Raw genomic sequence first — 56,672 nt, 5'->3', positions numbered from 1 at the left:
CCAAATACCCTCCCCAATAATTTCTAGGATGGTCTCGAGAACCGCTCCACCTTCCACAGGATTCAATACCTTTACTGCTACTACTGTGATAAGGGAAAGAATAATGGAAATAGGCAATATCAGCTTTAGAAAGCTAGTATACACATCAAAATATTTTGGCCCAATTAAATGCATCGGCTTTTCACTATATTTACTTGCTAAAATAGCGGGATTCCCTAGTGATTGAAGGGCTTCTTTCACATCTTCCTCGTCATAATCCTCTGGTAACATATCATAGATCGTGGATTCAAGCTCTAAACCAATATCCTCTCGACTTTTCTCTGGCAAACGTCTTGTCACTTCTTGAATGTACAGGTTAATCATCTTCATTATTCCTCTTCCCCTTCATTTAAGACATCATAAAGCTTCTTCGTACTAGTTATCCATTCGGCCTTTAATTGATGGAAAACTTCTACCCCATATTCGCTTAATTCATAATACTTCCGCGGTCTTGTATCTGTGGTATCCCAGCTACTGGTAACGAGCTTTTGCTTTTCTAGTCTTCTGAGCAAAGGGTACAAGGTATTTTGCTCGATCGTTACACCAAGCTCTTCTAGCAATTGCACGAGTGAATAGCCATATTGGGGCGTTCTGAGCTGACTTAAAACCGCGAGTGTTAGGTTTCCTCTTCTCAATTCTGTCAATAAGGAACGAATTAATGGATCCATGTTTTTGCCTCTTTTCCATACTGTATGACACACATTATTTTTTATACTGTTTATCATACACTATTGTGTGATGACAAGTCAATAAGAAAAGTCACTAATTTTTAAGCAAAAAAAATAGACAAATAGAAGAAATCTCGCTAATCTTAAATTATTTAATATATAAGATGGAAAGGAAGATGGTTATGATTTATGTCGCACTTCTTCGCGGAATTAATGTCGGTGGGAAAAACAAAATCGACATGAAGCTATTGAAACAAACATTTGAACGGGTTGGAATGAACGATGTGGTGACATATATTAATACAGGCAATATTATTTTTTCGTACAAGGAAATAGCAAAAGCCGATCTATCACAGATCTTAGAAGAAGCTATTCAGCAGGATTTCGGGCTGGAGATTAAAGTAGTCATTCAAAGTTTTAATGAAGTCAAAAAAATCGTCGATGCGATTCCTAGCACATGGAAAAATGACAAAGAAATGAAAAGTGATGTCTTATTTTTATGGGAGGAAGTCGATGATGAAGCAGTGCTGGAGAAATTAATCATGAAGCCAGATGTAGACACCGTGAAATATGTCCCTGGTGCGATTCTATGGTCGGTTGCTAAGAAAAATGTTACCAGAAGTGGTATGGGAAGAATGATTGGAACCAAGTTATACAAACAAGTTACAGTAAGAAATGTCAACACTACTCGTAAGATATATGAAATCATGCAAGCCCAGATACAAGCCTCCTAATTGAATTACCTTCCTTTATCCTTTAGAATTTTACCTAAGGAAACTTTTTGGGAAGAATAAAAACACCTTACATGTCAGAAGGAGATAGAACATGCTTGATTTTTTCCTGGATCTTCACCCGGTTGTACAAGCGTTAATCGCCACATCATTTACATGGGGAATGACAGCACTTGGAGCTGCCCTCGTCTTTGCTACGAAAACATTAAATCAAAAGCTGTTGGATAGCATGTTAGGCTTCGCTGGTGGTGTGATGATCGCTGCGAGCTTTTGGTCTTTACTCTCTCCAGCGTTAGATATGGCTGAAGGGGATGGATTGCCTGCTTGGATACCGGCAGCAGTAGGTTTTTTACTTGGAGGATTATTTCTATGGGGAGTCGATAAGATTCTCCCACACCTTCATCCTAATTCCTCGATTGAAGAAGCAGAGGGGATCCAACCAAGTAAAAAAAGACGAAGCACGCTATTAGTCCTTGCTATTACGCTACACAACATACCTGAAGGGCTTGCTGTTGGTGTCGCGTTTGGAGCCGTTGCTGCAGAGTTCCCCTCATCTTCGTTGGCAGGAGCGATCGCTTTAGGAATTGGTATAGGTATTCAAAATTTCCCAGAAGGAGTCGCAGTCTCCATGCCACTTCGACGAGATGGAATGTCGCGAATGAAAAGCTTTATGTACGGACAGTTCTCAGGGATGGTGGAGCCTATTTCTGCTGTTATAGGGGTATTAGCTGTTACCTTAATCGAACCACTTTTACCATATGCCCTAAGCTTTGCTGCAGGGGCGATGATTTTTGTTGTAGCAGAAGAAGTTATTCCAGGCTCACAGGAGGAAGGCAATAAGGATTTAGCATCGATGACCTTAATGATAGGTTTTACTGTCATGATGATATTAGATGTCGCGCTTGGGTGAGGTTAAATAAAAAAGTTCAATGATGGTCCGACCATCATTGAACTTTTTTCTACTGGTTTTCTAGTGGCTTCGCACGGTAAACAAAGAGCGCCAAAATGAATGAGACTAGTGCAATCCCGAAAGCGATAAAATAGACAAGCTCGACACCACTAACCAATGCTTGATTGATTGTCGTAGGATCATTTGGTGTAGTCGCATTATCTAAGATGGCATTTTGACGAGCACTCATTATGCTGACAAATACCGATACACCAATCGCTCCCGCAACAGGCTGTAAGGTTGTCATGATCGCTGTTCCGTGAGGATATAGCTTTTTAGGCAATTGATTTAATCCATTTGTTTCTGCAGGCATCATAATCGCAGATACCGATAGCATTAATAATAGATAACTGACAACGACTAGCCAAACTGGTGTCTCCATATCTAATCTGCTCATGATAAACATGGTGCTACTTAACACGATGGTCGCAGGAATCATCATCACCTTAGGACCAAACTTATCAAACAAGGAGCCCATCACGGGTGACATAAGACCACTTAATATACTCCCAGGTAATAAAACTAACCCAGCCGTAGATGGGGATAATGCCAAAGGTCCTTGCATAAATAGTGGTAAAATAATTTCCGAAGCAAACATTGCCATGATAATAATTAAGAACATAATGACAGCATGTGTATACATCGGATATTTAAAGACCTTTAAGTCCATGATTGGTTCATCTAGCTTGAACTGTCTTATCGCAAAGATGATTATTGCGACAATTCCCACAATTATAGGAATATAGGCATTCGGTGTAAGAAATCCTAATTCCCCGTGACCTGCTGAACTAAACCCATACACAATCCCACCAAAACCAATGGTAGAGAAAATTAAGGATACCATATCTACCTTAGGCTTCGTCACTTCTGACACATTGACTAAATATCTGTAGGCAAAGAAAAAGGAAAACACAGCAAAAGGAATCACTGTAATGAATAAATACCGCCATCCTAAATGCTCCACGATAACACCTGAAAGGGTTGGCCCGATAGCTGGTGCAAACATAAAGACAAGTCCAACAAGCCCCATCACCTTTCCTCGACGTTCAGGTGGAAATACTAATAAAAACACATTAAAGATGATCGGAATTAATAGTCCTGTTCCAATCGCTTGAATTAATCGTCCAACAAGTAAAATCGAGAAGCTAGGTGCAATCGCACAAATACTCGTACCGATTGTAAAGATTGTCATCGTTCCTAAAAACAATTGCCTCGTAGAGAACCATTGTAATAGGACAGCAGAGACTGGTGTAACAATCCCCATCACGAGCATAAACCCTGTAGCCATCCATTGTACGGTTGTATACGTAATACTAAACTGATCCATTAATGTCGTCAGGGCAATATTTAACAATGTTTCATTTAATATCGCAAAGAATGCTCCAATAATGAGAGAAATCATGATCGGCATCACTTTCACATTTGGATCATCTGCTAAAAACTCATATTTTTTAGATTGATTTTCTGTCATAACTAAACTCCTTTTTAAAGAAAATAAAAAACAAGCTATGGCTCATAGCTTGCGTCCGTAACGAATCTGCGCCATATCTGTAACGAATATGATGCATTATCCCCAATTGTTCGTAAAAAAACAAAAAGAGGAAGATCTAGCTCCCCCTCTTCTATGTGGTATATAGTTTTTATGAAAACAGGCAGACCGATCCCGAATACCCCGCAAGCTAGCGGAGCCTTTACATTATTCAGTTAATAATGCAACATAAATTTCGGAATCTAATAAGATCATTTTCATAAAAACCTCCGTTCCCTAATATAAGGAATATAATAACATAATTTAGCTTTTATAGTAAAGAAAAATTTTTATTATATTTTCAAAGTGATGAATGTAGGACGAGGTTAGAATTTTATTAAATGACAAAGTAGAACAATGCTGCTAGCTTGTCATTCGGTAAAGATAGCAAGATTCTCCAGTGTGGATCTTAAACCTATGTCGTGATCCTCCTTTCTTATCCCTTCCGGTACGTTCTCACAAATGATAGTAACCTTTGTGCCTTCAGAAATATCTTCAAAAAGCCATTTCTGAATCATTTCACCAGAGAATGCAGGGTCATCAGAATTAAATTCTACGGATTGCACAATTCGCTTATTTGGAACCAGTTCCAGAAACTTCCCTTGGGCTACATCTGTGTTTTCCGTAGTCTTACCAGGTGCCGATGGATCCATTTCATATGTAAGGGTCAATTGATAGGTTCCACCTTCGCGTGGGTTAAACGTATCAATATGCCCTGACATTCCTTTTGGTGGAAGCCATGAAATTAATGCTTCTGGATTCACGAATGCCTGAAAGATCGTTTGCGGTGATGCTTTAATCACTTTTGAGGCAGAATCTGTTCTCCTAATACTTGAATCATTTGCCATGATAATATCCTCCCTGTTGACGTTCTTTTCATTTAAAGCTTATCATATAGGATTGCTAGAAATTTCTTTTCGATTGCTTTCATAAGCACTAATATTTAGACTAACAGTTATAAAGATTCAAAGTATAATATTTCTAACAAATATACTCTCCAAATTTCAAACCTGTTATACTTATGATCATCAACAAGAATAATAGAAAAAGAAGGTGTCCAGATGAATCGAATCATGGTTATTGGAATTTCCCCAGGTGTAGGGAAGTCAACCTTTGCACGAAGGTTAGGAAATATACTGAATCTAAAAGTCTATCATCTAGACGCTTACTATTGGAAACCAAATTGGATCGAAGCCCCATATGAAGAATTTGCTAATGCCCAAAAGGAAATAGTGAAGAAAAGCCAATGGATTATCGAAGGAAATTATAATAAGACCTTTGATATACGCGCCGAGCATGCTGACACGATTATCTATTTAGAACTTCCTCTACGCGTTTGCCTGTATCGAGTCGTCAAGCGATGGCTAACGAACATCGGAAAAAACCGACCAGATATGGGAGATGGTTGTACAGAGAAATTGGATTGGCCATTCATCAAGTATATCTGCACCACGTACTATCCTCGTAAGAAAAAAATGCATCAACGATTTCAAGATTTCCAAAGAATTGCTCCTGAAAAAGAAATAATTATCCTGAATACGAAAAAAGACATGAAACAATATTTGGAAGAAATAAACTAACAAATAAATGATGAAATTCACAAACATAGGAGGTTCTCATGAATAGTGAAGAATGGAAAAACGATAGAATAGCAGCAGCACATAAAGGAGAAAACCCAATGGTTATCGCCAAAATGAGAAGTGGTTTTGCAGTGATGGGTGACACACAATTTCTGCCTGGCTATTGTCTGCTTCTACCTTGGAAAGCCTACGGTTCCTTAGAGGAGCTAGATTTTCAAAAAAGAAGTGAATATTTGCTAGATATGAGTTTAATTGGAGAGGCTATTACTGTGGTATGTAATCCGAGAAGAATCAATTATTCGATCTATGGTAATACAGATGCTTATTTACACTCCCATATCTTTCCACGCTATAATTGGGAGCCTAAAGAAAGGATTCCTTATCCCGTATGGCAATACCCCAGCAATAAATGGTTTGATGCCGAATATCAATACAAAGAAGAAAAGCATGGAGGACTTAAACAGAAGCTAAGTCATAAAATTAATGAATTAATGGAAAAAGCATATTAGTCACGGCAATTTGTTAGAGATGAAACCTTCCCCCTTCCAAAACGTAAACCATATAAAGAAAAAGAAGGGAGCATTCTCATGAAACGTTTAGGAAAAATATCTCTAGCATTATTAGCAGTTATAGTTATCGTTGCCTGCTCCAATAAGAAAGGCTCTAATGGAGAAAACGATAGACCTTCCCAATTTTTTCCACCGGAAGACCTACCCGAAAAGTTTCTAGCAGGTGAATTTGAAGCGATTTACCATCAAACGAGTAAGGCCTTTCAAGAATCGGTGTCATTGAAAGAGTTCAAAAAGCTCGGTAAAGATTTTACTAAAGGAGTCAATAACTTTGAGTCTGTTTCTACCATGCCCGTTCAAGCCTTTACAGAATATCAATGGATAAGTGATGCAGGAGACAAGGGGATTCGCAGTTATTTTGCCGAGGATTACACGATCGAAGGCTTGCAGGTATTACCGATTCATTCCTATGAGAGTGATGAGGTGTATACGAAAAATACGTATCAGATGCCAATGGCCGGTGAGTGGGTTACCTTCTGGGGTGGTACGAATGAGCTTGTCAACTATCATTATGCAGTGGAAAGCGAAAGATATGCCTATGATTTAGTGATAGTGGAGAATGATTCTACTTTTGAAGGGGATCCAACAAAAAATGAAAGCTACTATGCTTTTGGCGAAGACGTCCTTGCCCCTTATGATGGAATAGTAGTATCTGCAGAAAATGAGATAGAGGACAACACCCCAACCGTTGATACCAATGAAAAAGAACCACTTGGGAATCATGTCATCTTGAAGCATGAGCATCAGGAATATAGTGTAATCGCCCATATTCAGAAAGGATCCTTAAAGGTAAAAGAAGGGGATCAGGTTAAAGCAGGTGACTTGTTAGGTTCTGTTGGCAATTCAGGTAATTCTAGTGAGCCACATATTCATTTTCATGTAGCGGACGGAGAAAATTGGCTTGAAGCAACTTCTATCCGAATCAAGTTAAAGGATGGGATAGAGCCTGTTCGTGGAGAAAAAGTGACAGGGTTTTGATGGCATGTTATACGAGAAGACGATCCATCGGTAACAATGGGTCGTTTTTTCCTTTCTTCAAAAGGGCTCAAAATCTGGGATATTATGTTATTATAGATGAAATAAAATGAAGAGCATCTAGTATTCTTTCGTTCTAGCAGGAGGAATGGAAATGTTGTACACAATAGGCAGATTTATCATGAAATTATTTATTAATATATTGGGGGGAGGGATACGGGTTATTAATAGAGATAGAATACCTGAGGATCTCGATAGTTATGTAGTGGTTTGTACACATCGAACGTGGATGGATGTGATTGCATTAGGGGTCGCAATGAAGCCCACTCCTCTACACTATATGGCGAAAAAGGAGCTTTTCGGTACGAAGCTTACTCATTGGCTTTTCCAATCACTACATGCTTTTCCAGTAGATCGAGCAAGCCCTGGACCGAGCTCACTAAAAATTCCCCAAAGGTTATTAAAGGAAGGAAAAGTTGTGGGGATTTTTCCAGGTGGCACTAGGTCTAGTGAAAACAGTGGGTTGAAACGAGGGGCGTATGTGATTGCAAAACGAGCAGGAGTCCCCATTGTTCCAGCCGTTTATCAAGGGCCGATCACATTAAAAAACCTATTCAAAAGGCAAAAAATTTATGTCAATTTTGGAGAACCAATTGATTTAGGTGAATATAGCTCAAAAGACAGTGAAAGAGTTTTGCAGAATATTCAGGAAGCGTTTTTTGCATTAGATAAAGAATTAGATTAGTAAGGTATAAGAAAGGAGAGGAAGATTTGAATCAATTACTGCTAATTATCGACGCACAGCAGGAATTAATGGATGGGAATGAGACAGAAAGTGGGGTATTTCATAAAAGTCAACTAATTAAAGCAATCAACCTAGTTATCGAAAAAGCGAGGAAAGCTGATGTTCCAATTGTTTTTGTAAGGGATTTAGACGTGGCGGAAGGAAAAGGAGATGGCTTCGAGATTCATAAAGAAATAAAGGTACCAGATCATGCGGAATTATTTGATAAAGAAGCTACTAATTCCTTTCACGGAACAGGATTGTTGGAGCATTTAAGATCCCAAGAAACCAAACACATTGTCATCATGGGCTGTGAAACACAACATTGTATCGATAGCGCAGTTCGGACGGCAACGATTAGTGGCTTAGATGTCACCTTAGTCGCGGATGGCCATTCGACAAGAGATACGGAAACCTTAACTGCCGAACAAATTATTCGTCACCATAATGAAACATTGCATGGTCATTATAATGTCGAACACTTTTCCGTTGTCCGCAATTCAAGGGAAGATCTATTTCAGCCGACACATGACAACTATAGATAATCCAAGGAGATAAAAATGAAAACAGCAATAAAAGTAGTGATCGGTCTCAGTTTTTTACTATATGCATTTGTAATGATCATGCTATTATTTTTTGACTATAGGGGGACGATGGGAAATGGTCTTTCCTTTTTCGAATATGTAAAGAGTTCCTCTAATTTTGTCCCATTTGACACTATTAGGACCTATTTGCAGGTAATGCTGAATGGAAGTATGAATCGAGATATCCCGATAAAAAATCTTGCTGGGAATATTATTCTTTTTATTCCAATTGGTATTTATCTACCATTTTTTATGGGGAGGGCGAGAAAATTAGGTGCAGCATTACTTTTTATGATGTTGATCTTGCTCCTGATTGAATCTATCCAACTAGTTACAAGAAGAGGCGTCTTTGATATAGATGATTTTTTTTTAAATATGTCTGGTGCTCTCATTGGATTCGCTATTTGGAGAATTAAGATTGTGCAAAAGTGGCTTACATAATGAAAGGAGTAGTGTAAGATGTCTTACCATGCAAGCAACGCAAATATTGGATGGGAAGCAGAGGTTAACCGATTAAAAGCACAAGCCTTGATGGGATGGGAAAAGGAGTATAAACATTTAATATGGCATGGTTTAACTGATGGAATGAATGTGTTAGAAGTGGGTAGTGGGCCAGGCTTCGTAACGGAAAAGCTTCTGGAAAACCTCCCCAATAGCAGCATTACGGCATTAGATATCGATGAAAAATTAATCACCAAAGCCAAGCAAGCTCTTCATCCCAACCCTAGACTTACTTTTATGAAGGCATCTGTGTATGATACAGGTCTTCCTAATGATTCGTATGACTTTGTGATCGCACGTCTTTTATTCCTTCATTTATCTGAACCGAAGAGAGCGGCAAGAGAGATTTATCGCGTATTGAAACCGGGTGGAAAGCTAGTAATCTTGGATGTAGATGATGGTGTATTTGGCGTTGTGGAACCAAATATAGAGAACCTATCTACGATTGTTCAGAAGCTGATTGATGTGCAAGCTCAAGCCGGAGGTAATCGTGAAATCGGTCGTAGTTTGCCAAGATTACTAGCAAAGGCTGGCTTTTCTGATATTGATATGGATGCTGTCACAGTTCATAGTGATCTAGTTGGCTTAGAAGGCTTTAAGGAACAATTTAACCCGAAAAGATTTGAGAGACTTTATAAAAATGGTATTCTTTCTGAAGCTGAGTTTCGGAGTATAGAAGAAGCGCATAAAAATTTAGTCCGTGATCCAGAAGCCTATGCGATGATGATTTTTCAATTGGCATCTGGCAGGAAACCTTATTAGGAAATGAGGAAACAAAAATGAGTTTAAAACAACATTTACTAAATCAATTTAGAGCTTGCCATAATCAAGATAGTTGGTTTGTATCGTTAAAAACTGCCATAACTGGTTTAAGTTCAGAGCAAGCTGCCTATAAAACTAATTTTACCAACTCTATTAGTGAGATTGTTCACCATCTGTATTTCTATAATAAGTTAGAATTAAATCGAATGAGGAAAGTGAAGGACAATACTAGGGTTTCGGATAATAAAGAAACATTTAGTGAGGAATCAGATTGGGATGAGCTTGTAAAAAAGATATTTCGGATTATGACAGAATGGGAAGAAGAGATCGAGAATAGTGAGGAGGAGAGGTTAAAACGATCCTGCGAAAGTCTTACCTATATCAACTTACACAATGCATATCATATTGGACAAATCGTACATATTCGTAAGGATCGGCAGTTTTGGGATAAGGGGCAAGGCGTAGATTATACTATATGATTTTAGCGTTGGACAAAAATTGAAAAACTTGACAATCGAATAAGAAACATTGAATAATGAGTACGGTTACATCAACAAGAAAAAGGAGGTGGCAACGTGCGTGTAACAGCAAAAATGATTGCTGAAGAGCTAGGTTTATCGATTGCTACGGTAGACCGTGTGCTCAATAATCGAAAAGGGGTAAGTATTAAAACAGTAGAAAAAGTAAAATCGAAAGCACAGGAATTGGGCTATAAGCCGAATAGAGCAGCGAAGTTTTTAGCTACACAAAAAGTAACGAATATTGCCTTTATTTTACCTGTATTTCCGAATTATTTCTGGGATCTTCTAGATCATGAAATTAAAGAAGGGGCAGCCCTTTATTCAGAGTTTGGCTTAAGGGTAGAAGTGCTCCGCGTACATACTGTCCCAGAGAATCAACAAGTAGAATATGTCCAAAAGATTGTTAATATAGGAGAGTATGACGCTATAGTCATCGCTGCTCATGACTCGAAACCTTTAGAAACTATTATTGAACAAGCGATGAAGAAGAATATCGCTGTTTTCACTATTAACACAGACGTTCCAAATAGCAAAAGAATTGCCTATGTAGGTAGTGATTATTATGATGCCGGTTTTTTGGCAGGGGAATTAATTCACCTGTTTGAAAAACAATCACAAGAAATTATTATCATAAGGGAACAAGAAGACACCTTCCAGATGGTGAATAAGGAAAAAGGCTTTAAGGATTATTTCTGCAAAACAAATAAGGATGTCCAAATAAGGGAGATCAAATACGATACCATTGCCTATATAAAAGAAGGGATGGTCGAGCAGCTCATAAAAGACCATAGTGAACTCCTACAAAAGGCAGATGCCGTCTATATTGCTGGAGGTCTATTGGATAAAGTCACCCATTATATTGAAAAATGGGATAACCGACCGATTTTAATTGGTCATGATATGAACGAATCGATTTATCATGCATTCGAGCAAGATTTGATCACGGCTTCTATTTGTCAGGATCCAGTAGCACAATCTGCTTTTACGTTAAAAAAATTGACGCAATATTTTCTAGATGAAGACAATAACTCGATTGAATCCTATATTGTCAAGCCTGAAATCGTCACAAAAGCGAATGCGAAGTATTATATGAATAGAGCAAAATAAATACTTCTTACAAAAAAATGAGGTACGTATCTCAAAAAATGATTGACGTACCTCAAAAAATGGTTTATGATACAAAATAGTTAGAGAATAAAGTCTTTATATTTTTTTCAAGTAAAATGAGGTACGCACCTCAGGTTGTTATTTGAAAATGGGCATGTCATTCAAAAGTTAAACGAGGAGGATAAGGAATGAAAATTAAATTAAGCTTGCTCTCAATTATTTTATTAGGATTACTTGTTGCTTGTGGTTTAAATGAAAGCGGTGACAAATCCGGGTCAGGAGATAAAACAGTCATAGATGTGTTTAATATCAAGGTAGAAACGACAGACCAATTAAACAACTTAGTGGAATTATATGAAGAGGAAAATGAAAACGTAGACATTAATGTGACAACAGTAGGTGGTGGACAAGATGCCGCTTCCGCACTCCAGGCAAAATTCTCATCAGGCGAAGAACCGGCCATCTTTTTACTAGGTGGGTTATCTGATGTCGAAAAATATCAAGATTATCTATTAGATGTATCAGACATGGAAAGTGCAAAAACAGCCATTGAAGGGACATTAGACGGTGGGTCTATGGATGGGACACCTTATGGTATTCCTTTAAATATTGAAGGATATGGCTGGATGTACAATAAAGACATTTTTGAACGAGCTGGGGTAGATCCTGCTTCGATTGATAGCTATGAAGCGTTTAAAGAAGCGGTAGAAAAAATAAATGAACAAAAAGAGGATCTAGGTATAGAAGCTGTGTTTGGATTTAGTGCAAAAGAAGACTGGGTAGTAAGTCAATATTCTAGTCATTTTACCGCACCAGAATTTAATAATAACGTCAAAGAGGCATTTGAGGCAGATCAGCTAAACTTTGAGTATGGTGACCGAATGAAGGAGTACACCGATTTATTTAACAAATACAATTATCAACCAATCTTATCACTAGATTACAGTACTTCTGTAGAAGAATTATTTGCGAATGATCAGGTAGCAATTATTCACCAAGGTAACTGGATTGTTCCTTCATTAAACAGTTTAGATGAAAGCTTTGTCCAAGAGAAATTAGGTATTCTTCCTCTATTTGTTGGACCAGAAAACGAAGGAAAAATCGTTGCAGGCCCTTCCTGGTATTGGGGGATTAATAAAAAGAAAGACGATGCTGTTGTAGAAGAATCGAAGAAATTTTTAGATTGGATGTATACCTCTGAAAAAGGTAAAGAGCTAATTGTAGAAGATTTTAAATATATTCCTTCCCACGAAGGATATGATCCTGAATCGATATCTGATCCTGTGTCAAAGGAAGTATATGAGTACTTGTTAAATGATAAGTCAAGAATCTGGACAAATAATCAGTACCCAGATGGCTTCTTCTCAGAGGCTTTATTCCCAGAATTCCAGAAATATTTAGACGGTCAAAACAGCTGGGAAGAGTTTGAAGAGAAAGTCGGAGAATCTTTTACGAAGATGCGATAACATTCCCAAGGTTGGTGGAGCAATGACATTCTTTGCTCCACCATACATCTAGAATAAAGGAGTGGGAAAATGAATTTTAAAAGCCGCACATATTGGCTGTTTTTGCTACCGACATTACTAGCTCTATTAATCGTTTTAATCATTCCTTTCTTTCAAGGCGTCTACTACTCATTTACCGAATATAATGGGTTCCAGGTATCTGCTTTTGTTGGATTGGACAATTATATTAAATTATTCACAGACGATCAATTTCTCTATAGCTTAAAATTTACTGCAGGCTTTTCGATTGCCTCTGTTATTGGGATCAATGTGATTGGCTTAGCCTTTGCTTTGTTAGTGACACAAAAATTAGGGAAGGTCAGCACATTGTTCCGTACCGTTTTCTTTATGCCAAACCTCATTGGCGGCATTATTCTCGGTTTTATTTGGCAGTTTGTCTTTTTAAAAGCCTTTTCAGGAATTGCAGACGTAACAGGTATTGAGTTTTTTAAAGGCTGGCTATCTAATACAGAAACGGGTTTTTGGGGATTAGTCATCCTGTTTGTATGGCAGATGAGTGGTTATATTATGGTCATTTATATTTCCTTTTTGAACAATGTACCAAAGGAACTGTTAGAAGCGGCTACCATTGATGGCGCGAACAAATGGCAAAGCTTCTGGAAGGTTAAATTTCCACTTATTATACCAGCGTTTACCGTCAGTTTATTTCTAACATTATCCAATGCCTTTAAAGTGTATGATCAGAATATGGCATTAACAGGTGGAGGGCCATTCGGATCAACGGAAATGGCGACAATGAATATTTACGACACTGCCTTTAAAGTGCAAGATATGGGATATGCGCAATCAAAGGCGATTATTTTTCTCATTATTATTACATTGATTTCTGTTATTCAACTCTATTTAACTCGTAAAAAGGAGACAGAGCTATGAGAACTAAAGAACGCACACATAAGTATACGATGATGTTTATCGGTGCCATTGTCTCTTTGTTGTGGATCTATCCCTTTTATTTAGTATTTGTCAATTCAATTAAAACAAAGTCGGGTATTTTTAAAGGAACATTAGGTCTTCCAACCGAACCAACATTAGAAAATTATCCCGTCGCATTGGGTGAGTTAGATTTTCTATTAACGTTTTTCAATTCAGTGGTAGTGACAGGTGTTAGTATTCTGATTATTGTGCTTTTTACTTCTATGGCTGCATATGCCTTATCTCGTAAGCCTGGTAAATCTAGTACAGCTATCTACTTTTTGTTTGCTATCTGTATGCTTATCCCATTCCAGTCGATTATGATTCCATTAGTTTCCTTATTCGGGGCTGTGGAGATGTTGAATCGAACGGGTCTAGCGATTATGTATTTAGGGTTAGGCTCAAGCATGGCGGTATTTCTTTATGTAGGTGCAATGAAAAGTATCCCGAAAGCTTTAGATGAAGCGGCAATAATCGACGGATGTAATAGATTTCAAGTGTACTGGCATATCATCTTCCCTATGCTGAAATCAACAACCGTTACGGTTATCGTGCTGAATGCGATCTGGTTTTGGAATGACTACCTCCTTCCTTCCCTTGTGATCAATAAGGAAGGAATGTACACGATTCCATTGAAGACCTTTTACTTCTTTGGAGAGTACTCTACACAATGGCACTTAGCCTTAGCGGCATTAGTTATTGCCATGATTCCAATCATTATTTTATATATGTTCCTACAACGCTATATCATCGATGGTATTTCAGATGGGGCAGTTAAATAAGAAATATAGGAGGCAATCAGATGAAATTTACAAATGGAAATTGGTTAGTTAGAGAAGGATATCAAATACATTTTCCTCGAATCGTGCATGAAGTAGAGGAGCGCGATGGGGCCGTCACCTTATATGCACCGTGTAAATATTTAAATCACCGTGGGGATACACTAGATGGTCCATTACTGACGATTAAAATCTCTGCCCCAGTAGATGACGTGATTCGCGTGCAGACATGGCATTTTAAAGGAGGAAAAGCAAGATATCCTCAATTCGAAGTGTTAGACCAAACGAAGGAGATTGAACTAGAGGAAAAAGAGGATGCCGTTCATTTTATGAGTGGAGGCTTACAGCTTTCTATTACGAAAAAGGACTTTTCCTTGTCATTTAAAAATGCAGCAGGTAATCTAACAGATGCCGATGGAAAAGGACTTGCATGGATCGAAGGACCGGAGGATAAGACTTATATGAGAGGACAGCTTCGCTTAGGAGTTGGTGAGCATCTTTATGGTTTAGGCGAACGCTTTACTCCGTTTGTGAAAAATGGGCAAAGTGTCGATATTTGGAACAAAGACGGTGGTACTAGCTCGGAGCAATCCTATAAAAATATTCCGTTTTACTTAAGTAGCAAGGGATATGGGATTTTTGTCAATCACCCGGAGGAGGTTAATTTTGAATTAGGGTCAGAAACTGTTTCTCGCTCTCAGTTTAGTGTGGAGGGAGAATACTTAGACTATTATTTTATTAATGGGCCAACACCAAAGGAAGTAGTTAGTCGCTACACAGAGCTCACTGGTAAGCCAGCATTACCTCCAGCATGGAGCTTTGGTTTATGGTTGTCGACTTCTTTCACAACAGACTATAATGAAGAAACGGTGAATCACTTTGTTGATGGGATGGCAGAGCGAGGTATTCCGCTAAGTGTGTTCCATTTTGACTGCTTCTGGATGAAGGAATTTGAATGGAGTAACTTTATTTGGGATCGTCGTAATTTCCCAGATCCAGAAGGGATGCTGAAGCGTTTAAAAGACAAAGGGTTAAAAATTTGTGTATGGATTAACCCATATATTGCGCAAAAATCACCACTGTTTGATGAAGGTGCAGAGAAAGGCTATTTATTGAAAAAACCGAATGGAGATGTATGGCAATGGGATCTATGGCAGGCTGGAATGGGGATTGTCGATTTTACCAACCCTGACGCGTGTGCCTGGTTCCAAGAAAAACTAAAAGCATTGCTGGATATGGGAGTGGACTCCTTCAAGACGGACTTTGGCGAGCGTATTCCAACGGATGTTGTCTATTATGATGGTTCCGATCCACAAAAAATGCATAACTATTATGCGTATCAATACAATGATGTCGTCTTTGATTTATTAAAACGAGAAAAAGGGGAAGAAGAGGCGATTGTTTTCGCACGTTCGGCGACAACAGGTGGTCAAAAATTCCCTGTTCACTGGGGTGGAGACTGTGATTCCACGTATGACGCAATGGCTGAAAGCTTACGTGGTGGCCTATCGTTAACCACTTCCGGCTTTGGTTATTGGAGTCACGATATTGGTGGCTTTGAAAATACGGCAACACCAGATGTATTTAAACGTTGGACTGCCTTTGGATTGCTATCCAGCCATAGCCGTTTCCATGGAAGCTCCTCCTATCGTGTGCCATGGAATTTTGATGAAGAGGCAGTTGACGTAGCGCGTCATTTTACTAAGCTAAAGAACAGCTTAATGCCATACTTATATGAACAAGCCGTACAAAACAGCAAGACAGGAATACCTGTGATGCGTTCGATGGTGCTGGAATTCCCAGATGATCCGCTTTGTGAAACATTAGATCGACAATATATGCTTGGTGACTCTGTTTTAGTAGCACCGATTTTTAATGAAGAAGGCATAGGTTCCTTCTACTTACCAAAAGGAAAATGGACACACCTATTAACAGGGGAAGTAGTGGAAGGTGGCACATGGATTAAAGAAAAATATGATTACTTCAGCCTACCATTATTCGTAAGGCCAAATACGATTTTACCAGTTGGTAATAGTGAGGAAAAACCTGTTTACGATTATATAGATGGGGTGACCTTTAAGATTTATAGGTTAGATAATGATAAGAAGGTGACACAAAACTTAGTAAATGCACAAGGGGAATATATCGGTACTGTTTCGGCTATTCGTCAAGGGCAAAGGATTACTGTCACAACTTCGGGATTCAATCAGTCATATCATGTAGAAGTGCCTGGGTATGAGAAAGTGTCTGCAAATGCAGGGGAAGAGACGATAGAAATAGATTTGTAAAAGGAAACGGTGATCGGGCGTCTGCTTGGTCACCGTTTTGGCATATGGAAGGAATCTAATTTTTGGAAACTCGTTCCCATTAAAGCCTCTGTATATGTGTTTTGTTAAAAGACTCTTGATATTTTAAGCCAAAACCTAATAATCTATCCATAAATATATGAGCCATCCAGATGATACTAATTAGAAGTAAATATTCATTGAAAAAGAGGAAGTAACAGATTACTAAAAGTAGAGGCAACACAAAACTATGTCCCAAATTATAAACATTTGCACCTATTTTTTTATTCATTGCATAACCAATCATTGTAATATCGGGGATAAATAAAAGTACAAAAAACAACCAGATTGGAAAGTCCAACTGTGTATAAATATAGAAAGAAATTGCAAAGGCCACTCCGTTTTCAGTGCGAACCACTTGATTGATAGTCATTACATTCCCCTTTCGTGTACACTTTTAAAAAATAGTAATATCAATTCTTCAATAACCTCTTTATTTTCTAAGTATTTCTCCTCTTTTACTAGTTCTTTAAGTGTTTGCACTACATTTAATGCTTGCTGATAAAACTGGATTTTTTCCTCAAGATTTATTATCTTTTCATCTAATAACGAAACTGTGGAATTGTTACAACTGGTTGATATTGCTTCGTTTCTAAGTATAAGTAATCGTTGTATTTCTTTTAATGTAAACCCTAACTCCTTTAACACGATGATAAGCTGTATCTGTTTTTCGCATTCTTCATCATATTCTCGATAACCATTTTCTCGTCTTTTTGGCTTCAATATGTTCTCTTTCTCATAAAAACGAATTGTATCAGCTTGCATTCGATATTTCTGAGCAAACTCCTTAATTTTCATATAACCAGCCTCCCATACAACCATAACATTGGAGTAAGCTCCAAGGTCAAGAGTAAAATAAAGCACCCTAAAAACCAAAAGCGCCCAGTAAGAACGCCGGTTCAGTTACATATTGGAGATATAATGAGATTAGTATTTATCTGTTCAAATGCACGAGTAAATGTTTTATCCACATTTTGGTCTGTAACGATGTGATCGATTTCAGAGAGTGGAGCAATTCCAACTGTTACATCTTTCCCGAATTTCGTGCTATCAGCTGCTACATAGATTTCTGATGATAACTCGATCATTTTTTTCCGGGTTATTGCCTCTTCAACATTATAGTCAGAAATACCCTTCTCTAGCGTTATCCCACTTGCGCAAATAAATGCCTTCTGTATATTCAGTTGGCTAAAATTAAATAAATACTCATAAGAAACTATCGATCTCTCTTCCTTTCTAACCTTTCCACCAATGATGATAAGCTCAATGTCACTATTTAATAGCTCAAGTGCAACAGGAAAAGAGTTAGTAATCACAGTTAGTTTTTTCTTGTTTTGAAGGAATTTTGCTATTTGATAGGTGGTGGAGCCACTATCAAGAAACACACAGTCACCATCTTGGATGAACTTGCTACAGGTGTAGGCAATACTCTGTTTTTCTTGCAGGTTACTAACCATTCGCTCTTCCATCGACGATTCCCCAAAATGAGATTCTTTTAATTTGATACCCCCATATATTTTTTCTACTTTTTCTTGTTTTACAAGTGATTGAATATCTCTTCGAAGTGTATCCATTGAGATGTTTAGCTCTTCTTTTAATTCTGTCATTTTTAATACTTTTTTTAGCTTTAATAATTCCAGCATTTTGTTTTGTCTTTCTAAAGGAAACATGTATTCACCTCACCTAAAATTATGCATCATTTAATATTAATTAAATCATAAACTATGCACAATTTGGTATAGATTTATTCATAATTTACGCAAAATTTACGAGAACCGGGATTTAAATTTACAAACAACCCTTATACTAAGTGGTAACCAGAGAAGTGGTAAAGCAAGTGTTATCAAATTGCAGGAGGTGAGCAATTTGCTTAAATTGCACAATATTAGTAAACAATTCGACGATAAAGTGGTGTTATCAGATATTAGTGTAGAAATTCAAACTGGTGAAATTGTTTCCCTACTAGGACAAAGTGGTAGTGGGAAAACTACTTTATTAAATATTATATTAGGATTAACCCACATGAATAGTGGAAAAATCACTTTTAACGAGGACGATATCAGTCATGTTTCGATGAAGGAGCGAGGATTTAATATTGTTTTTCAAGACTATGCTCTATTTCCTCACTTAAATGCTTATCAGAATATTACCTATGGGTGGAAGCGCAAAAAAGGGTTAGTTACAGAGAGGGAGATCCAAGAATATATTGAATTCCTTGAATTAGAGCCACACTTAAACAAGAAAATAGACAAATTGTCGGGTGGTCAAAAGCAAAGAGTGGCCCTTGCTCGAACATTAGTGACAAAGCCTAAAGTCTTATTGCTAGATGAGCCAATGAGTGCATTAGATGGTGTCATAAAAGAATCGATCAAGGAAAGAATTAGATCGATAGCAAAACAGTTTAAGCTGACAACGATTATTGTCACACATGACCCTGAAGAGGCTCTAACCTTGTCCGACAAAATTCTGATTATTGATAATGGGAGCATCTCACAGTATGGGACACCACAAGAAATCATCCATCAGCCAAGCAATCCTTTTGTGGAGGAATTTATTCTAAAGCAGCTTCAGATTAAAAGGCAAAATATATTCGAGCTATTTGGTGAACAAAATGTCTAATACCAAAAAAGAAATGAAAATTATCTTTGTAGTGCTTAGCGTCTTATTTGCGGTTTTCTTAATCGTCCCACTTCTTATTTTATTTATTCGCTCCTTTGAAACAGGCAATGGGTTAGGAATAGCTAATTATCTTGCAGTCCTATCCAATTCGGAATTAGTAGGGTCCGTTTGGAATAGTATGAAAATTGCAGCTTTAACAGCAGTCATTACAACGATTCTTGCTTTTATTCTAGCATACACGGTTAACTGTACAAGAATTTATCGTCCGTTAAAGCTTGCCATTAAAATTGGTGTGCTTCTTCCGATGTTACTTCCGACCATTACATACGGATTTGCGATTATTTATACGTTTGGCAATCAAGGCTTGATCACGAAATTAGGAGGAGAAGATTTATTTGAAATCTATGGCTTTAATGGTCTCTTAATCGGCTATGTTATTTATACTATTCCTGCCGCATTTATACTGATTAACAATTCGTTTCAGTATATCGACAAAAAGTATATGATTGTTTCCAAGCTCATGGGAGATGGGTTTCTAAGGAGCTTTATCCATACCATTTTCCGACCATTATTAGGGACCTTAGGAGGCGCCTTTGTACTCTCGTTTATTCTGAGCTTTACTGATTTTGGAATTCCAGCTTCTATTGGTGGCACCTATAACGTTGTGGCAACCCAATTGTATCAAGTGATGCTTGGATCCTTTCCTAATTTTAACCATGGAGCAGTTATTGCCATTCTCATGCTAATGCCAGCAGTGTTTGGGGTTTGGCTCTTAAACTATCTAGAGAGATTTAACTACCATTATGATCAATTCACGGATAATGAATCTATCAGAAATAGAGGAAGAGATTTGTTTAGCGGATTTCTCTCAGCTATTGTTATTCTGGGAATGATTTCTGTGTTTATGGTGATGTTTATCGTCCCATTTATGAACGGCTATCCGTATGACTTAACGTTCACTTGGAAGCATTTTATCAATATATTCGAATCAAGCAACCTAATTAGTGTTTACAAAAATTCGATTATTGTCGCAATCCTTACAGCTGTTTTAGGTGCTTGTATCGCCTACAGTTCGGCGATTTTAAATGCCCGAACCTCATTAAAATGGAGGTCTTCGATGGATGTTTTGTCCATGATTACCAATACAGTACCTGGTATGGTGTTAGGTTTATCGTATCTATTGTTTTTTAATAATAGTAGTTTAAAAGGAACCTTGATCATTCTTATATTATGTAATATTGTTCACTATTTTACGACACCTTATTTGATGGCGAAAAATGCTTTATTGAAGATGAATCCCTCTTGGGAAACAACAGCAGAATTGTTGGGAGATAGCTGGCTAAAGACACTTTATCGAGTTATTTTACCTAATTCATTATCCACGTTTATCGAGATGATGAGCTATTACTTTATCAATGCAATGGTCACGATTAGTGGCATTATCTTTTTAGTTTCTGCTCAAACAACCGTTGTGGCAAGCAAAATTAAAGACCTTCAGCATTTTGCTAAATTTAATGAAATATTTGTTTTATCTATACTCATCTTTATTACCAATCTATTGGTAAAGCTAATCTGTGACTTTTTACAGAAAAGGCGAGCCATTCATTCTTAAAAAGAAAGGGAGATTTACAATGAAGAAAAGGTTTATATTGCTTATCCTAAGCATAGTTTTTGTCTTATCAGCGTGTAGTAATAGTGCGAATGGGAAGGAGCAAGTAGTTATTTATACGAATGGAGATGAAGAAGCTGTTACGGCAGTAGGTAATGCCTTAGATAGCGCTGGATATGAGGGACAATATGTGCTCCAAACCTTAGGAACCTCTGAATTGGGAGGAAAACTATTAGCAGAAGGGGATCAAATCGAAGCAGATTTAGTGACGATGAGCTCCTATTTTATTGAAAGTGCTCAACATCAGCATGATATGTTTAAGGATTTATCATTTGAAACGACCGCATTAGAAGAATATCCATCCTACTATACACCGATTCTATCGATTACAGGATCTATCTTTGTTAATACCGAAATGCTCAAGGAAAAAGGGCTAGAGATGCCAAAATCTATAAAGGATCTAGTAAAACCGGAATACAGCGGTCTAGTTTCTATTCCGAATATTTTTGATTCCTCAACAGGCTGGTTACTTATTCAAGCTATTATCAGTGAATATGGAGAAGAGGAAGGGGAAGGGACTCTTCAGGATTTACTCCAAAATGTTGGTCCACATTTGGAAAGCTCAGGATCTGGCCCTATTAAAAAAGTAAAGGCAGGGGAAGTTGTCGCAGGATTTGGACTAAGACATCAAGCTGTACAGGCCAAGGAAGCAGGGGCACCGATTGATTATGTCGATCCAATCGAAGGGAACTTTTCCTTAACAGAATCCATTGCGGTTGTGGATAAGGATACCACTACAACAGAGCTCGCGATGGAAATGGCAGAAGTGATTATTCAGGATGCAAGAGAAGAGCTATTAACCTATTATCCCGTTGCCCTTTACGAGGGAGAAGTAGTAACAGCTGAAAACAAACCAGCACATCCAAAGAAATTTAATCAATCCTTAACGGTAGAGCTACTAGAAGAGCATCAGAAATTCTTTAATGCAGCAAAATAAGAAAGTAGGAGTGTCATGGATATGTATGAATACAAGCTTTTAACCCCAGGTCCATTAACCACAACCAATACGATAAAAGAGGAAATGCTATTTGACCGTTGCACCTGGGATGATGATTATAAAAAGATTACGCAAAAAATTAGAGCTCAACTGTTAGATTTAGCGGTGGGAAAGAAAGATGATTATACTGTTGTGTTGATGCAGGGGAGCGGTACCTTTACAGTCGAATCTGTGATGATCTCAACGATCAAGCGGAATGAGAAGGCATTGATCATCACAAATGGTGCTTATGGAGAGCGGATTGTCCAAATAGCGGAATGCGGTGGAATAAACTACCGGCAATATCGCGTTAATTATGATCAATATCCAAACGAAAAAGACATAAGAAGAATATTAGAGGAAGACCAAAAAATTACACACCTCGTGATGGTACATTGTGAAACAACAACAGGAATATTAAATCCACTTGAAATGGTGGCCAAACTTTCCAAGGAGTACGATAAAACTTTAATTATTGATGCCATGAGTAGCTTTGGTGGGATGGAAATCGATGTGTCTTCACTGGAGATTGATTACCTAGTGAGTAGTGCCAATAAATGTATTCAAGGAGTTCCTGGCTTTGGCTTTGTAATTGCGAAGCTTGATAAATTGTTGACCTGTGAAGGGAACGCTCGAAGCCTTTCTCTTGATTTATATGATCAATGGAAGGTAATGGATAAGGATGGTAAATGGCGTTATACCTCACCAACCCATGTTGTAGCAGCCTTTTCCAAAGCGCTTGATGAATTAGTAGAAGAAGGTGGTATCCCAGCAAGATTCCAGCGTTATCAGAGAAATAATCAATTGTTACGAGAGAAACTAACTGCTTTAGGGTTTCAGCCTTATATTTCAGAAGAGAAACAATCCCCGATTATTACAACCTTTTTGTTTCCAGATGAAGCCTTTGATTTTCAAGACTTTTATTACTATGTAAAGGAAAAAGGCTTTGTTCTCTATCCAGGAAAGCTAACCAATGCCAAAACCTTTCGCATCGGAAACATCGGAGAGATTTATGAAGAGGATATAAAACAATTAACGGAAATAATCGAACATTATAAGGGAGTTGGAGTGAAATGAAAGCAAATCAGATAGAAGGAGTTATCCTTGATTGGGCAGGAACGGCTGTTGATTTTGGTTGTTTTGCACCTGTCCATGTCTTCATCGATATTTTTCAAAAGGTAGGCATTGACGTAACAATGGAAGAAGCAAGAGCACCAATGGGCATGCTAAAAATCGATCATATCCGTGCAATGCTGTCAATGCCAAGAATCTCGACATTATGGGAAGAAAGAATTGGGCGTGCCTTTAACGAACAAGATGTAGAAAATCTGTACGGGGAATTTGAACCTGCACTTTTGTCCTCTTTAAAGGAGTATACAGATCCATTACCAGGGGTGGTAGAAACAGTAGAAGCTTTACGGAAACAAGGATTAAAAATTGGTTCGACAACGGGATATACGCAATCAATGATGGACATTGTTGTACCATATGCACGTAATAAAGGCTATCAACCGGATTACTATATCACTCCTGATGGGACAAGCTCCTTTGGTCGTCCTTATCCTTATATGATATACCGTAACATGGAAGAATTAAAACTAACCGCTCCATGGAAGGTAGTCAAAGTAGGAGATACAACCTCTGATATAAAAGAGGGTGTGAATGCAGGAGCTTGGTCTGTTGGGGTTATCATTGGTAGCTCTGAAATGGGGTTAAGCTATGACGAATTTCACGGCCTTTCTGATGAGGAAAAAGCAACTATTATCTCTAAAACGGAAAAACGCTTTATCGATAATGGAGCGAATTATACCATTTACTCGATAGAGGAGTTGCCACAATTAATAGAGAAGATTAATAGAGTGTTAGAAGAGGGGAAAAGACCCGGGTCATAAAAAATAAAGAGGCTAACTATTGACTTTATATAGTTAGCCTCTTTTAATTATCATCAGTAGCAAATTCCTTTTCAGGTAGCCCCAATATGTCTGTATTATTAGGAATATAACCAAGTAGCCGTAGCATCGCTACAATTTGTCCTTTATGATGGTATTCATGCGTAATGGAATGCATTAGTAATTGGTGTGGCGTTTTTCTTACAGCTCCACTGTCTACTTTCCAAGCGAGCTCTCTTTCAATAATAACACCAAAATTATTGCGAAATTTTTCAATGACAGTATCTACATATTTATCCGCTTGTTGAAAATAGCCTTGAATATCTCCTATCTGCATCTCGCTAATTACTTCCTTTGTTAATAGCGGTGATGTCGTTTCTAAAAGCACAAAAGAACCTAGCCAAGCATGATAACAACCTGCCACATGAACTAAAGAATCTTTTATACTTTGAAAACCAAATCCAAATTCTTTTGTAAAATCATTTTCATTCAATTCTTTACACTGGTCTAATAAAACTTGTCTTGTTTGTTTTACCCATTCATATTCGTCTTTTAACATAAACTATCTCCACCTTATCAGAAATAATAACTGTCCGAATCTTCTTATTATACATGATTGGGTACATTAATGAACGCAGACTTAATTATAATGAATAAAATTGGAGAAAAAAATGAAGTCCAGACCTATTCCCATATTTCAAGGCTTTGATCGTTATAGTATGAATTAAAGCACGTTTGCCCAACCTGGGCTCTCGAGTGAACAAAGAATCTCAAGCTCTTTCTCTCTTTCCTTCGTATAGGAGCTTACACTTACTAAATCTTCATCCATTATACCAGGATGTGTCATGATCTCTATCGACTTTCCTTCTGTTTTTTCTAATTCTCCAAATAGCTCGTGATAGATACCATCCCCGTAAAAATCTAACCATAAGGAATCGGTAAGCAAAATTTCCGGATGATCCTGTAAAGAATCAACATATCGAACGGGAACCTTGTATTCATTAGCGATCTCTAAAATTACTTGCTTTAAAGGCTCCCAGCCATGAACATGATGGTGGCTGTCGATATGATGTAAGGGAAGCCCTGTCGCTAAAAAGGCATCAAGCTGAGCGCGCCATTCCTTTTTTACTTCCTCCGGATTTGGAGGTTCTTCTGTTTGATAACGATTTGTAAACTTGAAAGAACCATCTTTGTCCACTAGGCCCGGTACATCAGGATGAACAGGCTTTCCCCATGTTAGGACTAAATGAATCCCAACATCTAGAGATGGAACCTTCTTTGCTAATTGAACTGCATAATCGGTTGCCATGCCATTCATCATTAAGGTAGTAGAAGATATGCACCCATTTAGATGGGCTTGGACGATCCCATCTGTTACCCCTTTCGTTAATCCAAAGTCATCGGCATTAAATAAAATATTAATAGTCATCACCTTCTTCTTCAGGATAAAATCGCTCAATAACGAAATTGGTTTTATCCCCTCGAAAATACGACTGGGAATATTCTATTTTGTTGCCTTCCCTGTCCTCTGCCACTGTTTCGATATAGAAGCAAGGAAGCCCCATTTCCGAGTCTAAATAATAGGAGATACTTTCATCAGATAAAGCCATTTCCATATGTTCTGTTGTTTTAGCAATCGAAACTTGAAAATCGTATTTTAGTGCACGATATAAAGAGGTTTCTGCTTGCTTTTTCGTAACCCCTGGCGCGACCTTCCATGGGATATAGGAGATTTCGTATTGAGTTGGTATCCCATTAGCTTTTCGAATACGTTCGATTTTCTGAACAGGATCATTTAGCGGAATACCTAAGGTTTCTTGAATCGAGGAAGTTGCTGGTACAACCGATAAATCGATTAGAATAATTTCAGCGGTTTTTCCTTGGACCTCCATTTGATCAATATACCGTTTTACCGTTTGGGAGAGTGTTTGATGTATTTTTTTATCTGCTACAAAGGTACCCTTTCCCTGCACTCTTTCTAAATAACCCTCCAATGTTAGTTGGTTTAAAGCCGCTCTTACCGTTGTTCTACTCACATCAAAATCCTTACACAATTCCAATTCTGTTGGTATCTTTTCCCCTTTTTGATATTGGCCTCTTTTAATGCGGGTGAGTAATTCATTTTTAATATGGGAATGTAATGATTGTTTTTTATCCATAGCCGTTCCTTCCATCCTTTAAATTGGTTATAACAATTCTACTAAATATTCATTATTAATACAACTAATAACAAATGTAGTAACAAATTTAAGAAAAATTGTTTACTTTGTATTAATTGTATGATACATTTTAGTCAATATCATCATAGTGTACACATTTTGAAACGTAAGGAGAATGAATATGTCTTTAAAAGTTGTCGTTATAGGTGGTGGTTCTAGCTATACACCTGAAATCATGGAGGGAATTATTCGACGTCATCATCAATTACCAGTGACGGAAATTGTTTTGGTGGACGTAGAGGACGGTCAAGAAAAATTAGAAATTATCGGCCGTTTAGCGGAAAGAATGATCGAAAAAGCGCAAAAACCAATCAAATTGTCTTGGACACTCGATCGAAAAAAAGCACTAGAAAATGCAGACTTTGTTTCTACCCAAATTCGTGTTGGTGGATTAGAGGCTAGGGAGAAGGATGAACGCATTCCATTAAGCCATGGCTTTATTGGTCAAGAAACAAATGGTGCTGGAGGTATTCTCAAAGCATTTCGTACGATTCCTGTGCTATTAGAAATAGCACAGGATGTTCACCGAATTTGTCCAAATGCTTGGATGATTAATTTTACGAATCCAGCTGGAATGGTAACCGAAGCATTATTAAAACATTCCCCACACAAAAAAGTAATTGGTGTTTGTAACATTCCTTATAATATGCGCCATTCCACTGCAGAGATCTTAGATGCAGATCCCGATCAGGTCAGAATCGATTTTGTCGGTCTAAACCATTTTGTTTTCGGTCAAAAGGTATATGTGAATGGGCATGATCGGACAAATGAGGTGTTAACAAGCCTAGCGAGTGAGGATCTAAACTATTCCCCCGCAAACATTGTGAGCTTAGGCTGGACGAAGGAATTTGTGAATAGTTTGAAATTATTACCGAATCCATATCACCAGTATTACTATCAAACAAAAGAGGTGCTTGCGAAGGATGTGAAGGCTTTTCAAGAGAATGGAACAAGGGCACAAGTCGTGCAGGAGCTAGAAAAGGCGTTGTTTGCTATTTACGATAATCCAGATTTGCAGGTGAAGCCAAAGGAATTAGAGGAAAGGGGCGGAGCTTTTTATAGTGATGTAGCCTGTAGCTTAATGGACTCGATTTATAACAATAAAGAGGATATACAAACCGTCAATACGTTTAATAATGGGGCGATAGAGGATTTGCCAAATGATGCGGTTGTCGAAGCGAACTGTGTGATAACGAATAATGGTCCTAAACCTGTTACGATTGGTTCCTTGCCAGCAGCCGTGAAAGGCGACATTTTACAAATGAAGGCATTTGAGGAGCTTGTCATTACTGCAAGTATTACTGGTGACTATCATCAGGCCTATCAAGCTTTTCTAGCCAACCCGTTAATAAAAGATGAGAAGCGAATACAGCCATTGTTAGACGAGTTGTTAGAGGCACATAAAGAATATTTACCACAATTTGCGAAGAAAAGGGGTTCGTAAATATGAATAATAAGTTTATGCAAAAGTTTATTGAAATTGCAGGGAGAATTGGTTCACAACGACATTTGGTAGCAATCCGTGATGGGTTTGTTGCCATAATGCCTCTCGTTATTATTGGTTCGTTGGCTATTCTTGTGAACAATTTCCCTCCATTTGGGAATTTTGAATTTGTCACATGGATGAATTCGATCTTTGGGGATGGAAATTGGCAGCAGGTAGGAGGGAGTATTTGGAATGGTACTTTTGCTGTATTAGGTCTTTTGGTATCGTTCACAATCGCTTATAATTTAGCAAAAAGCTATCAAGTTGATCGTCTATCTGCTGCGCTCATTTCCTCAGCATCCTATATCATGCTCGTTCCGGTCACAGCGGATTTTGGTTTGAACATGAACTGGCTCGGAACCCAGGGTCTTTTTGTTGGAATTATTGTCGCATTATTAACAACTGAATTATTCCGATTACTTGTAACCAATGAAAAATTGACTATCAAAATGCCTGAAGGTGTACCATCTGGTGTAACCAAATCATTTAGAGCCTTGGTTCCAACCATGATTATTCTAATACTCGTCGGCTTATGTCAAGCATTGTTGATGGTGTTAGCAGAAACAAGTATTTTTGAAGTTATTTTTACAGCGATACAGAAGCCAATCCAAGGGTTAAGTGATTCCTTGCCAGCAGCACTTATTGTCGCATTATTGAATCATATTTTATGGTTCTTTGGATTGCATGGTACGAATATTATTGGTTCGATCATCGAGCCTATCTATATTCCGTTAGTAGAGGAAAACTTGAGCTTATTCCAAACAGGGGTTTCTGCCTACGATGTTCCGAATATCGTTACCAAACCATTCCTTGATGCATTTGTCTTTATGGGAGGATCAGGTACGACAATTGCGTTATTGATTGCCATTTTCATGGTTGTGCGGAATCAACAGAAGCATCCATATCGAGAGGTAGCAAAGGTTTCCGCACCAGCAAGTTTATTTAATATAAATGAACCAGTTATCTTTGGTCTACCCATTGTATTAAATCCGATTATGCTTATTCCATTTGTGCTAGTCCCTGTTATTTTAACAATCATCACCTATTTCGCCATGTACACAGGAATGGTGCCAAAAACAGTAGCTTTATTGCCATGGACGACACCACCTATTTTAAGTGGTTATCTCGTAACAGGAGGAAGCTGGCGAGGAGTAGTGCTACAGCTATTTAATATAGCGATAGGGATTATCATCTATATTCCATTTATACTAGCAGGAGTGAAAACATTAAAGAAAAGAATGGAGGATTAATATGACAGTAGCAAACGAAGAATTACAAACCCTTTCCTTTACCATCATACTTTATGCAGGAAATGCTCGTTCCTTAGCGATGGAAGCTATTAAATTAGCGAAGGAAAATAAAATCTATGAAGCCAAAGAAAAAATAGAAGAATCAAATAGTGAATTCGTGAAAGCGCATCATGAACAAACCCAGCTATTGCAGGATGAAGCAAGTGGTAAGCATAGCGATGTTCCTATCATTCTCGTACATGCACAGGATCACTTGATGACCGCAATGACGGTGAAGGACTTAGCCATTGAAATGATCGATATGTACGAAAAAATGTATCAATTGGAGGCGAAATAAATGAAAATCTTATTAATTTGTTCAGCAGGTATGTCCACCTCAATTTTAGTCGACAAGATGAAAAAAGCAGCAGAAGACAAAGGGATCTCAGCAGAAATAAATGCCGTAGCCGAATCCGAATTGCAAAATCATTTAGATGGCCTAGATGTGGTATTGATCGGGCCACAGGTTCGCTATCTAGAAAAATCTATTAAAGAAAAGGTAGAACCACTTGGTATCCAATGTGAAGTAATCGATCAGATCGCCTATGGAATGATGAAAGGTGATCAAGTATTAGAGCAGGCAATAAAACTAGCAGATAAAAAGTAGTGGTAGCAACCCGGGCTTTAAAGAGTTCGGGTTGTTCTATGGGGGAAAGTAGCCATACCGAATGAAGAAATCCGTTTTAAATGCCATTTCCATCAAGACTTCGGGTTGAAATGGCACTTATAATCGATGTAAGAGCCATTTTCGATGAGGTACCTGATCAAAACGGAACTTAAAATTGGTGTAAGAGCCATTTACACCAAATACCTAGCTCAAAATGGCATTTATAATCAGTGCAACTAGAGCTTGCTCGGAAGGTGATGCCTCCCTCTATCTTAGTTCAAACCACCCAAACTCCACACAACGCCGTGAAACTCGTTAATCCTAACATGGAGAGCTCTTATCTAGTGCCTAAGTAATAGAATCCCCACAAAACAATGATTACAAGTAGGATTCTCATAGATTTTTAGTAGGACTTTTCTTTATTAAAGCTTTACTAGAATTTAATAGTTTATCAACATTCATCTAGTATTTTGTAACTGTAAGCAAAATAAAATATTTAGGGAGTTGGTAAAGAATGTTCAAGAAGATTGGTGCGATTGCACTTAGTACAGGCCTTGTTTTATCTGCAGTAAGCATTCCTGTTTTAGCGGACAAGCCCGATTCACCAGGTAAAGGAAATGGATGGGGAAAAGGTGGAAAGAAGATAGAGAACGTCATCTACATGATTCCAGATGGGTTCAGTCCAGACTATGCATCCAATTACCGTGCTTACAAGGGAGAGGAAGCAGTTTGGGATGACCATTTAAAAGGGTTATATACCACCAATTCTGCAAACTCTGATATTACAGATTCAGCAGCTGCTGGTACCGCCATGGCTACTGGAGAAAAAACGAATAATGGTGTTATTGGTCTCGACGCAGAAGGTAATGAACTAACATCGATTTTAGATGCAATGGAGAAAAAAGGGAAATCTTCAGGGTTAGTAGCTACTTCTACGATAACTCATGCGACTCCAGCTTCTTTTGTTGCCAATGTAGATGATCGTAATAACCAAACAGAAATTGCTAGACAATATATTGCCAGTGAAGTAGACGTACTTCTTGGTGGAGGAAAAAATATGTTCCTACCAGAATCAGAAGGTGGTAATCAAGAAGAGGCAAATCTATTAGAAGAAGCGAAGGAAGCTAATTTTACATATGTGGAGACACGTGATCAATTAGAGGATGGAACAGATATTGATGTAGAGGATGGCGAAAAATTACTCGGTCTCTTTGCCGATGATGCCCTTGCTCCTGAGCTACATCGCGGGGAAACAGAGGAGCCTAGCATTGCAGAAATGACTGAAGCATCTATTGATGTATTAAACGAAGATAAGGATGGTTTTTTCCTTATGGTAGAAGGTAGCCAGATTGACTGGGCAGGTCATGATAATGATGCTGCATGGGCTATGTCTGATGTCGAAGCATTTGAAGAAGCGGTAAAAGTAGCGCTAGACTTTGCGAAAAAGGATGGCAAGACACTAGTCGTAATCGGTGGTGACCATGACACTGGTGGGATGACAACAGGCTCTAATGGTTCAATGGAAGTAAATGCCGATATTTTGCAAGAGGTAACGGCAACTGGGGACCATATGGCTGCCCAATTAAATGAAGATCGTTCCAATGTAAAGGAAGTCGTTGAGGAATATACAAATCTATCCCTTACAGAAGAGGAAGTACAAACGATTAAAGATGCTAGTGAGCCATCTATTGCTATTAATCAAGTAGTAAGTGATTATGCGAATGTTGGTTGGACTAGCTTAAACCATACTGGTGCGGATATCCAGCTATATGCATATGGCCCGCAATCCGATGAGTTTAGCGGATTCTATGACAATACTGACATTCCGAAGAAAATCGCAGACATTCTAAAATTGAAGCTAGATAAATAAACTTAAAATTCTCCCCCCCAATAAAGATAGAAGAGCTTACCATCATGGTAAGCTCTTCATTTTGACTCCAATCGTGGAACAAGCCTTCGATGAGATATTAAAATGCGCTAACATTGACAAATCATCAAATGATTACCGTCTAAATCTTTAAAATTAAACCAATGATTATTTTCAATTTCTGTCGTAATCTCTACATTTTTACTTTTCATGTATTGAAAAGCTTCTTCTATATTATTTGTGTTTAAATGAAAAGGTGGCGTTTTATAAATATTCTCCTCTGAAAATATTTTGCTGTCTAATACAATACCTGTTCCGTTCATCGGTAATATGTACAGATGACCAAATAAAATCTCACCATCTGTTGGTAATGCTAATATGTCACAATACCAGTCGCGTGCTTTTTCAATGTCACTAACAGGAATAAATGTAGTTCCAATTTGATTTAATATTGGTTTTGACTTCATAATTTCCCCCTTGATTGTTTATTTTTTCCGTTGCTGAAAGTGTGCTCATAGCTACACTCATCAAGACATTAAAATTTAGTAGCTATCGACTTGCAAATTTTATCTTTAAAACCACTCAATGAACAAAATAAATAGGGCAGCGATCGCTACCCTTTTATTTGATTATTCTTCCTCACTATAATTAACGTCAATAATAATTTCAGTATTTTCTACTGAAAAATTTACATTCCATCTAGGATGTATTTTAATTTTATTTCTTTCATCAAGTTCTAACATTCCATGTATCTCATCATTATTTTTAGAAATAAAGATAACTTGTTTCATTTCATCATTAACATAAACATTAATTGACTTATGATATTTAAGTGTAAAACCATTAAAGTTCATTTTTTTCATAGAATAAATTCACTCCTATTTATCATTTAGATAGAACTTTCCCATTTTTATCTAAGGATGCTTTTCTTTTTCCGCTTTTCTTTAGTTTCCATGCACGTCCGCCATGTCCGGCTGTATCCTTTTCTACTGACCATTTTCCATTTTTAAAAGTACCAGATTTTTTATTAAGGGGAGTCTTACCATGCTTATCCTTAAAAGAACCTAATTTTACTTTTCCCTTTGAATCTAATAAAGATTTCGGTATACCATAATTAGAGGAAATCACCCTTTTTGGGTCGTTAAAAAAATTAGAAATGGTTTTATGTAACCAACTTCCAGCTTTAATGGTAACACCACCAACCACTATTGCACCAGTTGCAACTAATGCAACTTGTCCTATACCAGGAACAAAATAAATGGCAGGAGCCAATGCAAAGAAAGGTTGAACAGATGAACCATTGCTATTATAATCATCATCTAATAAAACAATTTCAGCTGACTTCAAATAATCTTCAAAGTCTTCTGGACTATAAAACTTACCATCTATTAAAATACCATCTACTAAAATCACAAAATTAGAATCATCACCTTGATTAGCACTTTCTTTATCACTTTTCAACTGAGAAGCTTTTACATTAGATAAATCAGATGTCCCCAATGTTGAAAAAACTAAAATAAAAGCTAGAGAAAACATAAATATCTTTTTTATCCATTTCATGTTAAACCCCTTTTTAAATTTTGGTAAATATCTTTTATATCTTACCACGCTAATTACAAATAAACAATATTTTCCAACGGGGTTATTTTATAAAATAATGATAATGCTAATATGTCACAATACCAGTCGCGTGCCTTTTCAATGTCACTAACAGGAATAAATGTAGTTCCAATTTGATTTAATATTGGTTTTGACTTCATAAATTCCCCCTATTTATAGTGTTTTAACTAATTTGATTTTATCATAACCGCTACTTTTGTTGATTTAATTTCCCAACAATGGATAAAGGACCGTCAATTATTGACGATCCTTTTAGTGAAAGAGGTGAAATAATATTTATATCTTTTAACTTTTATACTCATCAATGATTATTTTTATGATTCTACATGACTCTTCTGCTATCGTTTGGTTAGAATCCTTCTTATCATCATAAGTAATTAAAGCCTTCCATAAAGCCCAACCTCTTGCTCTATTCCAAGTTTCTTCATCCATTTTCAATGCCCTCTTGAATATCTCTCTACTACTGTCATCAAAAAATGTCCATGCCATTGCAGCATCACATGAAGGATCTCCAACACCTAACACGCCAAAATCAATAATGGCACATAACTTTCCATCTTTGACTAGGATATTTCCTGGTGCTACATCACCATGAAGCCATACTGGTTCTTTAGTCCATTTAGAATCTAAGGACAACTGCCATATTTCGTTCAGTAAATGTTCATTAAAAATCTCTTTGTTATTTTCTATTGCCTTTCTTGACTCTTCATCATATACTGCTAAATCTCCACCCCTATAAAAATTATGACCACCTGCAATAGGACCCTCTTTTGCATCAATAGATTGTAATTCTACCAAAAATCTCCCTAAATCTTTGGCAAATTGCTTCAGATCAACGATATTTTCGCGGGTCACTGTCTCGCCTTCTAGCCATTTGTAAATAGACCAAGCGTAAGGATAGTCTTTATTAGGTTTTCCTTTAGCAAGTGGTATAGAAATTGGTAGGGATAGATGCTTAGATAAAAACGGTAGCCATCTATGTTCTTTCTCAACTTGAGGAGCATACCCTTCAGCACTCGGCATTCTTACACTCATATTTTCACCTAAATGAAAAGTTCTGTTGTCGTGTCCGCTCTTTTTAACTGGTTTTATTTTTAAATGGGACCATTCTGGAAATTGCTCTTTTATTAAATGTTGGACCAATTCTACGTTAATATTCATTTTATAAATACCCCTAATTTTTAAATTTTAGGGGAAATACGTTGTCGTCTGGGCTAATTACGCGTTATCCCCTTATATCGATGCCCAAAAAAATTTATTTTCCTTTTCATAAATACCGCCTCCTCTTATTATTTAATATTCTATGTTCATCCTATGTATTCCTCTTGAAAGTAGCTAAAAATGTTATATTGTCTTAAAATAAAAGAAAAAGATAATCGGAGGTGCTTTGATGACAGTCGAAGATCAACAGGATATCGAGGGACTTAAAAAAATCGGTAAAATCGTGGCAACGACAATAAGAGAGATGAAGCGTCAGGTCAGGGCTGGCATGACAACCAAAGAGCTAGATGAAATAGGTGGAGAGATTTTAATGAGCTATGGAGCCGTATCAGCACCTAAAATTACCTATAACTTCCCTGGTTACACTTGTATCAGTATCAATCGTGAAATGGCTCATGGGATCCCAGGGAATCGAAGAATCAAGGAAGGAGATCTTATAAATATTGATGTCTCTGCAGAATTAGGAGGGTATTTTGCTGATGCAGGACAATCTTTTGTGTTTGCCCCCAACAACTCTTCTTTAACGAAACTTTGCGACTATACCCACCATACAATGATGAAGGTGATCCAATCGCTTAAACATAATGTTAAGCTGAATGAAATAGGGCGAATGATTCAACAAGAGGCTAAAAAAGGTGGCTATCATGTTATTATGAACCTGTGCAGTCATGGTATCGGAAAATCACTACATGAAGCACCAACGGAAATTTTACCTTATTATGACAAGCATGATCAACGTTTATTAAAAGAGGGTATGGTTATTACCATCGAGCCTTTTTTAACAACGGGAGCAAATTATGTCGACCAAGGAACAGATGGATGGACATTATATATACCTGACGATAGCTATGGTGCACAGCATGAGCACACCATTATTATTACGAAGGATCAGCCGATTATTACAACGGTAGCATAGGTGTAAACATGATTAAAGAAATAGAAATAGACAAAAAAAGAGAAGCAGAGACTGTGCTGAACCTTCAAATACCAGCCTACAAGGTAGAAGCAGATATAATTGGTTCAGATGAGATCCCCCCATTAAAGGATACGGTAGAAACCATCCAGAGCTGTGAAGAAACTTTTTATGGATATTATTTGCACGAAGAGCTATGTGGGGCGATATCTGTGAAAGTTACCGATGAGGAAGTGGATATCCACCGGCTAATCGTCCACCCTGATCATTTTAGAAAAGGAATTGCACAGAAATTATTAGACTTTGTGGAGAATCAGTTCCAAAATCGCGTCCTAAAAGTAGCAACAGGCGCTAAAAATACACCAGCTGTCCAATTTTACGAAAAGAATGGATTTGAAAAAAGGAAGGAAGTGGCCGTAAGCAAGGAGATCACTTTAACTTTTTTTGAGCGAAGGAATGAATAAAGATATATACGAAAAAATAGCCACTTCTGTGCAGGAAGGAGGCTTTTTTTATGTCAGAGGGAGATTACTAAGTAAATCAGCGGGAGAAAGTTCCAAACGATATATAGGACAGTTCGTCGCAGGAAAGCCCTCAAAATGATTGTTATGGCTGATATATTGGACAACTCTCCGAGAGAATCTCCTCAAACTGTCTGATATCCAGAATTTTTTGCTTGTTAGCCTAATTTATCACGGTACTGCGCTACAAACAGCAACCCCTGATGAAAAATCTCCATAAATTTTCAAAAATTACTTTGACAGATAGAGCAATTTGCAGTATGATTACTCTATCACGTAGAATAGTGAAGGGAGCAGGAAACAGACCTTATGATAAGAAGTGATATTATTCGCGGCCACTTAGATTCGATCATTTTGCGATTGATTTCAGAAAAAGATCGCTATGGTTATGAAATATCAAAGGAAATTAGTACACGCACCAATAATCGATTTCATATTAAAGAGGCTACCCTATATGCCGTTTTTCAACGATTAGAGAAGAAGGAACTAATTGAGTCCTATTATGGAGATATTTCCAAAGGGGGAAAAAGAAAATATTATCAAATCACGACATTAGGTAAGGCGTATTTAAAGGAAATTGCTGAGGAATGGAAGGAAACAAAGGAAATCATCGATTTATTTATGGAGGGTATTTAAATTGAAGAAAATAAAAGTATATGTCAATGAGTTATTTAAGGATATTCCAGAAAGTGAACAAAAGAATGCAGTCATGCAGGAAGTTACACAAAACCTAGAGGAAAAAGTGCTGGATTTAATGGAACAAGGAAAGGAAGAAGAGGATGCGATCAATAAGGCGATCGTAGATTTTGGTGATATTGACGATTTAAAAAAAGAACTAGGAGTCAAATCAGCCTTACCAAAACCAAAAAAGAACATGACCAAATTAAATCTTGGCTATTCGATCTGGGGCAGTGCGTTAATCATCGGATTATTCGTCTTTATTAATTTCTATTATTCCCCTGATATTATCTGGTTTGTTTACCCAACATTTGCCGTATTATGGTGGCCATTAACGATGTACTTTAGATGGCTACGTACAAAGGAGAATGCGAAATGAGTCGTTATGCAACAGGCTTTTCTATTGCAGGAAGTGTCCTAACTATTGCCTTTTTAATTGTCGTTAATCTAATAACTAATGGCTCTCATCCATGGTTTATTTATCCTTCTTTTGTGTTATTGCTTTGGCCAATTAGCCATTATTTTATGGTAAAAGGAGAACAGAAAAAATTTTCAATGGTATGCAGCCTACTGATTATTGGCTTCCTTTTCGTGGTCAATTATATCCAAACACCAGAATACCCATGGTTTCTTTACCCGATACTACCGATCTTGTGGTGGCCGATTCTTATCTATTTAGGAAAACGTGCGAAATCATTGGCAGTTGCTATGGTAGGGAGCACAAGTATTATGCTTTATTACATTATTCTCAATATCTTTCTTGCACCAGGTCATCCTTGGGCGATTTATCCGATATTTGCGGTGCTGTGGTGGCCACTTGCAATCTATCATGCACAGAAGAGGAGCTATGTTGCCTTCTCTGTTCATGCAAGCCTACTAATTGGCATCTTTTTCATTACGGTTAATATGATTACCTCACCAGACACGATCTGGGCAGTATACCCAATATTCGCTGTAATTTGGTGGCCACTTAGTATGTATTACTTTGTGCATAAAAGAAAATCGGAAGTGTAACAGGGAGGAAGTAAAGGCGTGGAAGATAGAAAAATTTATATTTTATTTACGGATACTGGGACGCTTTTTACAAGGTTAATTAAAATTTATACGAGAGAATCCTACAACCATGTTTCAATTGCCTTTGATGATCAATTAGAGGAAATCTATAGCTTTGGCCGCAAAAAGCCAGCTAACCCTTTTATTGGGGGATTTATTCGAGAAAAGTTGAGGGAGGGGCTATTTAAACGAGCGAAATGTGTAATCTATAGCTGTCGTGTTTCTGAGCAGGAATATAAGCAGATGCGCGCCAAAGTGAAAAAGATCGAACGTGAGAAAGAAAAGTATCGATACAATTTGATCGGTCTACTTGCGATCATTCTCCACTTTGATCTAAATCGAAAAAATGCTTTCTTTTGCTCCCAATTTGTCGCAACGATTTTGAATGAGAAGAAAGGGCTACTAATGAAACCACCAAGCTTAACAACACCGAGGGATTTAATGAACATAGACGAATTCAATTTTGTTTATCAAGGGATGCTTCACACATATCCAGTCCCGGAGGAATTAGTGACCACGCATTTAGAGAGAATTTCGGAGAGATTGGTGGGATAGCGATCAAAATGCTTGGATCATCCAAGCATTTTGATTATGAATCCTTATTTAGCATTTGGAATGATATGTTTATTAAAAAATATAGCTAATCCCAGCATGAAGCTAATAAGTCCAAAACCAAAAGTGAAATTTGTGATACTCCAAATATACGGTGGTGTTAAATCTTTAACCGCTTGTATTTGGTGTACATTACCATCAATTGATAAAAAAATAAGAACCTTTTCAAGTCCACTTAACCCCATAAGTAAAATCCCTGAAAAAATAAAAACTATTCCAAGGTTCTTCATTGTTTCCCCCCTATTTAATTTGTAATAACCCCATCCTAACAATAGGACAGGGTATACTTAAAGCGCTTATCTTAAGTTACTTCTGTATTAGTTGAATAAGATTGCCACAGGTATCATCCAATACAGCTATGATCATCTCACCCATTTTGGTTGGTTCCATAGTAAACTTAACGTCTATTTCCTTTAAACGCTCATACTCTTTGTAAATATCTGCAACACCAAACATGGTTGCAGGGATGCCGTCCTCAAATATCCTCTTTTGATACTCTTTTGCTGCAGGGTGATCATTAGGCTCGAGTAAAACCTCTGGACCGTTTTGATCATCTGGAGACACTACCGTCATCCACCTATATTCTCCGGCAGGCTCGTCTTCTTTTTTTACAAATCCTAATTTTTCCGTATAAAACGCCAATGCCTTGTACTGATCATTTACGAATAAACTTGTTACAATGATTTTCATCCTATTGTTACCTCCTATAAAATTAGATCGTTGGGATTAATCTATCCATCCTTTAAGCAAATATTTAAGTGGTTCGTTGTTGAATAGAAGTACTCGATATTTCCCCTTTCTTTTTGATTTTATGAGTCCAGCACCTTCCAATACAGATAGGTGTTTAGCTATCGCCTGTCGTGAAATGGAAAGGTCGTGCTTCATAATGAGACGTGCGGTAAGTTCATACAACGTAAGTTCGTTTCGTTCAGATAGTTCGTCTAATATAAGACGTCGGGTCGAATCACCAAGTGCTTTGAATATAGCGTCCTTATTCCCTTTCATAAAACGATTATATGCAACCATGTAGTTGTTTGTAAAGTAACAAAACTGAAAAGTTGCCTATAATTCGAATCTAAAGACGAAGAGTAAGCAATGATGATATTAAGCGTGAAACGCAAGGTCAAGAGGAATTGTCAGGTGTTTACAAGAGGTTTCGGAAAGGTTGGTGGGATAACGAATAACGTAACAAAATAACCCTTCTTATGCGTAACAGCAATGAAGGGTTATTTCGTTTATATAGCCTTAACATCTTACAGTTATATTTTCATTTTTCTCTTAATGAAGCCAAGCCTCTAGTAGCTCCTGCTCCTTTTCTAGAGATATTCCCCCTTTCTGTACAGTATACTTACTTTCCTTTATCCATTGATACACATCATGAATGGTTTCTTCAAGAGGTCGGAAGGAAAGACCTGCATTAACCGCTTTTTCTATATTGATCAGAAAAGTACCTTTCCACGGTTCTTTCTCGCCCTCTAACGGAAAGTGTTCAGGAGCCCATAAAGGCATTTCCGTCCATGGTTGAACTTGACGGTCTAATAAAAACGATTCATCTGCCCAGATAAATTCGGTCTCGTTGTTTGTAACCATTTTACAGCTATTCAATAGCTCTTTTATAGTCAACTCATTCCTCGGGCCAGTGACATTAAACGTACCTGCTTTTCTGTTTTCCGCCATATCGAACACCCATGTGGCTAAATCTTTTACGTCTATCAATTGCACCGGTCGATCTGAACGCCCTGGCACTAATACTCGACCCCCACGCGCTACACGCTGAATCCAGTAGGGAAGACGATCCGTATAGTCATACGGCCCAACTAGTAAGCCTGCTCTTATTTGCAAAACACGTCCTGGCCATTGCTTCTCTGCTTCTTTTTCACAAAGTACCTTCAGCGCACCGTAGTACTCGTAAGGAGAGATTTTGCCATTCTCAATTTCTTTCATTTTATCAGTGGTCGGCATTTTGGATGTTAAAGGGTACGCTTCTGTAATATGGGGTGGGATCCAGTCTTTATAAGCTGAGATGCTCGAAATATAGGTATAGTGCTTGATGGAATCTCCAAGTACAGAAGCGATGTTTTTAATTTGATGAGGGGCAAATCCGCATGTGTCCATGACAATATCCCATTTCCGCTTCTTAAGAACGGATACATCACTGTCTCTATTACCGATTAACTGCTCGACCTCAGGAAACGCTTCTTTATGGTTTCCACGATTAAATAAGGTAATTTCATGCCCTCTTTTTAATGCTTCCTCGACTAATGCTTTACCTAAAAAACGAGTACCCCCTAATATAAGAATCTTCATAGCTCTCCTCCATTCCTGTTAAACTACTATTCATCTTATAAAACGTTTTTTCTTCGTGAATAGTTACGGGGAGTAGGGAAAAATTTTTAAGAGAGATTGCTTTTGGTTGTTGAACTATACAGTTTAAAGATTGTCCTTTTTCGAATGGCAACAAGAATTCGTCTCAACAGTGTGTTCATATTCATCATGTCGTCGTAACCATGTCTTGCCATTGCCGTCACTACGTCCTGGTGGCAGCTCCCAGTCCTCCTGTCTACCTAACGCTGTCAGGTCAAGGTAGTTGAACATGCCAATCAGTATATCTGTCCCACGGGCGTAGGTCGTATAGGTGTGGAAAATTCTATCGCCATCGCGTAGAAAGGAACTAACTCCCGGCACTTCCATTGACTGCCCTGAATCCACAGGTACCCCTTGCTGAACAAGCTCGTTCTTGTCCAGATAGTTATATTCTATTGGAGCTACGGATTCATCCAGTGTCACGTGAAAATCATAGTTAAAGTTGCTATCATAGGATGAGTACCAAGGGATGTTCCAGCCCATGCGTTCCTTGTAGCGTTGCAGCTTGGGAAGTGGGGCACGGGAGATGAGTGCTAGTGATGTGTTACGTGCATAAAGGTGGGCGAGATGACCGATGTTGTCGGCAGCCAACGAGCAAGCCGGACAGCCCGCTTCCCACTCAGGATCGAACATGAAGTGATGCACGATAAGCTGAGGGCGTCCTTCAAATAGATCAAGCAAACGGGCCTTACCATTTGGCCCATCCAAGACATAGTCCTTATCCAACTCTATCATTGGGAGGCGACGACGTTCAGCACTTAGTGCATCACGCGCCTTCGTGAATTCCTTCTCTTTAGCGAGCAATTCCTTACGCGCCTCCAGCCATTCGTCACGTGATACGATATTTGGTAGCTGCAGATGATTTTGCGTTTTCATCTTATCTACTCCCTTCTTGTTTTATTCACCATACCACAAATGACGGTTTTAGACTTCTTTTCGATTGCTTATTTTTCTCACTTTTGTGTAGATAGTCGGTGACAACGTTGATAACAATTAAAGTTATATGGTTGTATATCTTCTTCGATTTTTCTAGCCTGAAATCCATGTTCTGATAGATAGGTTAATAGAATAGACAAATGGTCGGCTGTATTTTGTTTATCATGCATCAGAATTATAGGTGTTACTCCCGCTTTATCTAACTTTTCTATTTGTCCAATCACCGAATCTACATATTCTTCATCAGATAAAGACCAATCACTGCTGTCTACATTCCAATCCCACACTTTAAATCCATTGCTGTCTAAAACCTTCCGAAATGATTCCGTTAAATACGGAACACTACCATATGGTGTTCGAATCAGATTGGACTGGACCCCAGTTATTTGTTGAAGTGTCTTCTGAGCAGTAGTCATTTCTTCCAGGGCAGCTTGTTCTGATTGATAAAAATGGTAGATGTCATGGGTCACGCCATGTAACCCGACAGCATGACCTTCCTCTACGATTTGTTCAACGACTTCTGGTGATTCCTTCATGGAAGGTTCTAGCATGAAAAAGGTCGCCGTAGCATGAAATTGGTGTAAAGCAGCTAAAATCTCAGATGTTGCAGCAGTAGGGCCGTCATCAAAGGTTAAGTAGACAGTCCTTTTAGTATTTTCTTGTGAATGGTTAGATTTTAAGGATGTTTGGTTATCAGTTTCTGATTTTTTGTTAGGAGTTGTAATCGCAGAATTATTTGTCCTTGATTCCCTTTGATCACCATCAAAATCACTTTGACAGGCATAAAGAATAACCAAACAGGCAAGGAAAATAAATAGTATAGGCTTTTTCATGGTAAGACCTCGATTCTCTTTGTTTTTTTGCTTGTTGAAAGATTAATATAATGAACGAAAGAAGCGATAAATCTGAAATGGAATTAAACTAAAAATGAAAAAGTAAAAGCCATCCTTTTTGTGGGATGGCCTATCAGAAAACTTTAGATATTGCTAAGAAATCCATTCCAAAATGCCTTGTTCTTCTGATTTTTCTCTATATTCTTTAATCCCTTTAACTATGGAAGTGGCAACACGTGATTGAAATTCGTCAGTCCACATTTTGGATTCTTCCTGAGGATTCGTCATATAGCCTACTTCTATTAAAGCAGCTGGCATATTCGTATCTTTTACAACAAATAGTTCTTCCTTTTTAATTCCTCTATCTCTAAATTCAGTGGCTTCCACTACATGCTTCTGTATGATTTGAGCCAATTGGCGGGAATGTTTATGATAATAAAACGTTTCTGTTCCCGAGACAGTGGAATCGGAAAAAGTGTTACCATGAATAGATAGAAATACATCCGCATCTTGCTTGTTGGCATATTTCGGTCTGTCTCGACTTTCTTGTGAAAGAAAACTATCATCGGTTCTTGTCATTAAAACTTCTATTTGTGGCTCGTCCTCCAACAGCTTTTGCACCTTTTTGGACAAGCTTAAAGTGAAATTCTTTTCATACTGGCCACTAGCACCTGTTGCCCCGTTATCCTTACCACCATGTCCAGGGTCAATGACAACCTTAAAAGCGGTATCACTACTTTTAGTGTTTTCCTTGTCCTTGTTAGGAGTAGCACTATCCTTGTGTTGATTGTCAGGATTGCTCGCGCAGGCTGATACGATTAGCAGTGGAAAAAGAACCAATAGGATAAGCCATATTTTTGTTTTTCTATTAATTTGTCGTAACATCATCGTAAATCTTTCCTCTCTTTTTTGTTCTATTTAAAAATTAATAGAGAGAGGTGAAGATTAGGTGCAGATCATAACAATATCAAATAAAAATTTTGAAATAGGCAAGATCTGTGAGCGTTTGTCCGTTCTCAGGATATATGTTATTTAGGGAATTTGCGGAATAGCAATTATAAGAGTTTTGCTAATAGTAATATGGGATACGGATAAACGTGGTGGAAATACAAAGAAACATCGGGATTGTTCCCGATGCTTCTTTGTAAATTTATAATATGGAGAAAAGAAATTAAAGGATAATGAATTGGTTAGATACAAGGGAAAAAACTAGAAAGATACTTTTTAGATGAGGTTATCACTTCTCGTCTTTTTAGGGTGGTACTTCTGTAATAGAATGAAATTGTCCGCAACTCGCTCCCTATGTCCTTAGTAGACATGACAATCTCTCCTCGGTGCCTGACCCATGTACTGGAACGTAGAAACACCAGTGCAGGTTTGGGTCGTTATCGACAACAGAAGCAGAGTGAACGACAAACTCCATCTCCTGCCCGTCCGGAAGACGAAATAAAGCAGTTGCGACCCGTTTTTGCTTGATTTCATAAAATTCAAAGAAATGAACAAACTCCTTACTTTTTTGCCTCAACCGTTCAATTCGTTCCATATATAATGGTTTATCTTTAAAATGGTGTAAGTTTGCCCGCAACATCGCAGTGCTGTATCTGGCGTATTCTTCCCAATTGACCAATCTTTGGCGGTATTCCGAATTACAAAACATAATGTTCATCATATACCGTTCGCTTTCTGGCAGGCTACCGAAATCAGCTATAATCAGTTCAGCCGCCTTATTCCAAGCGATTACATCCGTACCCTCGCCTGTCACGAAAGAAGGATAATGTAATTGATCGACGGTTGTTTGCAAAAAATCGGTGTCGGGTTTTCTACTATCTACTTCAACACCTGCACTTGCTGGATCTACATTGGCTAGATCAAACAGATGCTTCTGTTCGTCATCATCTAACATCAACGCGTTGCTAATATTCAGCAACACTTCTGGTGAAGGATTTACCCCCCTGCCTTGCTCTAGCCAAGAATAATAAGTCACACTTAAATTAGCGAGATATGAGACCTCTTCTCTTCGAAGCCCTGGGGTGCATCTTCGACCTTGAAGTGGTTTTATCCCTACATCAGCAGGCTGTAAACGTTCTCTACGTGATTTAATGAATTCACCCAAGGTGGATGAGAAACGATTGGTTGTCATACATGTCACCTCCAATTTATGAGAAGTATAGACATCGCAATGAAACATATGAATCTAAAACACTTTGTTAAAAATTATTATAATCTCTTTTGAAGTTTATTACCACAAAAGCGAGGATAATGGGGTGGAAGCTATTAGTCTTATTAATAGTATAAACATGATGTGGCTGTCAACCTCTAATGTTGATACGATAAAGATAATCCGTGACTTAGAAGGTAGTAGGAGGTTTTTATCTTGAAAAAGTATGAATATAGAAATAAGTTAGCTGTAATCACTGGCGCTTCATCCGGAATTGGGAAGGTATATGCACAACAACTAGCGTCACGAGGTTGTCATGTAGTACTAGTAGCACGATCCAAGGATAAACTGGAAGCAATCGCTAGAGAAATCAACCGCCAATACGGCGTGCAAGCTTATGCGTTGACCTACGATTTGTCTGAAGCGGACGCCCCGCGTTTACTGGCTGATCAAATTTCCGAACTTGGATTGTCGGTTGATATTCTCATCAATAATGCAGGATTTGGAACTTACGGGCGTTTCGAGGAAATAAACCCAGAGCGCGAGCAGGAAGAAATTATGCTGAATACGGCTGCCCTAGTAGACCTTGTACATCGTTTTCTGCCCAATATGTTGGAGCGTAAGGATGGAGTAATCGTTAACGTGGCTTCGATGGCGGCATTTATGCCTGTTGCTTATTCGGCTGTTTATGGAGCTACCAAAGCCTTTGTATTATCCTTCTCTGAGGCTCTTTGGGCGGAAGTACGTGAACGAGGAATACGAGTACTCGCACTGTGCCCTGGTGCAACAGATACGGGTTTTTTCGATGTAGTTGGAAGCAAAGACTTGGCTGCTGGGTCAAAGCTCTCGACCCCGGAAAAGGTTGTACAGGTTGGATTTCGCGGAATTGATCAAGGACGCAATTATAGTGTCGATGGACGAATGAATTACTTTATGGCTCAAATGCTCCGATTGTTTAGTAGGCGTAGGGTAGCCCTGATTATGGAAAGAATGGTAACACCGAAAAACATTAATAATGGGTAAGTGTATGTGTGTTTTTACAATACTTTTCCATTCAAAAATAATTACAACGGGCGCTTAAAATAGCTATTAAATCAAGCATTGGTGATTATTAAGGTGTGAAAGCACCATCATTCATTCAAATAAAGGATCGCATTATAACACGTGTATATGTAAAATTGGCTGGTTTATATTCATTCAATGCCGAACTCGAACCAGCCAATTAGCTGCATAAGAAAAACGCTCACTTTGTGGGGGCATCACTCGGCCAAGCTCTTTTCACTCTTTTTTATCTAAATAGAAGAAAAACATCACACCATCTTCTGTATTGGATACACCGTACTCTGCACCATGTAGCTCTAAAATGTTCTTTGAAATAGCAAGCCCTAATCCTGTTCCACCCTGCGCACGATTGCGAGACGTATCTCCACGATAAAAACGATCCCATATTTTATCTAACTGCTCCTGTGCGATAGGAGCCCCGTTATTTTCTACACATACTTTTACGCGCCCATTGTCTTCGATCGTCGAAATAAAAATATGTTGATTATCTGGGGTGTGACGAATGGCATTGGTAATAAAGTTCGTTAAAACTTGCTCTATTCGATTTTGATTGGCAAATACATTATTATTGGAACGGTGTTGATGGACATGTAATTGTTTGTTCTCAATCTCTAAAGCTAATTGCTCACAAATATATGCAATGCTCTCGTCAATAGGAAAGACATCCATTTCCATTTTATACGTACCAGATTCGAATTTTGCTAATTCAAGCATATCTACGATGAGCAAATCCATTTTATCGACTTCTTTTTTCAATGCATGAAAATAATAATCTTTTTTATCACTGGCGACACCGTCTTCGATAATGGAGATACAGCTCTTCATAATGCTTAAAGGTGTCTTTAATTCATGGGAGACTCCGGAAATAAATTCTTTTCGTATGCTTTCGAGTTGTTTTTCTTTCTCTATATCCTGTTGCAATTGATCAATGTAAGAATGCAGCTTAGTAGAAAGTGTATTAATATTATTGGATAGTGTCCCAATCTCATCCTTAGATCGAATCGGTATGCTCTCTGAAAAATCTAAGCTTGCTATCTTGTTTGTCGTATCATTTATTTGTAACAATGGTTTGGCTATTTTTTTGGAATAATAAAAGGATGCTAGGACAATAAGAAGTAGCACAAATAGAACGAGGTAAAGATAATAATCCTCCAGCATTTGAACAGCTTCATCAACCGGCTGTAATGACGTCATCGCAAAAATATAACTAGTGTCGCCAGTCGTATCGGTGATAGGTCTGATAAAGAGCTTGTATTGAATATTATTTTCCTCATAATCCATTGTTTGAGCATGGCTAATGTCAATTTTATCTAATAGTAATTTAACTTGAAATTGTTTTATTTTTTCTATAAACAGACGATTGGTATAAATAGTGGAGCCAACTGGTAATTGTAAATCCGTAATTCGTCCTTTTAAAAATATCTGTGAGCTTTCTACTGGAGAAGGTTCTGTTTCCGGTTTTTGGTCCAATAACTCTTCTGCTGGTAATTGTGATTTTTTAATGTTTCTCGTTGAGCTCTCTTCTGGAACAAGTTCTATTTCCGTTCTTTGACCATATAACTCCTCGGACAGAAGCCTATTCTCCAATACAACATTTCTGTTCTTTCCTGTTAAGATCGCAGGAACGACGGTATTATCTATGATTATTCCATCAATGAAAATATCCTCTACTTGTTCTAAATTGAATTTTAACCTGTCTAGCTCTTCTAAATCAATAAAGCTATACAATGGGACGTGGATGGTACGATTAGAGAAATTCTCATATTCGGAGGAATCTAAATCTATTTCTACAGAGAAGTCGTTGGCGTATTTAATATTCCCCACACTATCTAATGTGGTAATCCATGTCGTATGCTCTTGTTGAAAACCCTGCTCTAGCTGTTTGATTGCTTGGACGTCTCCTTCAGCCTTTAAGTACTCTTTCTCAAAAGATTCAATACTCGTATTTATTTCCTCTACCTTTTGGCTAGCATAGTATTGCTTAAAGAATATCGTTTGTCCAATATACATAATGACCAAAATCAGCATACATAATAATGTTGTCAGCATAAATAGTTTTAATACAATTCCTATCCTCATGCTGTGCCCTCAAATTTGTAACCAGCTCGAATAACCGTTACAATACTATTTGCTTTATGACCTAATTTATGACGTAAATTACGAATATGACTGTTGATGGTGCGATCATCCCCCGCAAATTCGTATCCCCAAATCTTCATGATTAGTTGCTCTCTCGTTATAATAACCCCCTGGTTTTGCATTAAATAGGCTAATATTTCAAACTCTGTGTATGTCAAGCTTATCTGTTCCTCGTTTACTGTCACGGTACGTGTGGGGAAATGAACATGAATACCATTAATCATTAAATGGTCTTCACTTGGTAACTTACCATCCTGAGCATATCGACTTTGGATTAATCGCTTTACTCTTGCTAATAAAATGGGCGGGCTGTATGGCTTTGTCACATAATCATCTGCTCCTAACTCAAATCCAAGTAACGTATCATCTTCATCCGAACGAGCTGTCAACATAATAATAGGCACATTAGATGTTTTGCGAACTCGTTTGCAGACAGACCATCCATCCAACTCTGGTAGCATAATATCCAGGATGATTAAATGTATTTCCTTTTCTTCAAATATCGCCAAAGCCTCGTTTCCATCTACTGCTTCTAATACGTTATATCCTTCATCCATTAAGTAATCTTTCACGATTTCCCGTAAAATGTCTTCATCTTCTACAATTAATATATTTTTTTGCATTTTTCACCCTCACAATGCCGAATAGGTTAGAGTTAATGATAGCTTATCATAACGATGTAAAGATGAGGTGAAGATTTTCGTGATAAACCCTCTATTATATGTTGACAATATATTTTATCCAAAAACAAAAGAAATATAGATTATTGGCAGGGCTCCTAAATTTAACGGAATAAAATCTCCATGAGTTGCAGTGGGTGTGCATTCATGAATCCATGGACAATAATCAATACCCACACTCTGCGGAAACGAGCCCACAGGTAACCAAGGAATAGACCTATGACACCATGGTTCACCATGACCGTAGCTATATCCACATCCCAATGACCAGAGCTGTGTACTGCAATATGCCAGCTCGCCCATAAGAGCGATGTAGCAAGAATCGCCGGCCAAGTACCTAGTAATAATTCTAAGCGTGTTTGCAACCATAATCTATAAAAAAGCTCTTCCAGTACACTATTAATCAGAAACCCTATGAGTAAAGCGGAGATTAAAATTGTTGGATCCACTTCTGTTGAATCAAATGGGGTGGAGAATACAGAAAAGAAGTGGAAATAACCCCATATTAGGATGACTGTAAGCGGTGTAAGCCAATACCATCTACTTTTAATGGGTTTTACAGTTTTAGGGTGCTCTTTCCTGTGGTTGCCTCGATCAAACAAAAAAAGGATGAATGGAATGAACAATAAAAGGAATATTTTAGATATCATATATAACCATTGGAACGCCATACCTTCCAAGCTTGTGATGAGAAGACTAATCGTGAAGAGGGAGCCACTCAAGAATAAGACAACACCTTGAAGCTTGATGTGCCTTTGTTCAGACGATTGAAGGGGGAGATAATTTTTATGATGAAACGGTAAGAAATGAATAAGGAGTATACCAATAATAGCAGGTATCCACCTGTTCCAAAAAGGCATCGTTCCTTCATGATCCCCACTGTAACGAATGTTAGTCTCTCCAATTCCTATAAGCCAAAGTGAGGAGAGCAAAATGACTAAAATGCTTATTCCGCCAATTAGCTTCCCCGCTTTTGGATAATAACTTATCATAATTAACCAACCTCTCCTCCATTGATTGCAAATCAATCATTTTGGCTCCTGTTGCTACCTTTTAACTATCAGTATTAAGCAATGATTTTTGATAAGATAATTTACTTGCGTTCTCGAATTCGTAAGTATGTAATATGACTCTGGATACCTTTATAGAGTTACGTTTCACTTTACCTAAAGTTTCACGAATTATATTACTTCACATACTGGTCTGTTTTTTCCAGAGAAAGCAACATTTCCTTTATGGTTATGACTCAGTGAAAGATTATTAAATAATAGCTCCCGTTATGTAGTGAATGTAATTAGCCATTAGTCTAACAAAAATATTAATGAAGGGTGCTGATAAAGATGGTATACACAGCAACTTATTTTTTCGTAGATACTATTTAAATTGATGGTTGGAACACAGGTAGAGGTATTATATTAAAAGATAATGCAACTGTTCGAGATTACCTTAACAGCGATTTGGATTATGGTCCTGACTTCTTCAAGTTCAGAGCATAGCAATTATCGTTTAGATACTGAAAATCGGGCATTCGTTTACAAATAGAAAAACACTTTCTAGCTTGTTAGGTATATCATACCAAGCTAGAAAGTGTTCTTCTTACGTATTTTATAAAAGGAAACAAATGATTTTCTCTTTACTTTCTTACAAAATTCTTACGAAAGGGTTGGAAGATAAATGATAAATACAACTTTGTCATCTGAGCTCGAAACAGAAATGGTTCCCTGATGGAGTTCCACAATTTCCTTTGCAATAGCAAGTCCTAGGCCAGCACCGCCTGTATTGGTGCCCCGTGAGGAATCTAAGCGGTAAAATTGCTCAAAAATACGGTTTACTTTTTCTTCGGGGATGGTATATCCTTCATTTTCGAACCGAATGCTAATGCCCTTGCTTTCCTCTTTAATTTCAATTGTGATAGTACTATCAGGGAAACTATAGCTGACTGCATTTCGGATAATATTATCAAACACACGCTCCATTTTACCTACATCACATTTTATATCAAGCTTGTCAGGAGAGATGAGCTGAAATGCTAGTTTTTTTTCATTAAGCAGTGGTTGAAACTCAAAGGTTAATTGCTCAAACATTCTAATGACATTCACTTGACTTAGCTCAAGCGTTAATTTGCTTAAGTTAAAACGTGTGATTTCAAAAAATTCATTAATTAAATCTTCTAAACGAATTGCTTTATCTAATGAAATGGACGTGTATTTTTGGCGTAGCTCGTTTGAGATCTCCTGTTCATCATTAAGCAGAGTTAAATAGCCAATAACTGAGGTAAGTGGTGTTTTTAAATCATGGGCAAGATAGACGATTAAGTCATTTTTCCTTTGCTCTGCTTCCTTTGCTAACCTATCATTCTTAATCGAGCTTTGTTTAATTTGATTCATTTGCTCCTCCACCTGTTTAAGTTCTCGCGGTAATCTAATGAGATCCTCATTCGAGGAAGCTAATTCATTACTTGCTTCTATAATGGTATCAAAATAATAAATAATTCTTTTCCAACTGATTAACACAATGATGATAAACCCGACAATCCAACACAAAGAAAGAAACAAAATAGGATGCTCATTAATCGGACTAAGCAGAAAATCGTATACAAAATTGTCAGCATACCAGGTGAACATGGATAGCACGAATTCTACAAATAAAAAAGTTAACACTAAGCCGACTGTGAACAAAACCACCATTAAAAAGAATTTATAAATGATGGCTCTTTTTAAGTCTTTTCCTGAATAGCTTGAATTTTGATTATTCAATGGTGTAGCCAACTCCCCACACTGTTTTAATATATTTTGGATTTCTAGCCTTCTCGTTCATTTTTTCTCGTAAACGGCCAATATGGGCCATCACCGTGTTATTGTTATCTAAGTAATTTTCTCCCCAAACGGCTTCGAATAGTTCTTCAGATGAAACGACCTTTCCTTTGTTTTCACATAAGTACCATAAGATAGAAAATTCAAGAGGTGTGAGGGGCAGTTCTTTGCCGTATAGGAAACATTTATGATTGACTTTGTTGATGTACAATCCTGCAAAATCATACATTTCTGGATTGGCCGACTCTATGTTTTCGTTTGCTTCTGTATGGTTATATCGCTTGTACCTTCTTAATTGAGCTTTTACCCGGGCGACCATTTCCAATGGGTTAAAAGGCTTCGTAATGTAATCATCTGCACCAAGAGTTAGGCCAGTAATTTTATCGATATCCTCTATTTTTGCGGTGAGCATGATAACAGGGTAATGATAGTTTTCTCTAATACGCTGACAGAGCGTAAAACCATCTATTTCTGGCAACATAATATCTAGTAAAGCTAAATCAAAAGCAGTAGTTTGGATACATTTTAATGCATCCCTTCCGTTAGAGTATCTTTGTACGCTAAAGCCTTCATTAGTAAGGTATACTTCAATTAAATTTGCAATTTCCGTTTCATCCTCTACAACCAAAACATTTGTTGGCATTCTCTCACCCTTCATTGTTCATTTTATATAAACTTTCATTGGTATATTCGAGACTGGACATGGAGTTCTAGCAGGTAGTATTACTGCCCATTTTCACTAACATGAGCAGGGGGGAATTCCCTTCCACAGCCTCGTACTATTAGCGAGTTCATCACCTATTGAAGTATTGCCAATTTCCTATAAAAACTTAACTAAGCAAGGTTCATGAGATTATACTAGCATTACCAATTAATTATAGTCAACAACCTGATAAACTAATAATTTCCTTTGACTAAATACGTGATTAACTGCCCTTTCCTGTGGCATTGCCAAGTACTTCGTAAGAATTTCGTAAGAATTTATTAATAAAATCTTATAGGTTCCTTGAAGAAAAACAAAAGAACAAAACTCTTTGTTTTAGTACGATTGAAGTATACAAGCAATGATTTTTTAATTGAAAATAGTAGGAAAATAAATTATTTGTTATAAATAATTAAGTGAATTAAGTTAGTGAAAGGAAGAGCCGATATGAGAAGGTTTTTAGCGATTGTAAAAATATTATTGATCATTACTGTTGTAGTGTTCGTGATATTTAGAATGGGGGATAAAGCGAACCTAAATGTAAAGAAGGACTTCCCCTTTTTTAGTACAGAAGAATACGCCAGTCAATATATTTATGTGTTTGATAGAGAAACAGGAGACGTGATTTATGAAAAGAATCCGCAATCTAAGACATATCCTGCATCGCTCACAAAGATCATGACAACGATGGTAGCACTTGAGCATATTGACGACTTATCTACAATTGCTCCTATAGATACAGAAACACAAAGTGAAATGTTTGCAAACAATGCTTCGATGGCGGGTTTTAATGCTGGGGAATCAGTAACATATCGAGACCTGTTATATGGCACGATGTTACCCTCTGGTGCCGAAGCAGCTAACTCTCTAGCTATTCATGTGGCAGGAAGTGTGGAAGGTTTTGTTCAAATGATGAATGACAAAGCTGTTGAACTAGGATTGAATAGCACACATTTTACTAATCCAGAAGGTCTCCATAATAAAGATCAGTATACGACAGCTTCTGACATGGGCAAGCTTTTAGATTATGCATTAAATAATGAACATTTTAAAGCGATTTTTACGAAAGAGACATTTCTAACAACGTCAACTACACACCATCCTGATGGAATTCTGTTAAAATCCACTGTTCTTACGTCCCTTAATAAAGATGAGCAAAATGGCTTTGAAATTATTGGTGGAAAGTCAGGTACAATGGATGAAGCTGGACAATGCTGGGCAACACTTGGGTTGGTAGATGGCCGTGAATATATAAGTATCGTCATGGGAGCTCCTTTAGAAGACATTAGTCATCCAGATAATAAGCAAATAGCGGATACGCTGAAGCTGTATACAAAAATTAAGTCTAATGAGTTATGAATATATTTACGTGCAAGTTTAATAGGGCTTGATTATCATGACATGAATGGAACGGTGTATTGGAAAAAGCGTTTTTACAACGATAAGGAAATACCAATATTAAAAAGCCAAACTTCTCCGTAAATTTACGGAAGGTTGGGCTTTTTCGTTATTCATTAAAGCTCACGATTGCTGCTGAGTTAGGATTTTTCTATTCAATATTCCACTCGAACCATCTTCCGTGACCATCGGTTGAACCAATAGTTTGATTGTATTCGACACCATCAATAAAATAATCAAGATGAAGGTTTCTATCCCACATATTGTTATATAGATGGAAAACGTCCCTTTTGCTTCCAATTGTTTTAATCTTATTTAGAAGATCATACTTTAAATCCTCTGGTATTTGATTGGCTACGTGAGTATGGAAGATACAAATTGCAGTGTTCTTAGGCAGTGTTTCTACAATATCTGTTAAGAGGGTTACTCCATCTCCTTCAAGAAGTTCAACGGGATTTTCATTAAAATACTTGGCTGAATCTTCAAAAAGTTCCAACCTCTCTTTATGTTCAGGCCAAATAAGAGATTTCAACCATAAATAATCTTCTGAGTTGCTTAAATCACTTATATGTAAGTCTATTCCTAGCTTTGATACAACTGGAGGGCTCTCTTTGAACAATGGAAGAGTATTATCCCCTTTTACTTCAGAAGTTATATGAACATTTGAAAGTTTATTTCCGTAAACTTTATTGTTTCCATATGAATAATTGTACTGGTCCCATAAAAGCTGAAGGCCAGCACTCGTTCCAATTTCAATTAAAGATAATGGTTTTTTTATTTTATTATAAACATAGCAAAAGGTAGGATACAGGTAAGTACAACGCCTTACTTCGTTAGTCTGTACTAACTTAATTTTAAGTAGTGAAATAATTTCATCTCTATAAATCTGACAAAAATCCTTGAAATGTACAAAAGCTCCTTCTATTTCCTTCGGATTAGGAACAATGCTTGGATAGTATTCCTTTAATAAATGATCTTTGCCCTTCAACAATAGGTAATGAACAGCACCTAAAAGCATATTTGGTACTGGCTGCCCAACTCTAGCAAAAGAGCATATTTCAAGTATTTCATCATCCTCAGCTATTTTTCTAGACAAAACTTCATATAACTGACTTGAACCTTTGCATTCAATATTAGCGAAATTCGTAAATCGCAAAGATAATTGTGATTTATCCATAAAATCTCCCCCTTTATTAGCTTATTTTACCATATCCTTTTTTCTTGGTGGTTTGGCTAAACTGCATACGTTTGCATAATACCAATTATGTTAAAAATCATGCGCTTGCAAAAAGCCAGTGCTTTAAACATAGTTATCAACGCCATTAGTGTCTGGAATACTCTACATCTGACAAAAGCAGTTGAATACCAAAAAGGTTTAGGTAATTTAAATGAAGATTTGTAGTATCATATGTCTCCTTTAGGCTGAGAGCATATCAATTTACTAGGAGAGTACCGATTTAATTCTGAAAAAATAGTTGCGTTAGATTCTCTAAGACCACTAAAACTGTCTTAACGTTGTTAAAATTGGAGTAATCATCCTCGTCTTTAAATTGGTCTTAGCGTTGTAAATCCGCATTTTCCTGACAGTACCCCATATTGTAGCTTTAAAGTTTGATTAAAAATAGCCCACAGAACCCCATTTTAGGCAAAATAAAAAGAATCCTTCTTGAAAAAATATTGATCAAAATGGATTCTTTTCCTATGAATTAATAAACATTTTTATAAAAATGTTTGATCATTTTCTACCTATGTTCCTCCGTAAAAGCGCCCGATAATTGAAGATCCGCTCTAAAATTGAATAGTTTTTTGACAAATCATTCATCTTTATCAAGACCTAGATGAACAGAATCTGCAATCCTTTCATAGCCAATCTCCCTATAGATCTTATTCGATGTCGGATTCATCATATCTGTATACAGTACGCAAAAGTCGAAGTCTCTGAGAAGTTCCCTTGAAACCGCCGTAACAAGCGTCCTAGCATATCCTTTTTTGCGCTCTTCCTTTGGCGTAAAAACCAAAGAAACAGTTACACCGTTCTTTGTCGGACGTGACTTCTTCATCATAGATACAATCTTTCCTTTATCCTCCCAAAGAAAAACCTCTTGTTCCTTTAGAAACAATGCTACACGTTTTTTCACGTGTTCGATTGGAGAAATCGGCATTCCAGTATCACTTTCGAATAAATTGAACCACTTTTCGATAAGTGAAGAATCACTTTCTTCTGCATATCGCCAAGTACCGGGGCTATGTTCAAGCTTTTCATTTACCTTATTTAGTCGATACAATCCCTGATCCATAAGTAGTTGATGAGTCATACCGGTTTTAATTTCCCACTTCTTCGCGACTTTGTATGCCCACGGTTTCAAACTGATGACCGAACGAAAGTTTATTTCAAGTTCGACCATATTTTTTATGAATAGATCCATTATTTCTTCCAAACGGTTTTCATCGACAAAGATAAAATTTAATGGATGAGGGGGTGTCATTTGGAAAAGAGCTAGTACTTTTCCATCCTCTTCAATTGTAGCCATAAATGGGTCCTCATATTTACCGACTTTAATCGCTTGCAGTACACCAAAAAAAAGACTGAATACATCTTCCTTTTCCAATAAAATCGGCTCTATCTTTCTTGCAAAATCATGAGCATTATCATAAACTTTAAAATTCATTTTCAATACCCCATTCCTAATCAGATAAAATCAAAGGCACTGATTTAGAAGCACTTTTTTCTTCTGCAATCTGGATCGATTCTGGAATAATTCATCACATTAATTGTATCAAACATATTTAAAAAATATCGAACTTTATTTAAAATGATCAATCTTTATTATAAATTATCAAACTTTATTTCAAAGCTACAAATATGTGTTCGATATGCTTTATGTATTGAATTTAGGGCTATCTAGCAACATGTAAAATCAAAATTGATCTCTTTTTTTAACATCTAATATGGGTACCCGTCAAAAAAATGAGCTCAATGTTGTAAATCCGCATTTCCCGATGGGTATCTCTTTATGAAAGAGTTAGCTGGATGATTTACAGCATTATTCAAACTCATTGCACCTGAGAGCCTTCTAGCAACAATAGATAGATAAATATATTAGAAAAATTAATACAAATATACCTACCCTAAAACATGACAAAAAAAGACTAGGTAAAGCCTAGTCTTTATATTGCATTTCTATAGTATTTTGCTTGTATTTTTTCCTTATATTTATTAAATATAAAAGTATAAATTTTCTCTTTTATTATATAAAATTTCAAAAAACTTTCATTTTCTTGGAACAAAGTCACTGTTGGTATTAATACAGTGATCACAAACAAAAATATATTTGCCCATGTATTATTAATAAAATTAAAATTTAATAACGTTATAAAACCAACAATAATTACAACTAAACCATAATATATAATAGAAGCCCATTTTTTAGCGAAATTTGAAGCAAGTTCTGTAGCTCTATCCTCTTCTGATTCATTTTTCATTGCT

General features: G+C 37.4%; 63 protein-coding genes and 2 pseudogenes (2 of these 65 running past the window's edge). 34 read left to right on the top strand and 31 right to left on the bottom strand.

Features of this window, described 5'->3' with window-relative positions; genetic code table 11:
* On the bottom strand, positions 1–369 hold the 5' portion of the coding sequence (locus tag DLJ74_RS03750) for an HAAS signaling domain-containing protein (RefSeq protein ID WP_109983416.1). The gene continues 642 nt to the left of window position 1, outside the view; only the first 369 of its 1,011 coding nucleotides appear in the window; the start codon lies at positions 367–369; the stop codon falls past the left edge of the window.
* Entirely contained in the window at positions 369–707 is a 339-nt protein-coding gene (locus tag DLJ74_RS03745; protein ID WP_109983415.1) for a PadR family transcriptional regulator, read from the bottom strand. Before DLJ74_RS03745 ends, DLJ74_RS03750 begins: the two co-directional genes overlap by 1 nt.
* A gap of 182 nt (positions 708–889) precedes the next feature.
* Between DLJ74_RS03745 and DLJ74_RS03740 the strand changes: the two genes are divergently transcribed.
* Together DLJ74_RS03740 and DLJ74_RS03735 are read left to right on the top strand one after the other, a co-directional pair.
* Positions 890–1,441 (top strand): DUF1697 domain-containing protein, encoded by a 552-nt coding sequence (locus DLJ74_RS03740; RefSeq protein WP_109983414.1) that lies wholly within the window; start codon positions 890–892, stop codon positions 1,439–1,441.
* A 91-nt stretch (positions 1,442–1,532) separates the two neighbouring features.
* On the top strand, positions 1,533–2,348 hold the full coding sequence (locus DLJ74_RS03735; protein WP_109983413.1) for a ZIP family metal transporter: 816 nt from the start codon (positions 1,533–1,535) through the stop codon (positions 2,346–2,348).
* A gap of 49 nt (positions 2,349–2,397) precedes the next feature.
* On the opposite strand, the gene DLJ74_RS03730 is transcribed toward DLJ74_RS03735, so the two are convergent.
* Complete coding sequence (locus DLJ74_RS03730; RefSeq protein WP_109983412.1) at positions 2,398–3,858, bottom strand: MDR family MFS transporter; 1,461 nt, start codon at positions 3,856–3,858, stop codon at positions 2,398–2,400.
* 428 nt (positions 3,859–4,286) lie between these two features.
* A complete protein-coding gene (locus tag DLJ74_RS03725) occupies positions 4,287–4,763 on the bottom strand; it encodes an SRPBCC family protein (RefSeq protein ID WP_109983411.1) in 477 nt (158 codons plus the stop codon).
* A gap of 213 nt (positions 4,764–4,976) precedes the next feature.
* On the opposite strand from DLJ74_RS03725, the gene DLJ74_RS03720 reads away from it, so the two are divergent.
* The 13 genes from DLJ74_RS03720 (at position 4,977) to yicI (ending at position 16,803) form a co-directional block, all read left to right on the top strand.
* On the top strand, positions 4,977–5,495 hold the full coding sequence (locus tag DLJ74_RS03720) for a P-loop NTPase family protein (RefSeq protein ID WP_109983410.1): 519 nt from the start codon (positions 4,977–4,979) through the stop codon (positions 5,493–5,495).
* 38 nt (positions 5,496–5,533) lie between these two features.
* Positions 5,534–6,004, top strand: coding sequence for an HIT family protein (locus DLJ74_RS03715; protein WP_109983409.1), 471 nt, complete (start codon positions 5,534–5,536; stop codon positions 6,002–6,004).
* Positions 6,005–6,082: 78 nt separating this feature from the next.
* Positions 6,083–7,042, top strand: coding sequence for a M23 family metallopeptidase (locus DLJ74_RS03710; RefSeq protein WP_109983408.1), 960 nt, complete (start codon positions 6,083–6,085; stop codon positions 7,040–7,042).
* A 151-nt stretch (positions 7,043–7,193) separates the two neighbouring features.
* Positions 7,194–7,784 (top strand): lysophospholipid acyltransferase family protein, encoded by a 591-nt coding sequence (locus DLJ74_RS03705; RefSeq protein ID WP_181397423.1) that lies wholly within the window; start codon positions 7,194–7,196, stop codon positions 7,782–7,784.
* Positions 7,785–7,810: 26 nt separating this feature from the next.
* Positions 7,811–8,368 (top strand): cysteine hydrolase family protein, encoded by a 558-nt coding sequence (locus DLJ74_RS03700; RefSeq protein ID WP_054860809.1) that lies wholly within the window; start codon positions 7,811–7,813, stop codon positions 8,366–8,368.
* Positions 8,369–8,383: 15 nt separating this feature from the next.
* Complete coding sequence (locus tag DLJ74_RS03695; RefSeq protein ID WP_109983407.1) at positions 8,384–8,848, top strand: VanZ family protein; 465 nt, start codon at positions 8,384–8,386, stop codon at positions 8,846–8,848.
* An 18-nt stretch (positions 8,849–8,866) separates the two neighbouring features.
* Positions 8,867–9,670, top strand: a complete 804-nt coding sequence (locus DLJ74_RS03690) for a class I SAM-dependent methyltransferase (RefSeq protein ID WP_109983406.1) — start codon at positions 8,867–8,869, stop codon at positions 9,668–9,670.
* A 17-nt stretch (positions 9,671–9,687) separates the two neighbouring features.
* Entirely contained in the window at positions 9,688–10,149 is a 462-nt protein-coding gene (locus DLJ74_RS03685; protein WP_109983405.1) for a DinB family protein, read from the top strand.
* Between the two features lie 96 nt (positions 10,150–10,245).
* Complete coding sequence (locus tag DLJ74_RS03680) at positions 10,246–11,298, top strand: LacI family DNA-binding transcriptional regulator (protein WP_109983404.1); 1,053 nt, start codon at positions 10,246–10,248, stop codon at positions 11,296–11,298.
* Between the two features lie 188 nt (positions 11,299–11,486).
* Positions 11,487–12,764 (top strand): ABC transporter substrate-binding protein, encoded by a 1,278-nt coding sequence (locus DLJ74_RS03675; RefSeq protein WP_109983403.1) that lies wholly within the window; start codon positions 11,487–11,489, stop codon positions 12,762–12,764.
* Between the two features lie 69 nt (positions 12,765–12,833).
* On the top strand, positions 12,834–13,697 hold the full coding sequence (locus DLJ74_RS03670) for a carbohydrate ABC transporter permease (protein ID WP_109983402.1): 864 nt from the start codon (positions 12,834–12,836) through the stop codon (positions 13,695–13,697).
* Positions 13,694–14,518, top strand: a complete 825-nt coding sequence (locus DLJ74_RS03665) for a carbohydrate ABC transporter permease (RefSeq protein ID WP_109983401.1) — start codon at positions 13,694–13,696, stop codon at positions 14,516–14,518. The genes DLJ74_RS03670 and DLJ74_RS03665 overlap by 4 nt, the downstream gene beginning before the upstream one ends.
* 20 nt (positions 14,519–14,538) lie before the next feature.
* Complete coding sequence (gene yicI / locus DLJ74_RS03660; protein ID WP_109983400.1) at positions 14,539–16,803, top strand: alpha-xylosidase; 2,265 nt, start codon at positions 14,539–14,541, stop codon at positions 16,801–16,803.
* A gap of 79 nt (positions 16,804–16,882) precedes the next feature.
* Here yicI and DLJ74_RS03655 read toward each other — a convergent pair whose 3' ends face one another.
* The 3 genes from DLJ74_RS03655 to DLJ74_RS03645 all read right to left on the bottom strand — a co-directional run bounded on the left by DLJ74_RS03655 (position 16,883) and on the right by DLJ74_RS03645 (position 18,530).
* The gene (locus DLJ74_RS03655; RefSeq protein ID WP_109983399.1) at positions 16,883–17,233 is read right to left on the bottom strand and encodes a DUF4260 domain-containing protein; all 351 of its coding nucleotides are present in this window, start codon (positions 17,231–17,233) and stop codon (positions 16,883–16,885) included.
* Positions 17,233–17,658, bottom strand: coding sequence for a MerR family transcriptional regulator (locus tag DLJ74_RS03650; RefSeq protein ID WP_109983398.1), 426 nt, complete (start codon positions 17,656–17,658; stop codon positions 17,233–17,235). The genes DLJ74_RS03655 and DLJ74_RS03650 overlap by 1 nt, the downstream gene beginning before the upstream one ends.
* Positions 17,659–17,759: 101 nt before the next feature.
* Positions 17,760–18,530 (bottom strand): DeoR/GlpR family DNA-binding transcription regulator, encoded by a 771-nt coding sequence (locus tag DLJ74_RS03645; RefSeq protein WP_109983397.1) that lies wholly within the window; start codon positions 18,528–18,530, stop codon positions 17,760–17,762.
* A gap of 196 nt (positions 18,531–18,726) precedes the next feature.
* On the opposite strand from DLJ74_RS03645, the gene DLJ74_RS03640 reads away from it, so the two are divergent.
* The 5 genes from DLJ74_RS03640 to phnX are packed head-to-tail and all read left to right on the top strand — an operon-like array spanning position 18,727 to position 24,016.
* On the top strand, positions 18,727–19,479 hold the full coding sequence (locus DLJ74_RS03640) for an ABC transporter ATP-binding protein (RefSeq protein WP_109983396.1): 753 nt from the start codon (positions 18,727–18,729) through the stop codon (positions 19,477–19,479).
* The gene (locus tag DLJ74_RS03635) at positions 19,472–21,091 is read left to right on the top strand and encodes an ABC transporter permease subunit (protein WP_109983395.1); all 1,620 of its coding nucleotides are present in this window, start codon (positions 19,472–19,474) and stop codon (positions 21,089–21,091) included. Before DLJ74_RS03640 ends, DLJ74_RS03635 begins: the two co-directional genes overlap by 8 nt.
* Before the next feature lie 19 nt (positions 21,092–21,110).
* Positions 21,111–22,085: an extracellular solute-binding protein gene (locus DLJ74_RS03630; protein WP_109983394.1), complete on the top strand. Its 975-nt coding sequence runs from the start codon at positions 21,111–21,113 to the stop codon at positions 22,083–22,085.
* Positions 22,086–22,106: 21 nt separating this feature from the next.
* On the top strand, positions 22,107–23,201 hold the full coding sequence (gene phnW, locus DLJ74_RS03625; RefSeq protein WP_109983393.1) for a 2-aminoethylphosphonate--pyruvate transaminase: 1,095 nt from the start codon (positions 22,107–22,109) through the stop codon (positions 23,199–23,201).
* Positions 23,198–24,016, top strand: coding sequence for a phosphonoacetaldehyde hydrolase (gene phnX / locus DLJ74_RS03620; RefSeq protein ID WP_109983392.1), 819 nt, complete (start codon positions 23,198–23,200; stop codon positions 24,014–24,016). The genes phnW and phnX overlap by 4 nt, the downstream gene beginning before the upstream one ends.
* A 43-nt stretch (positions 24,017–24,059) precedes the next feature.
* On the opposite strand, the gene DLJ74_RS03615 is transcribed toward phnX, so the two are convergent.
* From DLJ74_RS03615 to DLJ74_RS03605, 3 genes are all read right to left on the bottom strand, one after another.
* Entirely contained in the window at positions 24,060–24,572 is a 513-nt protein-coding gene (locus DLJ74_RS03615; RefSeq protein WP_109983391.1) for a DinB family protein, read from the bottom strand.
* Between the two features lie 165 nt (positions 24,573–24,737).
* Positions 24,738–25,442: a chitin disaccharide deacetylase gene (gene chbG, locus DLJ74_RS03610; RefSeq protein ID WP_342767713.1), complete on the bottom strand. Its 705-nt coding sequence runs from the start codon at positions 25,440–25,442 to the stop codon at positions 24,738–24,740.
* The gene (locus DLJ74_RS03605) at positions 25,432–26,172 is read right to left on the bottom strand and encodes a GntR family transcriptional regulator (protein ID WP_109983390.1); all 741 of its coding nucleotides are present in this window, start codon (positions 26,170–26,172) and stop codon (positions 25,432–25,434) included. The genes chbG and DLJ74_RS03605 overlap by 11 nt, the downstream gene beginning before the upstream one ends.
* Before the next feature lie 181 nt (positions 26,173–26,353).
* Here DLJ74_RS03605 and DLJ74_RS03600 point away from each other — a divergent pair, with 181 nt between their 5' ends.
* The 5 genes from DLJ74_RS03600 to DLJ74_RS03580 all read left to right on the top strand — a co-directional run bounded on the left by DLJ74_RS03600 (position 26,354) and on the right by DLJ74_RS03580 (position 31,484).
* Complete coding sequence (locus tag DLJ74_RS03600; RefSeq protein WP_109983389.1) at positions 26,354–27,676, top strand: 6-phospho-beta-glucosidase; 1,323 nt, start codon at positions 26,354–26,356, stop codon at positions 27,674–27,676.
* A 2-nt stretch (positions 27,677–27,678) separates the two neighbouring features.
* Positions 27,679–28,968, top strand: coding sequence for a PTS sugar transporter subunit IIC (locus tag DLJ74_RS03595; protein ID WP_181397422.1), 1,290 nt, complete (start codon positions 27,679–27,681; stop codon positions 28,966–28,968).
* Between the two features lies 1 nt (position 28,969).
* On the top strand, positions 28,970–29,305 hold the full coding sequence (locus tag DLJ74_RS03590) for a PTS lactose/cellobiose transporter subunit IIA (RefSeq protein WP_109983388.1): 336 nt from the start codon (positions 28,970–28,972) through the stop codon (positions 29,303–29,305).
* Entirely contained in the window at positions 29,306–29,614 is a 309-nt protein-coding gene (locus DLJ74_RS03585; protein WP_054860795.1) for a PTS sugar transporter subunit IIB, read from the top strand. It begins immediately after the preceding gene.
* A 514-nt stretch (positions 29,615–30,128) separates the two neighbouring features.
* Positions 30,129–31,484 (top strand): alkaline phosphatase, encoded by a 1,356-nt coding sequence (locus tag DLJ74_RS03580; RefSeq protein WP_109983387.1) that lies wholly within the window; start codon positions 30,129–30,131, stop codon positions 31,482–31,484.
* 107 nt (positions 31,485–31,591) lie between these two features.
* Here the strand turns inward: DLJ74_RS03580 and DLJ74_RS03575 are convergent, their stop codons facing one another.
* The 5 genes and pseudogenes from DLJ74_RS03575 to DLJ74_RS03555 form a co-directional block, all read right to left on the bottom strand.
* Positions 31,592–31,948 carry a VOC family protein gene (locus DLJ74_RS03575; protein WP_054860793.1) on the bottom strand — a complete coding sequence of 119 codons (357 nt, stop codon included), beginning with the start codon at positions 31,946–31,948 and terminating at the stop codon, positions 31,592–31,594.
* A 162-nt stretch (positions 31,949–32,110) separates the two neighbouring features.
* Positions 32,111–32,344 carry a hypothetical protein gene (locus tag DLJ74_RS03570; protein ID WP_054789219.1) on the bottom strand — a complete coding sequence of 78 codons (234 nt, stop codon included), beginning with the start codon at positions 32,342–32,344 and terminating at the stop codon, positions 32,111–32,113.
* A gap of 22 nt (positions 32,345–32,366) precedes the next feature.
* Entirely contained in the window at positions 32,367–33,041 is a 675-nt protein-coding gene (locus DLJ74_RS03565; protein ID WP_109983386.1) for a hypothetical protein, read from the bottom strand.
* A gap of 101 nt (positions 33,042–33,142) precedes the next feature.
* Positions 33,143–33,241, bottom strand: a pseudogene (locus DLJ74_RS03560) (VOC family protein); the annotation flags it as partial.
* Positions 33,242–33,386: 145 nt separating this feature from the next.
* Positions 33,387–34,262, bottom strand: coding sequence for an aminoglycoside phosphotransferase family protein (locus DLJ74_RS03555; protein ID WP_109983385.1), 876 nt, complete (start codon positions 34,260–34,262; stop codon positions 33,387–33,389).
* Positions 34,263–34,491: 229 nt separating this feature from the next.
* Between DLJ74_RS03555 and map the strand changes: the two genes are divergently transcribed.
* From map to DLJ74_RS03525, 6 genes are all read left to right on the top strand, one after another.
* Complete coding sequence (map, locus tag DLJ74_RS03550) at positions 34,492–35,238, top strand: type I methionyl aminopeptidase (protein WP_109983384.1); 747 nt, start codon at positions 34,492–34,494, stop codon at positions 35,236–35,238.
* A gap of 8 nt (positions 35,239–35,246) precedes the next feature.
* Positions 35,247–35,699: a GNAT family N-acetyltransferase gene (locus tag DLJ74_RS03545; RefSeq protein ID WP_109983383.1), complete on the top strand. Its 453-nt coding sequence runs from the start codon at positions 35,247–35,249 to the stop codon at positions 35,697–35,699.
* A gap of 366 nt (positions 35,700–36,065) precedes the next feature.
* Complete coding sequence (locus DLJ74_RS03540; RefSeq protein ID WP_054789214.1) at positions 36,066–36,392, top strand: PadR family transcriptional regulator; 327 nt, start codon at positions 36,066–36,068, stop codon at positions 36,390–36,392.
* A 1-nt stretch (position 36,393) separates the two neighbouring features.
* Positions 36,394–36,813: a permease prefix domain 1-containing protein gene (locus DLJ74_RS03535; RefSeq protein WP_054860790.1), complete on the top strand. Its 420-nt coding sequence runs from the start codon at positions 36,394–36,396 to the stop codon at positions 36,811–36,813.
* On the top strand, positions 36,810–37,448 hold the full coding sequence (locus tag DLJ74_RS03530; protein WP_109983382.1) for a hypothetical protein: 639 nt from the start codon (positions 36,810–36,812) through the stop codon (positions 37,446–37,448). The genes DLJ74_RS03535 and DLJ74_RS03530 overlap by 4 nt, the downstream gene beginning before the upstream one ends.
* Before the next feature lie 18 nt (positions 37,449–37,466).
* Positions 37,467–38,042 carry a hypothetical protein gene (locus tag DLJ74_RS03525; protein WP_109983381.1) on the top strand — a complete coding sequence of 192 codons (576 nt, stop codon included), beginning with the start codon at positions 37,467–37,469 and terminating at the stop codon, positions 38,040–38,042.
* 44 nt (positions 38,043–38,086) lie between these two features.
* Here DLJ74_RS03525 and DLJ74_RS03520 read toward each other — a convergent pair whose 3' ends face one another.
* From DLJ74_RS03520 to DLJ74_RS03485, 8 genes are all read right to left on the bottom strand, one after another.
* Positions 38,087–38,329 (bottom strand): hypothetical protein, encoded by a 243-nt coding sequence (locus tag DLJ74_RS03520; RefSeq protein ID WP_109983380.1) that lies wholly within the window; start codon positions 38,327–38,329, stop codon positions 38,087–38,089.
* 76 nt (positions 38,330–38,405) lie between these two features.
* Positions 38,406–38,789 carry a VOC family protein gene (locus DLJ74_RS03515; protein ID WP_109983379.1) on the bottom strand — a complete coding sequence of 128 codons (384 nt, stop codon included), beginning with the start codon at positions 38,787–38,789 and terminating at the stop codon, positions 38,406–38,408.
* A gap of 36 nt (positions 38,790–38,825) precedes the next feature.
* On the bottom strand, positions 38,826–39,104 hold the full coding sequence (locus DLJ74_RS03510) for an ArsR/SmtB family transcription factor (RefSeq protein ID WP_054789369.1): 279 nt from the start codon (positions 39,102–39,104) through the stop codon (positions 38,826–38,828).
* Between the two features lie 273 nt (positions 39,105–39,377).
* Positions 39,378–40,406 (bottom strand): SDR family oxidoreductase, encoded by a 1,029-nt coding sequence (locus DLJ74_RS03505; RefSeq protein WP_109983378.1) that lies wholly within the window; start codon positions 40,404–40,406, stop codon positions 39,378–39,380.
* A gap of 123 nt (positions 40,407–40,529) precedes the next feature.
* Positions 40,530–41,339, bottom strand: coding sequence for a DUF899 domain-containing protein (locus DLJ74_RS03500; RefSeq protein WP_109983377.1), 810 nt, complete (start codon positions 41,337–41,339; stop codon positions 40,530–40,532).
* Between the two features lie 77 nt (positions 41,340–41,416).
* Complete coding sequence (locus DLJ74_RS03495; protein ID WP_109983376.1) at positions 41,417–42,232, bottom strand: polysaccharide deacetylase family protein; 816 nt, start codon at positions 42,230–42,232, stop codon at positions 41,417–41,419.
* 153 nt (positions 42,233–42,385) lie between these two features.
* Complete coding sequence (locus tag DLJ74_RS03490) at positions 42,386–43,120, bottom strand: N-acetylmuramoyl-L-alanine amidase family protein (RefSeq protein WP_245902251.1); 735 nt, start codon at positions 43,118–43,120, stop codon at positions 42,386–42,388.
* Positions 43,121–43,532: 412 nt separating this feature from the next.
* On the bottom strand, positions 43,533–44,372 hold the full coding sequence (locus DLJ74_RS03485) for a helix-turn-helix transcriptional regulator (RefSeq protein WP_109983375.1): 840 nt from the start codon (positions 44,370–44,372) through the stop codon (positions 43,533–43,535).
* Between the two features lie 234 nt (positions 44,373–44,606).
* On the opposite strand from DLJ74_RS03485, the gene DLJ74_RS03480 reads away from it, so the two are divergent.
* Complete coding sequence (locus tag DLJ74_RS03480) at positions 44,607–45,413, top strand: SDR family NAD(P)-dependent oxidoreductase (RefSeq protein ID WP_109983374.1); 807 nt, start codon at positions 44,607–44,609, stop codon at positions 45,411–45,413.
* Positions 45,414–45,668: 255 nt separating this feature from the next.
* Here the strand turns inward: DLJ74_RS03480 and DLJ74_RS03475 are convergent, their stop codons facing one another.
* From DLJ74_RS03475 to vanR, 5 genes are all read right to left on the bottom strand, one after another.
* Positions 45,669–47,531, bottom strand: coding sequence for a sensor histidine kinase (locus tag DLJ74_RS03475; protein WP_109983373.1), 1,863 nt, complete (start codon positions 47,529–47,531; stop codon positions 45,669–45,671).
* Positions 47,528–48,214 carry a response regulator transcription factor gene (locus DLJ74_RS03470; RefSeq protein ID WP_109983372.1) on the bottom strand — a complete coding sequence of 229 codons (687 nt, stop codon included), beginning with the start codon at positions 48,212–48,214 and terminating at the stop codon, positions 47,528–47,530. Before DLJ74_RS03470 ends, DLJ74_RS03475 begins: the two co-directional genes overlap by 4 nt.
* 161 nt (positions 48,215–48,375) lie before the next feature.
* Positions 48,376–49,263 (bottom strand): CPBP family intramembrane glutamic endopeptidase, encoded by an 888-nt coding sequence (locus DLJ74_RS03465; protein ID WP_109983371.1) that lies wholly within the window; start codon positions 49,261–49,263, stop codon positions 48,376–48,378.
* A gap of 660 nt (positions 49,264–49,923) precedes the next feature.
* Positions 49,924–50,658, bottom strand: coding sequence for a sensor histidine kinase (locus DLJ74_RS03460; protein WP_425454561.1), 735 nt, complete (start codon positions 50,656–50,658; stop codon positions 49,924–49,926).
* A gap of 361 nt (positions 50,659–51,019) precedes the next feature.
* A complete protein-coding gene (gene vanR, locus DLJ74_RS03455; RefSeq protein WP_109983370.1) occupies positions 51,020–51,727 on the bottom strand; it encodes a VanR-ABDEGLN family response regulator transcription factor in 708 nt (235 codons plus the stop codon).
* Positions 51,728–52,234: 507 nt separating this feature from the next.
* Here vanR and DLJ74_RS03450 point away from each other — a divergent pair.
* On the top strand, positions 52,235–53,146 hold the full coding sequence (locus DLJ74_RS03450; protein WP_109983369.1) for a D-alanyl-D-alanine carboxypeptidase family protein: 912 nt from the start codon (positions 52,235–52,237) through the stop codon (positions 53,144–53,146).
* A 190-nt stretch (positions 53,147–53,336) separates the two neighbouring features.
* On the opposite strand, the gene DLJ74_RS03445 is transcribed toward DLJ74_RS03450, so the two are convergent.
* Positions 53,337–54,362 carry a DUF2332 domain-containing protein gene (locus DLJ74_RS03445; RefSeq protein ID WP_109983368.1) on the bottom strand — a complete coding sequence of 342 codons (1,026 nt, stop codon included), beginning with the start codon at positions 54,360–54,362 and terminating at the stop codon, positions 53,337–53,339.
* A gap of 102 nt (positions 54,363–54,464) precedes the next feature.
* Between DLJ74_RS03445 and DLJ74_RS20615 the strand changes: the two are divergent.
* Positions 54,465–54,698, top strand: a pseudogene (locus tag DLJ74_RS20615) (Tn3 family transposase); the annotation flags it as partial.
* A 301-nt stretch (positions 54,699–54,999) separates the two neighbouring features.
* Here DLJ74_RS20615 and DLJ74_RS03440 read toward each other — a convergent pair.
* Both DLJ74_RS03440 and DLJ74_RS03435 read right to left on the bottom strand, forming a co-directional pair.
* The gene (locus DLJ74_RS03440) at positions 55,000–55,854 is read right to left on the bottom strand and encodes a GNAT family N-acetyltransferase (RefSeq protein ID WP_181397421.1); all 855 of its coding nucleotides are present in this window, start codon (positions 55,852–55,854) and stop codon (positions 55,000–55,002) included.
* A 499-nt stretch (positions 55,855–56,353) separates the two neighbouring features.
* Positions 56,354–56,672: the final stretch of a hypothetical protein gene (locus DLJ74_RS03435; protein WP_109983366.1), read on the bottom strand. It continues 839 nt past the right edge of the window; only the last 319 of its 1,158 coding nucleotides appear in the window; its start codon lies beyond the right edge, outside the window — the gene reads right to left on this strand; its stop codon occupies positions 56,354–56,356.

The organism is Gracilibacillus dipsosauri (genome assembly GCF_003176895.1).
Classification (GTDB): domain Bacteria; phylum Bacillota; class Bacilli; order Bacillales; family Amphibacillaceae; genus Gracilibacillus; species Gracilibacillus dipsosauri.
The sequence above is the reverse complement of the archived record's forward strand: the minus strand, read 5'-3'. Positions and strand labels throughout refer to the sequence as shown.

Excerpts from the sequence above, each read along its gene's own strand:
- DLJ74_RS03495 (WP_109983376.1), bottom strand. The coding sequence starts at position 42,232 with ATGAAAAAGCCTATACTATTTATTTTCCTTGCCTGTTTGGTTATTCTT.
- DLJ74_RS03445 (WP_109983368.1), bottom strand. The coding sequence starts at position 54,362 with ATGGATAAATCACAATTATCTTTGCGATTTACGAATTTCGCTAATATT.
- DLJ74_RS03715 (WP_109983409.1), top strand. The coding sequence starts at position 5,534 with ATGAATAGTGAAGAATGGAAAAACGATAGAATAGCAGCAGCACATAAA.
- phnW (WP_109983393.1), top strand. The coding sequence starts at position 22,107 with ATGTATGAATACAAGCTTTTAACCCCAGGTCCATTAACCACAACCAAT.
- DLJ74_RS03720 (WP_109983410.1), top strand. The coding sequence starts at position 4,977 with ATGAATCGAATCATGGTTATTGGAATTTCCCCAGGTGTAGGGAAGTCA.
- DLJ74_RS03500 (WP_109983377.1), bottom strand. The coding sequence starts at position 41,339 with ATGAAAACGCAAAATCATCTGCAGCTACCAAATATCGTATCACGTGAC.
- DLJ74_RS03695 (WP_109983407.1), top strand. The coding sequence starts at position 8,384 with ATGAAAACAGCAATAAAAGTAGTGATCGGTCTCAGTTTTTTACTATAT.
- DLJ74_RS03450 (WP_109983369.1), top strand. The coding sequence starts at position 52,235 with ATGAGAAGGTTTTTAGCGATTGTAAAAATATTATTGATCATTACTGTT.
- DLJ74_RS03515 (WP_109983379.1), bottom strand. The coding sequence starts at position 38,789 with ATGAAAATCATTGTAACAAGTTTATTCGTAAATGATCAGTACAAGGCA.
- DLJ74_RS03600 (WP_109983389.1), top strand. The coding sequence starts at position 26,354 with ATGTCTTTAAAAGTTGTCGTTATAGGTGGTGGTTCTAGCTATACACCT.
- DLJ74_RS03645 (WP_109983397.1), bottom strand. The coding sequence starts at position 18,530 with ATGTTTCCTTTAGAAAGACAAAACAAAATGCTGGAATTATTAAAGCTA.
- DLJ74_RS03440 (WP_181397421.1), bottom strand. The coding sequence starts at position 55,854 with ATGAATTTTAAAGTTTATGATAATGCTCATGATTTTGCAAGAAAGATA.
- DLJ74_RS03725 (WP_109983411.1), bottom strand. The coding sequence starts at position 4,763 with ATGGCAAATGATTCAAGTATTAGGAGAACAGATTCTGCCTCAAAAGTG.
- DLJ74_RS03485 (WP_109983375.1), bottom strand. The coding sequence starts at position 44,372 with ATGACAACCAATCGTTTCTCATCCACCTTGGGTGAATTCATTAAATCA.
- DLJ74_RS03690 (WP_109983406.1), top strand. The coding sequence starts at position 8,867 with ATGTCTTACCATGCAAGCAACGCAAATATTGGATGGGAAGCAGAGGTT.
- DLJ74_RS03475 (WP_109983373.1), bottom strand. The coding sequence starts at position 47,531 with ATGAGGATAGGAATTGTATTAAAACTATTTATGCTGACAACATTATTA.
- DLJ74_RS03465 (WP_109983371.1), bottom strand. The coding sequence starts at position 49,263 with ATGATAAGTTATTATCCAAAAGCGGGGAAGCTAATTGGCGGAATAAGC.
- DLJ74_RS03520 (WP_109983380.1), bottom strand. The coding sequence starts at position 38,329 with ATGAAGAACCTTGGAATAGTTTTTATTTTTTCAGGGATTTTACTTATG.
- DLJ74_RS03710 (WP_109983408.1), top strand. The coding sequence starts at position 6,083 with ATGAAACGTTTAGGAAAAATATCTCTAGCATTATTAGCAGTTATAGTT.
- DLJ74_RS03665 (WP_109983401.1), top strand. The coding sequence starts at position 13,694 with ATGAGAACTAAAGAACGCACACATAAGTATACGATGATGTTTATCGGT.
- DLJ74_RS03605 (WP_109983390.1), bottom strand. The coding sequence starts at position 26,172 with ATGGATAAAAAACAATCATTACATTCCCATATTAAAAATGAATTACTC.
- DLJ74_RS03615 (WP_109983391.1), bottom strand. The coding sequence starts at position 24,572 with ATGTTAAAAGACGAATATGAATGGGTAAAACAAACAAGACAAGTTTTA.
- DLJ74_RS03490 (WP_245902251.1), bottom strand. The coding sequence starts at position 43,120 with ATGATGTTACGACAAATTAATAGAAAAACAAAAATATGGCTTATCCTA.
- DLJ74_RS03595 (WP_181397422.1), top strand. The coding sequence starts at position 27,679 with ATGAATAATAAGTTTATGCAAAAGTTTATTGAAATTGCAGGGAGAATT.
- DLJ74_RS03670 (WP_109983402.1), top strand. The coding sequence starts at position 12,834 with ATGAATTTTAAAAGCCGCACATATTGGCTGTTTTTGCTACCGACATTA.
- phnX (WP_109983392.1), top strand. The coding sequence starts at position 23,198 with ATGAAAGCAAATCAGATAGAAGGAGTTATCCTTGATTGGGCAGGAACG.
- DLJ74_RS03555 (WP_109983385.1), bottom strand. The coding sequence starts at position 34,262 with ATGAATATTAACGTAGAATTGGTCCAACATTTAATAAAAGAGCAATTT.
- DLJ74_RS03545 (WP_109983383.1), top strand. The coding sequence starts at position 35,247 with ATGATTAAAGAAATAGAAATAGACAAAAAAAGAGAAGCAGAGACTGTG.
- DLJ74_RS03685 (WP_109983405.1), top strand. The coding sequence starts at position 9,688 with ATGAGTTTAAAACAACATTTACTAAATCAATTTAGAGCTTGCCATAAT.
- DLJ74_RS03505 (WP_109983378.1), bottom strand. The coding sequence starts at position 40,406 with ATGAAGATTCTTATATTAGGGGGTACTCGTTTTTTAGGTAAAGCATTA.
- DLJ74_RS03705 (WP_181397423.1), top strand. The coding sequence starts at position 7,194 with ATGTTGTACACAATAGGCAGATTTATCATGAAATTATTTATTAATATA.
- DLJ74_RS03675 (WP_109983403.1), top strand. The coding sequence starts at position 11,487 with ATGAAAATTAAATTAAGCTTGCTCTCAATTATTTTATTAGGATTACTT.
- DLJ74_RS03590 (WP_109983388.1), top strand. The coding sequence starts at position 28,970 with ATGACAGTAGCAAACGAAGAATTACAAACCCTTTCCTTTACCATCATA.
- DLJ74_RS03730 (WP_109983412.1), bottom strand. The coding sequence starts at position 3,858 with ATGACAGAAAATCAATCTAAAAAATATGAGTTTTTAGCAGATGATCCA.
- DLJ74_RS03735 (WP_109983413.1), top strand. The coding sequence starts at position 1,533 with ATGCTTGATTTTTTCCTGGATCTTCACCCGGTTGTACAAGCGTTAATC.
- DLJ74_RS03470 (WP_109983372.1), bottom strand. The coding sequence starts at position 48,214 with ATGCAAAAAAATATATTAATTGTAGAAGATGAAGACATTTTACGGGAA.
- DLJ74_RS03510 (WP_054789369.1), bottom strand. The coding sequence starts at position 39,104 with ATGAAAGGGAATAAGGACGCTATATTCAAAGCACTTGGTGATTCGACC.
- DLJ74_RS03570 (WP_054789219.1), bottom strand. The coding sequence starts at position 32,344 with ATGAAAAAAATGAACTTTAATGGTTTTACACTTAAATATCATAAGTCA.
- chbG (WP_342767713.1), bottom strand. The coding sequence starts at position 25,442 with ATGACTATTAATATTTTATTTAATGCCGATGACTTTGGATTAACGAAA.
- DLJ74_RS03740 (WP_109983414.1), top strand. The coding sequence starts at position 890 with ATGATTTATGTCGCACTTCTTCGCGGAATTAATGTCGGTGGGAAAAAC.
- DLJ74_RS03580 (WP_109983387.1), top strand. The coding sequence starts at position 30,129 with ATGTTCAAGAAGATTGGTGCGATTGCACTTAGTACAGGCCTTGTTTTA.
- DLJ74_RS03575 (WP_054860793.1), bottom strand. The coding sequence starts at position 31,948 with ATGAAGTCAAAACCAATATTAAATCAAATTGGAACTACATTTATTCCT.
- DLJ74_RS03630 (WP_109983394.1), top strand. The coding sequence starts at position 21,111 with ATGAAGAAAAGGTTTATATTGCTTATCCTAAGCATAGTTTTTGTCTTA.
- vanR (WP_109983370.1), bottom strand. The coding sequence starts at position 51,727 with ATGCCAACAAATGTTTTGGTTGTAGAGGATGAAACGGAAATTGCAAAT.
- DLJ74_RS03635 (WP_109983395.1), top strand. The coding sequence starts at position 19,472 with ATGTCTAATACCAAAAAAGAAATGAAAATTATCTTTGTAGTGCTTAGC.
- DLJ74_RS03650 (WP_109983398.1), bottom strand. The coding sequence starts at position 17,658 with ATGAAAATTAAGGAGTTTGCTCAGAAATATCGAATGCAAGCTGATACA.
- map (WP_109983384.1), top strand. The coding sequence starts at position 34,492 with ATGACAGTCGAAGATCAACAGGATATCGAGGGACTTAAAAAAATCGGT.
- DLJ74_RS03565 (WP_109983386.1), bottom strand. The coding sequence starts at position 33,041 with ATGAAATGGATAAAAAAGATATTTATGTTTTCTCTAGCTTTTATTTTA.
- DLJ74_RS03530 (WP_109983382.1), top strand. The coding sequence starts at position 36,810 with ATGAGTCGTTATGCAACAGGCTTTTCTATTGCAGGAAGTGTCCTAACT.
- DLJ74_RS03585 (WP_054860795.1), top strand. The coding sequence starts at position 29,306 with ATGAAAATCTTATTAATTTGTTCAGCAGGTATGTCCACCTCAATTTTA.
- yicI (WP_109983400.1), top strand. The coding sequence starts at position 14,539 with ATGAAATTTACAAATGGAAATTGGTTAGTTAGAGAAGGATATCAAATA.
- DLJ74_RS03745 (WP_109983415.1), bottom strand. The coding sequence starts at position 707 with ATGGATCCATTAATTCGTTCCTTATTGACAGAATTGAGAAGAGGAAAC.
- DLJ74_RS03460 (WP_425454561.1), bottom strand. The coding sequence starts at position 50,658 with ATGAATCAAATTAAACAAAGCTCGATTAAGAATGATAGGTTAGCAAAG.
- DLJ74_RS03540 (WP_054789214.1), top strand. The coding sequence starts at position 36,066 with ATGATAAGAAGTGATATTATTCGCGGCCACTTAGATTCGATCATTTTG.
- DLJ74_RS03655 (WP_109983399.1), bottom strand. The coding sequence starts at position 17,233 with ATGACTATCAATCAAGTGGTTCGCACTGAAAACGGAGTGGCCTTTGCA.